This is a genomic window from Duganella sp. S19_KUP01_CR8, assembly GCF_036688705.1.
Lineage (GTDB): Bacteria > Pseudomonadota > Gammaproteobacteria > Burkholderiales > Burkholderiaceae_D > Rugamonas.
Genome location: NZ_JAQQPR010000008.1, coordinates 1 through 57,461 on the forward strand (window position 1 = coordinate 1; position 57,461 = coordinate 57,461).

Consider the following 57,461-nt stretch of genomic DNA (forward strand, 5'->3'; position numbering starts at 1 on the left):
GTGCCGGCCGGCGCGGTCGACACCTTCGCCTGATCCGGCAGCGGCCGCGACGAAAACCGGGATCGGCCACCCCGCCTCCCGGTTTTGTTGTTTGTTTCACTACGGAAACCTCAAGCAGCGCCCGGATCGCCCTTCTTTTCGACGTATGCTATGCCGCAGTCCCAACCGATAATGACATAATGGCGTCATGATCCACTTCCGCACCACGCAAGGGCAATTTTGAAAGCGAACCCAAAAATGAAAGCCGATCAGAAAGTTGAAGCCGCGCCTGGCGGCGGCGGCAGCAAAAAACTGATCATCATCATCCTGGCGGTGGTCCTGGTATTGGGCGCGGCCGGCGGCGGTGCGGCCTGGTTCTTCTTGCATGGGAAAGCCGACGCCGGCGAGGAAGAGGCGCCGGCCAAGGGCAAGCACAAGAACGCCAAGAAGGCCAAGGCCGGTCCGCCGGAATACGTGCCGGTCGAGCCGTTCACGGTCAACCTGCAACCGGGCGACAGCGGCGCCGACCAGTACCTGCAGATCGCCTTCACGCTGGAAGTGGGCGGGCTGGAAGAGAAGGAAAACGTCAAGAACAATATGGCCAAGGTGCGCAGCCGCATGCTGTTGCTGCTGTCGAGCAAGCGCGCCATGGACATCAATACGCCGGAAGGCAAGCTCCAGCTGGCCAAGGAAATCATCGGCCAGCTGAAGGAACCCTTCGAGGACCGCGGCGCGCCGCAGGACATCGAAGATGTGCTGTTCACCTCGTTTATCATTCAGTAAGTAGATCGTCATGGCTGATAATTTTCTCTCCCAGGAAGAAGTCGATGCCCTGCTCAAGGGCGTCAACGGCGACCAGGACGATGTCCAGGCGCAGGAAGACGTCGCGGGAGTACGAACGTATAACCTGGCCACCCAGGAACGTATCGTCCGTGGGCGCATGCCGACGCTGGAGATTATCAACGAGCGCTTCGCCCGCCTGTTGCGGGTCGGCCTGTTCAACTTCCTGCGCCGCAGCGCCGAGGTGTCGGTCGGCTCGGTGCGGGTCTCCAAGTATTCCGAGTTCATCCGCAACCTGGTGGTGCCGACCAACCTGAACCTGGTGCACATGAAGCCGCTGCGCGGCACCGCGCTGATGGTGTTCGATCCGGGCCTGGTGTTCCTGCTGGTGGACAATCTGTTCGGCGGCGACGGCCGCTTCCACACCCGCGTCGAGGGCCGCGACTTCACCCAGACCGAGCAGCGCATCATCCTGCGCATCCTGGACATCGTGTTCGAGGCCTACACCAAGTCGTGGGAGCCGGTCTATCCGGTCGAGTTCGAATACATCCGCTCGGAAATGAATACCCAGTTCGCCAACATCGCCACCCCGAACGAGGTGGTGGTGGCGTCGACCTTCACCGTGGAGCTCGGTTCGGTCTCGGGCCAGATCCACTTCTGCATGCCGTACTCGATGATCGAGCCGATCCGCGATTCGCTGACCTCCAGCCTGCAGGGCGAGGCGCTGGAAGTGGACAAGCGCTGGATCCGCCTGATGACGCAGCAGATCCAGATCGCCGAGGTGGAAATCGTCGCCTCGCTGGGCACGGCCAAGGTCAATTTCGACGAGATCCTCAATATGCGCGTGGGCGACATCATCCCGCTGACCATCCCGGAACTGCTGTCGGCCACGGTCGACGGCGTGCCGGTCATGGATTGCAGCTACGGCGTGATGAACGGACAATACGCGCTCAAGGTGGAGAAATTGCTCGCCAATGCCGATAACATCAAATAACACCGGCGCAACCGCTGCCGGTGACCGCAATACAGGAGAGAAGCATGTCGGATAATCAAGACGATACGATGGACGACGATCCGTGGGGCGCGGCCATCGCCGAGCAAGCCCAGGCGGAAGCGGCCGCGTTGGAAAAACAGCAGTCGCAGGCGGCCAGCGCCGCCGTGTTCACGGATTTTTCCAGCACGCCGAGCAAGACCGAAACCCATAACGATATCGACTTCATCCTCGATATCCCGGTGCAGCTGACGGTCGAACTGGGCCGCACCAAGATCGCCATCAAGAACCTGCTGCAATTGGCGCAGGGCTCGGTGGTCGAGCTGGACGGCCTGGCCGGCGAGCCGATGGACGTGCTGGTCAACGGCTGCCTGATCGCCCAGGGCGAGGTGGTGGTGGTGAACGACAAGTTCGGTATCCGCCTGACCGACATCATCACGCCGTCCGAACGTATCCGAAAACTGAATAAATGAAGCACGGACTGACCTTATCCCTGATCCTCGCGGCGGCCTTGGCCGCCGCGCCTGCAATGGCCCAGCGCAGCGTGTCGGGCACCATCGGCGGCCAGCATGCGGCCAGCGCCGCCGCCACGGCAGCGGCGCCAGCGGCTGCACCGGCCGCCGCCGAAGCGCCTGCCACAACTGCCGTCGCGGCGACAACAGCAGCCCCTGCCGCCAGTGTCGCGGCCGAAGCGCCCGCCGCTGCGGCGCCGGTCCCGGCCACGGCGACCGCAACCGCCCCCGCCGGCCCGCTGGCGATGACCATCCCCACCCCGCAACCGGCGGCCACCTCGGCCGGCGGCGGCCTGCTGCAAACCACCTTCGCGCTGATGTTCGTGCTGGCCCTGCTGGTCGGCCTGGCCTGGTTCCTGAAGCGCTACGGCCCCAAGAACCTGGGCGGCGGCCGCAACGTCAAGCTGGTCGGCGCGCTCAGCGTCGGCGCGCGCGAGCGCATCCTGGTGGTGGAAGTGGGCGAACAATGGATCGTGGTCGGCGCCTCGCCGGGCCGCATGAACGCGCTGGCCACCATGCCGCGCCAGGAAATCAGCGAGCAGGACAGCACGGCCGCGCTGCCGACCGCCAACTTCGCCGCATGGCTCAAACAAACGATCGACAAGCGCAATGGCAAATAAGCAGGCCGGCACCACCCAGGCTACGGCCGTCAAATCCCTGTTGATGCTGGCCGCGCTGGCGCTGCCGCTAGCGGCCGGCGCCGACTCCAGCATCGGCATCCCGGCCTTCAACGCCGCCCCGGCGCCGGGCGGCGGCACCAGCTACACGCTGCCGATCCAGACCATGCTGCTGATGACGGCGCTGACCTTCATCCCGGCGGCGCTGCTGTTGATGACCAGCTTCACCCGCATCATCATCGTGCTGTCGCTGCTGCGCCAGGCGCTGGGCACGCAGTCGGCGCCGCCCAACCAGGTGATGGTCGGGCTGGCGCTGTTCCTGACCCTGTTCGTCATGGGCCCCACCTTCGACAAGATCTACACCGAGGCCTACCTGCCGCTGCAGGAAAACAAGATCAATATGAGCGCGGCCATGGACAAGGGCGTGGCACCATTAAAAACTTTCATGATGAAGCAAACCCGGCAGGCCGACCTGGCCTTGTTCGTGAAATTGTCGCGCAGCCCCGCGCTGCAAGGGCCGGAAGACGTGCCGCTGCGCATCCTGGTGCCGGCTTTCGTCACCAGCGAACTGAAAACCGCGTTCCAGATCGGCTTCGCCATCTTTATTCCATTTCTGATTATCGACATGGTGGTCGCCTCTGTACTTATGTCGATGGGGATGATGATGATGTCGCCGGCCGTGATCTCGCTGCCGTTCAAGCTGATGCTGTTCGTGCTGGTGGACGGCTGGCAACTGCTGCTCGGTTCGCTGGCCCAGAGTTTTTACTAGGAGCGCGCGATGACACCCGAAAGCGTGATGACGATGGGCCGCCACGCCATGGAGGTGACCCTGATGATCGCCGCCCCGATGCTGCTGGTGGCGCTGATCATCGGCCTGGTGGTCAGCATCTTCCAGGCCGCCACCCAGATCAACGAAGCGACGCTGTCCTTCATTCCCAAGCTGGTCGGCATCTTCGTGGCGCTGGTGGTGGCCGGACCGTGGATGCTGGCGGTCATGCTCGACTACATGCGCGAAGTGTTCGGCGGCATCCCCGGCCTGGTCGGCTAGACATTTTGCCAAGATGTAACAATTTACGATTCAATAAGAACTTGACTTAAAATAAGAAAGTTGATGCACGGTGGAAAGAAATAGGGAAAACGCCTCATGATTTCGTTCTCCACTGCCGATATCAATCTGTGGATCGCCGGTTTGCTGTGGCCGCTCACGCGCATCCTCGGGCTGCTGGCGGCGTCTCCGCTGTTCGGCAATTCCAGCGTGCCGGCCACGGTCAAGGTCAGCCTGGGCGTGCTGCTGGCGATGGTGGTGGCGCCGGCCGTGCCGCTGCTGCCGGGGTCCGATCCGATGTCGCTGGCCGGGCTGCTGATCCTGGCGCAGGAAATGCTGATCGGGCTGGCGATGGGCTTCAGTATCCGCATCGTGTTTGCCGCGGTGGAGATGGCGGGAGAAATCTCCAGTTTGACCATGGGCCTGGGGTTCGCGACGTTTTTCGACCCCAACACCCAGGGCCGCTCGTCGGCGATCAGCCAGTTCCTGGCGCTGGTGGCGACCATGACGTTTTTGGCGGTGAACGCCCACCTGGTGCTGCTGTCGGTGCTGGTGGAGAGTTTTTACACGCTGCCGGTGTCGGCCGCGCCGGTCTACGGCGGCGGCTTCAAGCAGCTGGCCGACTGGGGCGGCAAGATTTTCAGCACCGGTGTGCAGCTGTCGCTGCCCATCGTTGCGGCTTTACTGATTACCAACGTTGCGCTGGGCATCCTGACACGCGCGGCGCCGCAACTGAATTTGTTTGGCATCGGGTTTCCGATTACTTTAGGTGTAGGTTTGCTGGTCATCGCCATGACGCTCCCGTACTTGGCGACGCCCGTGCAAAACCTGTTGTTGGAAGGCGTGGAACGCGCGCGGCTGATGCCGCGGACGTGGTCGCAGCGCCCTGACGCGGTCAAACCGGCAAACTTGCCGGTTCGGCCTCCGGGGCCGCGCCCATAGCGAAATTCAATAGCCGACCAGTGTATTTTGGTTTCCATGAGGCAATTACCAGCGTATCATGGAAGCTCCCCGGGAGAACAATGCAATGACTTCGATCGTTACGAATTTCACAACCGACCAGATCGTCAGCCTTTCGGTTGCACAGATCGGCCTGTTCACGACCGAAGACATGCAGGCGCTCAGCTCCGACCAGCTCGGCGTCATGAGTTCGGCCCAGGTGCGCGCCATCACCACCCTGCAACTGAACTACCTGACCACCGACGCCCTGCCCGGCCTGACCACCGCCAACGTCCCGCTGCTGACCCTGGTGCAGGTGGCCGCGCTCAACACCGACCTGATCACCGCCCTCAGCACCGACCAGCTGGTCGCCCTCAGCACCCGCGAAATGCAGGTGCTGACCAGCCGCCAGCTCAACCTGCTGAGCTCGGACCAGATGGTCGCGCTGGAAACGGTCGACCTGCGCGCGCTGTCGACCGCCCAGCTGAGCGTGCTGGGCTCCGACCAGGTCGCCAGCCTGACCAGCGACCAGCTCGGCTCTTTGGCCACCCAGCAATTGCGCGCCTTCAGCACCAGCGCGCTGCAAGCCATCGCCACCGACCAGATCCAGTCGCTGGCCACCGCCATGCTGGCGCAACTGACCACCAGCCAGCTCAACGCGCTGACCGTGGACCAGCTGGCCGCCGTCACCACCGACCAGATCGCCGGCCTGAGCTCGCTGCAACTGAGCATGCTGTCGACCGCCTCGCTGGTCAACCTCAGCAGCGACCAGATCGCCGCGCTGGAAACCCGCGACCTGGTCTGGCTGAGCAGCAGCCAGGTCGGCGCGCTGACCGCGCTGCAGCTGGCCGGCCTGGGCACCGACCAGATGCACGCGCTGCGCAGCAATGAAATCGCGGCGCTGAGCACCGACCAGCTGCCGGTGCTGAGCACCGACCAGTTCAACGCGCTGAGCTCGCTGGCCGCACTCAACTCGGCCCAGATCGGCGTGCTGAGCACCGACCAGCTGACCTCGCTGACCACCAAGACCATCGCCGCCCTCGGCAGCGCGCAGCTGGCGGCGCTGAACGCCGGCCAGGTGCAGTCGCTGAACAGCGACCAGATCGTCGCCCTGTCGACCGCCCAGGTGGCCGCGCTGACCACGGACGTGCTCAGCGCGCTGACCACCGACCAGATGCTGGCGATCGAGACGCGCGACATCGGCGCGCTGACTTCCCGCCAGATCCGCGCCCTCAGCAGCGACCAGCTGGTGGCGCTGGCCACCAGCCAGATCGCCGCCCTCAGCACCGCCGACGAAGCGGCGCTGCTGCCCGACCAGCTGGCGTCGCTGACCACCGACCAGATCGTCGCGCTGAAAACCATCGTGCCGTTGAGCACGCTGCAAATCCAGGCGCTGACCACCGACCAGGTGATCGCGCTGCAAAGCAAGGCCATCGTCAGCCTCAGCAGCACGCAGCTGGCGGCGCTGACCGTCGACCAGGTGCAGGCCCTGAGCAGCGACCAGATCATCGAACTGACCGCGGCCCAGTACAGCAGCATGAGCAGCAATATGCTCAACCTGCTCACCAGCACCCAGATCGGCCTGATCGAAACGCGCGACATCGCCGCCTTGCGCGCGCCGCAGATCGCCCGCCTGTCGACCGACCAGCTGGTGGTGCTGCTCACCGACCAGTTCGCCGCGCTGACCAGCAGCGCCATCGGCGCCCTCAGCACCGACCAGATCAGCGTGCTGACCACCGACCAGTTGAACGCGCTGTCGACGCTGGTGGGCCTGTCGAGCCGCCAGATCAGCTCCTTCACCACCGCGCAGATGACCTCGCTGTCCACGCACAACCTGGGCACGCTGGCCACCAGCCAGCTGCGGGCGCTGGGCTCGGACCAGATCCAGGCCCTGACCACCGACCAGATCGTCGCGTTGAGCGCCGCCCAGTTCCGCGGCCTGACCTCGGCCGCCATCGCCGCCCTCACCACCGACCAGATCGTCGCCATCGAGACGCGCGACATCGCCGGCCTCAACACCCAGCAAATCAACAAGCTGGGCACCGACCAGATCGTGGCGCTGAGCACCAACCAGATCGTCGCGCTGAACTCGGCCGACACCGCGGCGCTGACCACCGACCAGGTGCAGGCCCTGGGCAGCGACCAGATCGACGCGCTGCGCTTCCTGACCGCGCTGACCACGCGCCAGATCCGCGCGCTCACCACCGACCAGATCGCCAGCATCACGGCCACCGACCTGTCCAGCCTGACCACCCGCCAGTTCACCGGCTTCACCAGCGACCAGCTGCAGGCGCTGACCACCGACCAGATCGTCGCGCTCAACTCGGCCCAGCTGGTGGCGCTGAGCACCAGCGCCATGGCCGTGCTGTCGACCGACGCCATCGCCGCCATCGAAACGCGCGACATCCGCGCGCTGCGCACCGCCCAGATCGCCCAGCTGAGCACCAACCAGGTGGTGGCGCTGACCACCGCCCAGCTGGCCGCCTTCACCACCGGCGAAATCCGCGCGCTGACCTCGGACCAGTTGTCGGTGCTGAGCAGCGACCAGATCGTCGCGCTGTCGACCCTGGGCCCGCTGGTCACCAAGCAGATCGCCGGCCTGACCACCGACCAGATCGCGCAGATGTCGACCGCCGACTTCGCCACCCTGCTGACCAGCCAGCTGGCCGGCTTCAACAGCGTCCAGGCCGCCGCCATCAGCAGCGACCAGGTGCTGGCGATGTCGACCGCGCAAGTGCGCGCGCTCAGCACCGACGCCATCGCCGCGCTCGGCCTGGACCGCGTCGCCGCGCTGCGCAACGCCGACCTGGTCTCGATGAGCACGCGCCAGATCGCGGCCCTGACCACCGACCAGCTGGCGGCGCTGAGCACGCAGCAATTGCGGGTGCTGACCACCGCCGAAGTGGCCGCGCTGACGCTGACCCAGATCGCCGGCCTGAGCAGCGACCAGATCGACGCCTTCGCCACGCTCAGCGCGCTGACCACCAAGCAGCTGGCCGCCTTCAGCACCTACCAGCTGGCCACGCTGAACCTGGCCGACCTGCGCGCGCTCGGCTCCAGGCAAATCCACGCGCTCAGCACCGACCAGCTGGTCGCGCTGACCACCGACCAGATCGCCGGCATGCTGCCGGCCCAGCTGCGCGGCATCGCCGCCGGCGACATGGCGGCGCTGACCACCGGGCAGATCGCCGCGCTGACCAACGCCGAGCTGGCCTCGCTGAGCACCAGGCAGCTGGTCAACCTGAGCACCGACCAGATCGTCTCGCTGAGCACCTTGCAGATCACCGGCCTGACCACGCAGGAAATCGCCGCCCTCAGCTCCGACCAGAAAGCCGCGCTGACCAGCGACCAGTTGGGCGCGCTCAGTTCGCTGGCCAGCTTCTCGACCGCCGCCATCGCCGCCCTCACGACCGACCAGATCGCCTCGCTGCCGCTGGCCATCCTGGCCGGCCTGACCACGCGCCAGATCGCCGCGCTGACCACCGACCAGATCAGGGCGCTGACCTCCGATGAAATCGTCGCGCTGAGCACCGCCCAGTTCCGCTCGCTCACCACCGACCAGATCGTCGCGCTGACCTCCGACCAGGTGCCGGTCATCCAGCTGGTCGATCTGCAGGCGCTGTCGACCCGCCAGATCACCGCCCTGACCACCACCCAGCTGAGCGAGCTGACGCCCACCCAGTTCAGCGCGCTGAGCACGCAGGACATCGCCAACCTGACCACCCAGCAGATCGCCGCCCTGTCGACCGACCAGGTGGCCAGCTTCGCCACGCTGGCGCCGCTGACCAGCAAGCAGATCGCCGCCCTCACCACCGACCAGATCGCCAGTCTGGCGCTGGCCAAGATCGCCACGCTGAAGACCAGCCAGATCGCCGGCCTGACCAGCCTGCAAGTGGGCGCGCTCACCACCGACGAGATCGTCGCGCTGAGCACGGCCCAGGTGCGCAGCCTGAACGCCGCCACCCTGGCCGCGCTGTCGACCGGGCAGATCGCCGCGATCGAAGTGGTGGACGTGGCCGCGCTCGGCACCAACCAGATCATCGCCCTGTCCAGCGACCAGCTGGCGGCGCTGACGGCCGGCCAGTTCGCCGCGCTCAGCACCCGCACCCTGGCCAGCCTGACCACCGACCAGATCGCAGGCCTGTTGCTGGCCCAGGTCGACAGCCTGGCCTCGCTGGCGCCGCTGACCACCAACCAGGTGCTGGCGCTCACCAGCGCCCAGCTGGCCAGCCTCGGCCTGGCCCAGATCGCCACCTTGAGCACCCGCCAGCTCAACGCGCTGGCCAGCGCCCAGCTGCAAGCGCTGACCAGCGACCAGATCGTCGCGCTGGAAACCAAGCAAATCCGCGGCCTGAGCTCGACCAGCCTGAACGCGCTGACCACCGACCAGTTCGCCGCCATCGAGCTGGTCGACATCGCCGCGCTGCGCACCAGCCAGATCGCCACGCTGGCCACCAACCAGATCGCCGCGCTGACGCTGGCCCAGCTGGGCGCCTTCACCTCGCAGGAGATCGCCGCGCTGACCACCCGCCAGCTGGGCGTGCTCACCACCGACCAGTTCGCCGCGCTGGGCAGCCTGGCCGGCCTCAGCACGCGCCAGATCAGCGGCCTGTCGAGCGACCAGATCATCGCGCTGACGCCGGCCCAGGTGGCCGCCCTCAAGACCGCCCAGATCGCCGCGTTCAGCACCACCCAGATCCAGTACTTCACCAGCGACCAGATCCCGGTGCTGAGCACGGCCCAGGTGCGGGCGCTGTCGGCCGCCGTGATCGCCGCGCTGACCACCGACCAGATCCTGGAACTGAGCGGCGCCGACCTGGCCGCGCTCAAGACCAACCAGCTGATGGCGCTCACCAGCGACCAGCTGGGCGCGCTGTCGCTGACCCAGTACGCCACCCTGATCAACAGCGAGATCGCGGCCCTGACCACCCGCCAGCTGAGCTACCTGACCAGCGACCAGATCGCCGCGCTCAACAACCTGACCTCGCTGACCACCTTGCAGGTCAGCGCCCTGAGCACCGACCAGCTGGGCGCGCTGACCGCGCAACGCTTCGTCACGCTCAGCACCCGCCAGCTGGCGGCGCTGGGCAGCCGCCAGGTGCCCGGCATCAATAGCGACCAGATCATCGCCCTCTCGACCGGCCAGATCCGCGCGCTCAACACCAGCCTGCTGGTGGCGCTGAGCACCGACCAGATCGACGCCATCGAAGCGCTGGACTTCGCGGCCATGACCACCGCCCAGCTGCGCTCGCTGACCACCAACCAGATGCAGGCCCTGCTGACCGACCAGTTGCACGCGCTCAGCCCGGCCGGCATCGCCGCCTTCTCGCAGGCCCAGCTGGCGGCGCTGAGCAACGCCCAGGCCGCCGCGCTGGGCAACCTGGTCGACTATTCGACGCTGCAAATCGCCGCCATGTCGACCAGCCGCATCGCCAACCTGTCGCTGCTGGACATCGACCTGCTGAGCACGCGCCAGATCGGCGCCCTGTCCTCGCTGCAGGTGTCGGTGCTGAACAGCGACCAGATCATCGAACTGAGCGCCGCCCAGGTGGCCGCCATCAGCGTGACCGCGCTGGCCGGCCTGAGCACCGACCAGATCGCCTACATCGAAGCGGGCGACATCACGCTGCTGAAATCGGCGCAGCTGCAGGCGCTCAACAGCGCCCAGCTGCAGGCGCTGACCAGCGACCAGATCGGCGCGCTGACCTCGCGCGAAGTGGGGTCGCTGAAGCCGAGCCAGATCGCGCTGCTGACCACCGACCAGCTGGTCAACCTGAGCAATATCGGCGGCATGAGCACCGCGCAGATCCACGCCCTGACGTCCGACCAGCTGAGCTCCTTGCTGCCGTCGCAGATCGGCGCGCTGCGCACCGCCCAGATCGCCGCGCTGAGCAACACCCAGATCGTCAACCTGACCAGCGACCAGATCATCGCGCTGACCACCGCCGACATGCTGGCGCTGAACACGCGCGCGCTGGCCGCGCTGAGCACCGCCCAGGTGGTGGCGATCGAACTGGCCGACATCGCCGCCCTGCGCTCGGCGCAGCTGGTGTCGCTGACCACCGACCAGGTCGCCGCGATCACCACCGACCAGATCGCCTACCTGGCCACCGGCGCCATCGCCGCGTTGACGCCCAACCAGGTGCGCGCGCTGACCACCGACCAGATCGTCAACATGACCGAGGTGCAGTTCCGCGCGCTGTCGACCAAGACCATCGCCACCCTCAGCACCGACCAGTTCGTCGCGATCGAGCTGGCCGACCTGGCCATGTTGCGCAGCCAGCACATCCGCGCGCTGACCTCCGACGAGCTGGTCAGCATGACCACCAACCAGCTGACCAACCTCAGCACCGCGCAGATCGCCGCCCTGACCACCACCCAGCTGAACTTCCTGACGCCGGACCAGTTCCTGCTGCTCGGCGCGCTGGGCTCGCTGAACACCAGCCAGATCGCGACCCTGACCACCGACCGCATCCAGGCGCTCAACGACGACCAGCTGGGCGCGCTGAGCACCAAGCAGCTGGCCGCGCTGAGCAGCCGCCAGCTGCAAGCGTTCACCACCCACCAGATCCAGCAACTGTCGCTGGTGCAGTGGCGCGCGCTGAGCACCTCGGCGCTGCGCGGCCTGTACAGCGACCAGATCGCGGCGATGGAAGTGGAAGACTTGTCCGGCCTGAAGACCAACCAGATCGCCTCGCTGAGCACCCTGCAGATTTCGCTGCTCAGCGTCGACCAGTTCGGCGTGCTGACCACGGCCGAGGTGGCGGCGCTGACCGGCGCCCAGGCCAAGGCCCTGACCACCGACCAGCTCAACGGCCTGGCCACGCTGGCCGGCCTGACCACCTTGCAGGTCAGTTCGCTGACCACCGACCAGCTGGTCTCGCTGAACGGCGACCACATGGTGACCTTGCGCACCGCGCAGGTCGCGGCGCTGACCAAGAACCAGCTGCAGGCGATCACCAGCGACCAGCTGGCCGGCCTGAGCACCGCGCAAATCCGCGCGCTGAGCGTGGCCGCGCTGGCCGGCCTGAGCACCGACCAGATCCAGGTGATCGAGCAGGAAGACATCGCCGCCCTCAGCAGCCTGCAACTGAATTCGCTGACCAAGGCGCAGTTCTCGTCGCTGACGCTGGCCCAGGTCAGCAGCCTGGTGACGCAGCAGATCGCCACGCTGAGCCCGAGCGACATCACGGCGCTGAGCACCCAGCAGCTCAACATGCTGAGCACCCTGGGCGTGCTCAACGCCGGCCAGGTGGCGGCGCTGACGTCCGACCAGCTGGGCAGCATCGACGTCGACCACTTCGCCACCTTGCGTTCGGCGCAGATCGCCGCGCTGACCCTGAAGCAGATGTCGCTGCTGACCACCGACCAGCTGGGCTCGCTGAGCACCCAGCAGGCGCGCGGCCTGAACATGACCATCCTGGGCACCGACCAGATCGCCTCGCTGAATATCGACGCGGTCGCCGCGCTGACCACCGCGCAGCTGGTCACGCTCAAGACCAACCAGATCGCCGCGCTCACCGGCGCCCAGTTCGCCTCGCTGTCGACCCGCTCGCTGGCCTCGCTGGCGGTGACGCAGATCCGCGGCCTGAGCACCGACCAGCTGGCCGCGCTCGGTTCGCTGAGCGCCTTCACCGCGACCCAGATCACCGGCTTCAGTTCCGACCAGATCGTCGGCCTGTCGGCCGACATGATCAACGGCATGCGCACCGCCCAGATCGCCGCGTTCGGCTCGACCCAGTCGCTGGGCCTGACCACCACGCAGATCTCCTCGCTCGACCCGACCCTGGTGGCGGCGCTGTCGGTGGCCGCGCTGAACGCGCTGAGCGCCGACCAGATCCACTCGTTCGACGGCAACGACATCGTGGCGCTGAAGACCGCGCAGCTGTCCAACCTGACGCCGACCACCATCACCCACTTCAGCGCCGACCAGGTGGCCGCGTTCACCACCTCGCAGGTGCGTTCGCTCAAGGCGACCCAGATCAAGGCGCTGACGCTGGAACAGATCGCGGCCCTGACCGTGACGGAAATCTCGGCGCTGGCCGCGACCCAGGTGTGCGCGCTGACCGTCGACCAGCACGCGGCGCTGACGGCCGAGCAACTGGCGGTGCTGCCGCTGGGCAGTCCGCTGATCCTCGACCTGAACGGCAACGGCATCAACACGCTGGGCATCGATGCCGGCGTCAAGTTCGACATCTATGCCGACGGCGAACGGCTCAACACCGGCTGGGTCGGCCAGGGCGACGGCCTGCTCGCGCTGGACCGCAACCACGACGGCCTGATCAACGACGGCAGCGAACTGTTCGGCACCGCCACCAACAGCAGCGGCGGCGGCAAGGCCAGCGACGGCTTCGCCGCGCTGGCCGACCTGGACAGCAACCACGACGGCGTGGTCGACGGCAAGGATGGCCAGTTCGGCGACTTGCGCGTGTGGGTCGACGCCAACGCGGACGGCGTCAGCCAGGGCGACGAACTGAAGACGCTGGCGGCGCTGGGCATCGCCAGCCTGACGGTGGGCGCCGCCAAGGTAAGCGAGCTGGATAGCAACAACTGGATCGGTTTGCGTTCCAGCTACACCAGCACCGACGGCACGGTCAGCCAGATGGCCGACGTCTGGTTCCTGGCCAGCCGGGCGGCGCAAGCGAGCGCGCTGACGCAAGCCATCAACAGCTACGGCCAGCAGGCCGGCGCGGTGGAAGGCAGCAACAGCGCCAGCGGCCAATTGACGCCGGCGACCGCGCCCGGCCTGGCCGGCCATGTCGCCGCGCTGGCCGAGCAGCTGAAGCACTACGACGCCGCCACCACCAGCCTGAGCGGCAGCGCCACGGCCGGCGAGCAGGACTGGTTCCGCAAGCAAGCCACCGCAACCGGCATACTGGCGGCAAAATAACCCGGGGGTCAAGTCTGACATTCGGACACGGACTCAACACTAGCAAGCGCTAGGGTTGAGTCCGTGTCCGAATGTCAGACTTGACCCCCGTCGTAAAAAAGCCCCATCGGCACTGGACGCGATCTTGAGCGCGTTCAGGCTGATGGGGCTTTTTTTCGTCCGCGCCAGCGGCGCCGGAATTACGTGATGTAGTTGAACAGCGACAGCCCGGCCAGGCTCTTGAACGATTTCTGCGCCGCGTCCAGCGTGGTCTGCTGCTGGGTGAACAGCGAGATCGCCTTCACCGTGTCGACATCCTGCAAGTCCGACAGCGTGGTGGCGTACTGCAGGTTCAAATCGTCGCCGGAGCTGTCCAGGTAGTCCAGCTCCTTCAGGCGCGAACCCACCTCCGACTGGATCGACAGCAGGTTGTCGGTGGCGGCGTCGATATTCACGTGGGCCTGGTTGAGCTTGTTGTTCAGGCTGGCCTGCCCCGCAGCGCCGTCGCCCGGCGCGCGCAGCGCGGCGATCAGGTCGGTCACGGTGGTGAAGATCGATTGCTTGGTGCTGGGCTGCAGCGTGAAGTTGTCGAGGTCGGCGGGATCGCCCTTGACGTCGAACTGCACGCCGTCGAAGGTGATGTTCTGGCCGCTGACATAGGGCTGCGGCACGGCCGGCACCGGCGCCGCCGGCACCGGCTGGTTCAGCGTCAGGTCGGTCACGGTGTAGGTGGTGACCTTGGGCACGCCCGGCGTGGCCGGCACCACCTGGAAATCGATCTGGTACTTGTGGCCGGTCAGCTGGGTCGCATCCTTGACCGAGCCGGCGCTGATGATGCCGGAACCGCCGCGCGTGTAGTTGGCCGGATCGGCGGCGGAGACAAAGGTGCCGTTGCCGGTCGCATTGTTTTCAAACACCGCGGCGCCGGAATCGCTGATCGGCAGCTTGCGGGTCGACCCCACCTGCAATTCGCGCTGGCCCTGGTCGCCCTGGTAGGCGGCGCCGCTGGCGGTCTGGGTGAACGGCAAGGTGGTCGACTTGTAGCCCGAGAACACATAGCCGCCGGCGCCGTCGGCGGTATTGGCCTGGCCCAGCAAATCGGCCAGCCGGCCTTCCAGCTCGGTCGCCAGCGACGCCCGGTCCTTCTGCGTCATGCTGCCGTCGCCGGCGTTGACGGCCAGCGTCTTGATGTCCTGCAAGATCGCGGTGGAACTGGCCAGCGCCACCGTCTCCATCGACAGCGTGCCCTTGGCGTTGGAGCGGTTGGTCACCAGCTGGGTGTTGATCGACTGCGACTGCGTCACTTCCAGCGCGCGCGCGGTGGCGATCGGATCGTCGGCGGCGGACAGGTTCTTGCGGCCGGTCGAGAGCTGTTGCTGGGTGCGGGCGAGCGCGGTCTGCAGGCTGCTGATCTGCCCTACGCCGACGTCGTAGATCGTCTTGGAACTGATGCGCATGGACATGATAATTACCTAAGGTTGAGCAATACATCAAACAGGGTGCTGGCCACTTGCATGACCTTGCCGCAGGCCTGGTAGGCCTGCTGGTAGCGTAACAGATTTGCCGCTTCCTCATCCAGGTTCACACCGGAGACGCTCTGTTGCTGGGTGGTGGCCTGGGCCACGGCGGCGTCGGCGGCCGAGCCGCTGATCTGCGCTTCGCGCGCCTTGTTGCCGACAAAGTTGACCATCTGCGCGTAGGTGGTCTGGTAGGTGGCGTTGCCGTTGTCCAGGATGTTCTTGGTTTGCAGGCCGGCCAGCAAGGCGCCGTTGCGGCTGTCGCCGACGCCGCTGACATTGGGGCCGATGGTGAAGGTGTCGAGGTCGGCCGGCGTGCCGCTGATGTTGAAGTTGATGCCGCCGAAACTGATCGCCGCGCCGTCGGTGTACGGCACCGTCGGCGTCCCGGCCGGATACACGGTGGCCACGCCGTTGACCGTCACCGTCACGTCCTGCGCCGGCGGGAAGCCCGACAGCGAGCCGGTGGCCTTGTCGTAGGTCAGCGTGACCGGCGCGGCCAGCGCGTTGCCCGGCGTCAGGTAGTTGACGTCGACCGTGCCGGCGCTGATCTTGCCGTTGCCGGCGTTGGCGGTCGGCGCGGCGGTGGCGACCGGCGCCGCCAGCGCGATCTTGGTGCGGTCGGTAATTGCCACGCTGAACTGGTCGGCCGCGGTGTAGGTCGGCCGCACCAGGAAGTTATCCTTGGTCACCGGCGCGCCGGTGATCGTGTAGTCGACGCCGTCGATGGTTTGCGGCACCGCCTGCGGGAAGGGATTGATCTGCGTGATCTGGCCGTCGCTCAGGCGGGTGACGTTGAAATTGGTGCCGTCGTAGTCGACGCTGTAATCGCTGGCGGTCAGCTTGCTGGCGTCGGTGACCACGGCGCTGACGCTGGCCGTGCTGACCGGCGAGTTGCGGGTGCTGGGGCCGACATAGGCGTTGATCGGATTGAAGAACGCCGTGCCGAGCGCGCCGTTCTGGTCCTGGCCCAGCACGTGCTGGGCGTTGAAGCTGACCGCCAGCCCGGCCGCCACCTGGCCCAGCGAGTTTTGCGCGCGGTCCATGGCGCCGTTGCGGAACGAGATCAGGCCGCCCAGCTGGCCGCCGGTCAGCACGCTCTCCGGCAAGGCGCTGAAGACGCCGCTGTCGCTTTGGTAGCCGACCGTCACGCGGCTGGCGTCGGTCGGCGAGGTGGAGGTCGCCAACTGGAAAGCGGTGCCGCCCACCACCAGCGGCTGGCCGGTGCCGAACTCCACCGTCAAGGTGTTGTTGTCGCCCGGGATGACGGTGGTCTTGATCAACTTGTTCAGCTCGGTCAACATCTGGTCGCGGTGGTCCAGCATGTCGTTGGGCGCCTTGCCGTCCGTGCTCAGGGCTGCGATGGTCTTGTTCAGCGCGGCGATCTGGGTGGCGTAGGAATTGATTTCGCCGACGTTGGACGTGATCTGGCCATTGACGCCGGTAGCGATTTCCGACAGCCGCGCGCTCAAGCCCTGGAAGCGCGACGCCAGCGACGACGCGGTCGACAGCATCGCCTGGCGCGACGCGGCCGAGGCCGGATTCGAGGTGGCGTCCTGCACGCCGTTGAAGAAGTCCTGCAAGGCCGGCGACAGGCCGGCGGTGGGGTCGGCCAGCAGGTTGTCGATCTGGCTGATCTGCTTGGTGTAGGCGTCCAGCGAGGCCTGGTTGGACTCGGCGTTGCGCAGCTGCACCGCCAGGAAGTTGTCGTAGTAGCGGCGCACGGCCGTCACCTCGGTGCCGGTGCCGACGAAGCCGAAGCCCTGGTCCAGGGTCGCGGTATCGGACTGGATGGCGGCCTGGCGGCTGTAGCCGACCACGCCGGCGTTGGTGATGTTGTTGCCGGTGGTCGACAGACCTACCTGGGCCGCCAACAAACCGCTTTTGCCGATACTGAGAAGACTGGACATGATGTTTTTACTCTATCTGTAAGCTGGTAACGGCAGGCCGTCGCCAAACTTGATTAAGCTGCGCGATCAACCCGCCAGCGAGCGCTTGATGATGCTGGTGAGCTTGTTCGCGTAATTCGGATCGGTGGCGTAGCCGGCCTTCTGCAAGCCCTGGGCGAAGCTGCTGGCGTCGCCTGCGCTGGCCAGCACTTTTTCGTAGCGTGGATTGCTGGCCAGGAGCTTGGCGTAATCCTTGAAACTGTCGCTGTAGCTGTCGTAGGCGCGGAAGCGCTCGACCCTGGTCTGCGCCTTGCCGTTGACGTATTCGGTGGTGGTGGCCTCGACCACCTTGCCCTTCCAGTCGCCGCCGGCCTTGATGCCGAACAGGTTGTGGCTGTTGCTGCCGTCGCGGCCCTTGATCTCGCGCTTGCCCCAGCCGCTCTCCAGCGCCGCCTGGCCCAGCATGAACTTGGCGGGGATGCCGGTGGCGCGGCTGGCCTCCTCGGCGTCGGCGCCGAGTTTTTGCTGGAAGCTGCGCACGTGCGGCGCCTGGCTGCCCTTGTTGACGGTAGTGGCGGGCACGGCGCTGTTGTCGTCGACCGAACCGGCAGCGCCGGGGCCGCCGGCCGCCGCGATGGCGCGCTGCAATTTGGCGTCCATCAGGCTGGACAGGCCGCCGAAGCTGCCGCCGTTGGCGCCGCTGCTGCGGTCGCCAGCCTCGTTGCCGATCGCCAGCGCCTGCTGGTCGGCGGTCTTGGACAGCTGGCGTATCAGCATGTCCGACAGGCCGATGCCCTTCTTGGCGATATTCTGGCTGGTCTGCTGGTCCAGCATGGTGGTGAACATCTTGGTCTGCTGGCTGTCCAGCATGCCGTCCTGCGGCGTCGCCTCGCGCATGCTCTTCATCATCATGTTGACGAACATGGCTTCGAACTGCGTGGCGGCCGTCTTCAACGCCTCCGGGCTGCCGGCCTTGGCCGACTGGCGCAGGCTGCCCATGTCCTTGAGGTCAAGGGCGAACTTGCTGCTGAGATCGTTGGAGGTGTTTGGACTGGTCATGGCGCGCCTCGCTTAGATGATTTCCAGTTCGGCGCGCAGCGAACCGGCCGCTTTCATCGCCTGCAAAATAGCCAGCAAATCCTGGGGCGTGGCGCCGATGGCGTTGAGCGCCTTGACCACCTCGGCCAGCGAAGCGCCGCCCTTGACCATCATCACCTTGCCGCTGTCGGCCTTGATGCCCACCTGCTGGTTCGGCGCGACCACGGTGCGCCCGCCGGACAGCGGATTGGGCTGGCTGATCTGCGGATCGGCGGTCACCGAGATCGACAGGTTGCCGTGCGAGATGGCGCAGGTGTCGAGCGTGACGGCGCGGTTCATCACCACCGAGCCGGTGCGGGCGTTCATGATGACCTTGGCCGGCTGCTCGGCCGGGTTGACCTGCATGTCCTGCAAGGTGCCGATGAAGCTGACGCGCTGGTCGCTGCTGCTGGGCGACTGCACCCGGATCACGCGGCTGTCCAGCGCGTAGGCGATGCCGGAACCGTATTTGTCGTTGATGGCTTCGACCACGCGGCTGGCGGTGGCGAAGTCGGCGGTGTTCAATTCCAGCTTGATGAAGTTGCCCTCGCCCAGGCTGGAGGCGACCGCGCGCTCGACCGTGGCGCCGGCCGAGATCTTGCCCACGCTGAGGTGGTTGACGGTCAGCGAGCTGCCGCCCGCGCCGCCGGCGGCGACGCCGACGCCGCCCACCAGCACATTGCCCTGGGCCATGCCGTAGACCTGGCCGTCGGCGCCTTTGAGCGGCGTCATCAGCAGCGTGCCGCCGCGCAGGCTCTTGGCGTTGCCCATCGACGAGACCGTGATGTCCAGCGTCTGGCCCGGCTGCGCGAACGGCGGCAGCGACGCCGTCACCATCACGGCGGCGACGTTCTTCAATTGCAGCGAGGTGCCTTGTGGCAGGTTCACGCCCAGCTGCTGCAGCATCGAGACCACGCTCTGCACGGTGAACGGGGTTTGCGTGGTCTGGTCGCCGCTGCCGTCGAGGCCGACAACCAGGCCATAGCCGATCAGCTGATTCTGCCGCACGCCGGCGATGCTGACCAGGTCGCGCAGGCGCTCGGCATGGGCCGGCTGCACCAGCAGCGAGGCCGCCACCAGCAGCAACACCATGACCGCCAGCTTGCACAGGCCGGCCGCGCGGCGCGTGGCTTCGTTGATTTGTTGGGTGCTGTCCATGATAGCCATCAGAAAGGTAACAGGCTTTGGAAGAAGCGCGACGCCATCGACGTCATCTCGGCGCGGTCGATCTGGCTGTTGGTGCGGTACTCGACCTTGGCGTCGGCCACGGCGGTCGACTGCACGGTGTTGCCGGTGGCGATATTGTCGGGGTTGATCATGCCGGAGAAGCGGATGAATTCCACGCCCTTGTTCATCGCCACCTGCTTCTCGCCGGCCACGATCAGGTTGCCGTTGGCCAGCACCTCGACCACGGTCACACCCATGGTGCCGGTGAAGGTGTTGCTGGCCGACTGGTTGTCGCCGTCGGCGTACTTGCTGGCGTTGTTGGCCGACAGCGTGGCGCCGAAGGTCGATTGCAGCGGATGCGGCACGCTGGCGCTGACGCTGCCGGACTTGTTGCCCGAGCTGGCGCCGGCTTTCACGGCCGAGGTTTTCTCGGTGATGACCAGGGTCAGCACATCGCCCACCTGGCGCGCGCGGCGGTCTTCGAAGATCGGACGGAAGGCGGCGTTCTGGTAGATCGCACCGTTGGTCGGCGCCGCCTGCAGCTGGGCGCTGGTCAGCGGACGGGCCGACATCGGCATCTGCACGATGGAGGTCGGCGTGGTCATGCAACCGCTCAGGGCGGTTGCAGCTGCAACGATGGTAATGGCGTATTTCATGATCTATGTCCTTGCAAAAGCATTACATCTGCGACAGCTTGGCCAGCATCTGGTCGGAGGTCGTGATGGCCTTCGAGTTGATTTCATAGGCCCGCTGGGTCTGGATCATATTGACCATCTCCTCGACCACGTTGACGTTCGAGGTTTCCACATAGCCTTGCAGGATGACGCCGGTGCCGTTGGTGCCGGGGGTGTTGGTTTGCGGGTTGCCGGAAGCGCCGGTTTCCACGTACAGGTTCTCGCCCTTCGACTCCAGCCCGGTCGGGTTGATGAAGGTCGACAGCTGGATGCTGCCGATCTGCTGCGGCGCCACCTGGCCCGGCAGCGTGACCGAGACGGTGCCGTCGCGGCCGACGGTGATCGATTGCGCGGTGATCGGGATGGTGATGGCCGGCTGCAGCACGAAGCCGCTGGAGGTGACCATCTGGCCGTTGTTGTCGCGCTGGAAGGAGCCGTCGCGGGTGTAGGCGGTGGTGCCGTCCGGCAGCAGCACGTTGAAGAAGCCGTTGCCGTTGACCATCAGGTCCTTGTCATTGCCGGTCGACTGGGGATTGCCCTGGGTGTGCACCCGTTCGATCGCCACCGGCCGCACGCCGGTACCGAGCTGCATGCCCGACGGCAGGTTGGTCTGCTGCGACGACTGGCCGCCAGGCTGGCGGATGTTCTGGTACAGCAGATCCTCGAACACCGCGCGCGATTTCTTGAAGCCGTTGGTGCTGACGTTGGCCAGGTTGTTGGACGTGACATCGAGCGCGGTCTGTTGCGCTTCCATGCCGGTCTTGGCGATCCACAGTGAACGTATCATGATGCTTCTCCCGTTGCTCGGACGGGAGCCGTCAAAAGCGACAGCTACTCATCCCACGCAACCATTATGCGGGAGAGGTCATCAACTCAAAGCGAGGATCTGGGTGGCTTTTGCGGCGTTATTCTCGGCGTTCTTCAGCAAACTCATTTGCATCTCGAACTGCCTTGCCAGACTGATCATGTTGACCATGGAATCGACCGGATTGACGTTGCTGCCCTCCAGCGCGCCGTCGACCACGCGCACCGCCGGGTCGTTTTCTGCCGGCGTGCCGCTGAGCTGGCGGAACAGGCCGTCGTCGCCGCGCACCAGTCCCTTGGCGTCCGGGTTGACCAGCTTGATCCGCCCCAGCACATTGGCCGGGCCGGGCTTGAAATCGGTGGAGATGGTGCTGACCGTGCCGTCGCCGGCCACCATCACCGTGGTGTCGGGCGGGATGGCGATCGGGCCACCGTCGCCCACCAAGGTCTGGCCGCTGGTGGTTTGCAGCAGGCCGTTCTCGCTGACCTTCAGGCTGCCGTTGCGGGTGTAGGCTTCCGAACCGTCGGCAGACTGCACCGCGATCCAGCCCTGGTCGCGCACCGCGATGTCCAGCGCGCGGCCGGTGGTCTGAATCGGGCCGGCGCGCATGTCCGCGCCCACCGTGGAATTGACCACGAAGGCGCGGGTCTGCAAGCCCTCCGACACCACCGGCACCGCCCGAAACGTATCGAGCTGTGCGCGGAAGCCGGTGGTGGTGGCGTTGGACAGGTTGTTGGCAACGGTGGCTTGCTGATCCATCACGTGCCGCGCACCTGTCATCGCGGTATAAACCAGGCGGTCCATGGCTATCTCCGATTAACGCAGCGCATTAACGCAGGTTCACCAGGGTTTGCAAGATCGAATCCTCGGTCTTGATGGTCTGCGCATTGGCCTGGTAGACGCGTTGCGCGGTGATCATGTTGACCAGTTCGGCCGTCAAATCGACGTTCGACACTTCGACCGAGCTGGCGCGCAAGGAACCCATCGAGCCGGCGTTCGGCACCCCGACCTGCGGCGTGCCCGAAGCCGAGCTTTCCGCCCAGGCGTTGTTGCCCAGCGGGGTCAGGCCGTCGACGCTGGAGAAGTTGGCCATGGCGATCTGGCCCATCGGGCGCGATTTGCCGTTGCTGTACTGGCCCAGGATCACGCCGTTGGCGTCAATGGCGTAACGCTGCCACGAGCCGGCCGAGTAACCGTTCTGCACCGAGCCCAGGTCGTTGGTGACGCTGCCGTACTGGGTGGTCTTGTCGAACGTGGTGGCGACCGTCATCGGCTGCTGGGCGCCGGTGTCCGGGAAGATCGGCAGCTGGATGCTGAACGGCAGCGTTTGCGGGGTCGGCACCATCAAGGCCATCGCCTCAGGGTCCAGCACACCGGTCTTGGTGAACAGCAGCGTACCGGCCTTGACGGCTGGCACGGTGATGGCGGCGGCCAGCTTGGCGTTGATCTGGTCCGGCGTCATGCCGGTGATCGAACCGCTGCTGGTCGGATCGAGCGCCGTGTAGGCGGCGGTCAATGCATCCAGCTGCGCCTGCGAGGCGGCGGCCGGTGGCACGCTGGCGGCCGCCAACATGGACTGGTAGGCGACGCCAGCATAAGCGCCGGCCGCTTGGGCAATGGCGAGCGGGTCCGGCGGGGTGAAGCGCACGGCGTCGTTGTAGACGGTGCGGGCAGCGGCCACGGTCGCATCGCTGTTGATCGCAGCGGCCACGCCACCCGAGACGATTTCCTTGTTGTCGGCCGCCGCGTACACGTCCCAGGTATTGGCGTCGGTCTTGACGTAGTAGGTCGTCATGATGTGCGAGGTGCCCAGGCTGTCGTACACGTTCAGCACGGTCTGCTTGTTGTAGCTGGTCGGATCGCCGGCGTCGAACGGTATCGTGGCCGGCACTTTCTCGGCCGAGCTCAGGTTCAGCTGGAAGTTGGCGGTGCTGGTTTGCACCGGCGTCAGGTCGGACTTGTCCAGGGTCAGCGGGGTTGGCGCGCCCAGCTGGATCACACCGGCCGAGTTCGACAGATAGCCGGTCAGCTGAGCGCCCTGGGCGTTGACCAGTGTGTGGGTGTTATCTTCGTGGAACTGGCCGTTGCGCGAATACTGCACCGCGCCGTTGACCACTTCGCGGAAGAAGCCGCCGCCGTTGATCGAGATGTCCAGCGGATTGTTGCTGGTCTCGATATTCCCCTGGGTGAATTGCTGGGCCAACTTGGCCGTCGTCACACCGATGCCGGGATTGTTGCCCGACACGCCGTTCAGCGAGTTGGCGTACAGGTCGGCAAACTGCGCCTGCGAGCCCTTGAAACCAACCGTGCTGGCGTTGGCGATGTTGTTGCCGATAACGTCCAGCGATTTGGATGCTGCGTTCAGGCCGCTAAGTCCTTGTTGGAACATGGTATTCCCCTATGCTAGGTGTGACGTGTGAACTGCGTTACAAAACTTCTTTGACATCGGACATCGCGAACTGTCCGAGCGAAGTATTCAATTTGACGCCGCCGCTGCCGGTCGACACGCTGGCCACGGCCGCCAGTTGCAGCGCGGTCGAGTCGGTCAGCGTCTTGCCGGCGCTCACCGCCTTGACGGTGAAGGTGTAGGCGCCGGCCGGCGCGGCGGTCTTGCCGTCGGTGGTGCCGTCCCAGGTGATCGGGTAGGTGCCGACGTCGGTGCTCTTCATGCTCATGGTGCGCACCGTGGCACCGCTCTTGTCCTGGATCGAGATCGTCACGCTCTCGGCGGGCGAGGCCAGGTCGATGCCGAACACGCTGCTGCTGGTGCTCTTGCCGGCCTCGTCGGTGCTGGTCGACAGCTGGATGCCGGCGCCCGCCACCAGCACGCCCTTGCCGATCAGGTTGGTGGCGTTCAGCGATTGCGAGGCGGCCTGGTCGGTGCGCAGCGATTCCAGCGTGGCGTTGACCTTGTTGATGCCGGTCACCGTCGACAGCTGGGCCAGCTGGCTGGTCATGGCCGCGTTGTCCATCGGGTTCAGCGGATCCTGGTTCTTCAGCTGCGTGACCAGCAGCTTCATGAACTTGTCCTGGTCCGCGCCGATGTCGTTGGACGCGCTGGTGCTGCTGCTGGTGTTGCTGGTGGTATTGAGCGCGGCCGTCTTGGGCGTGTCGGTCACTGTGCTGATAGTCATGATTGCCTCTTAAGGATTACTGGCCGATGGTCAGGGTTTTGAGCAGCAGCGTCTTGGCCGCGTTCATGGTCTCGACGTTGGTCTGGTAGGACCGCGAGGCCGACAGCATGTTGACCATCTCGTCCACCACGTTCACGTTGGGCATGGTCACATAGCCCTTGTCGTCCGCCATCGGATGCTTGGGGTCGTACATCTGCTTCATCGGCGACTGGTCTTCCACCACCTGCTTGACCCGCACCCCGGTCGAAGAGCCGCCGCCGGTCGGCGTGGTCGCCTCGAACACCACCTGGCGCGCGCGGTAGGCCTCGCCGCTGGCGCTGGTGGCGCTGTCGGCATTGGCCAGGTTGGAGGCCACCACGTTGAGCCGCTGCGCCTGGGCGCTCATGGCCGAACCTGAAACATTGAAAATATTAAACAGCGACATGATCAGTTACCTCCCTGTATCGCCGCCATCATGTTCTTGATCTGGGCGTTGATTGCGGTGATGCCAGCCTCGTAGCGGATGGCGTTGTCGGCGAACTGGTTGCGCTCGACGTCCATGTCGACCGTGTTGCCGTCGACCGCGCCCTGCACCACGCCGCGGTACAGCAGCGGCGTACCGTCCACCATGGTGCTGCCGTCTTGCGGAGGGTTGGGGTAATGCTTGCTGGCGGTGGTCTTCAGCGTGGCGGTGGGACTGGCCTTGTCCAGCGCGGCCTGCATGGCGCTGGAGAAATCGATGTCGCGTGCCTTGTAGTTGGGCGTATCGCCGTTGGCGATGTTCGAGGCGAGCACGCTCTGCCGCTGGGAGCGCAGCCCCAGCGCGGCTTCGTTAAAGCGCAGATAATCGTCGAGTTTCCCAACCATGGCAGCTCCCAATGGACGTACTTGTTATGACAGGATCGATGATACGGAGTTGCTCGCGGTAACCATCGAGCGATAAGCAAGCGCTTTTCCGTTCTATTCAAGGCTTCAAGACCAGGCCGCCAGACTATGATGGCAATATTGAAGGGGACTCTCACACCATGAAACGACTGCTCATCACCGCCGCCCTGCTGGCCCTGCTGCCGGCGGCCCAGGCTCAGGCTCAGCAAGCCGCGCCATTGCGCCAGGACGCGGCCGCGCTCAAGCGCAGCGTCGAACAGTTCCTGCAGGTACAAAGCGGCGGCCTGCCCGGCCAGGTCACGGTCGCCGTCGGCGCCATCGACCCGCGCATGAACCTGGCCGCCTGCCCGGATCCGCAAGCCTTCTTCATGCCCGGCGCGCGCGCCTGGGGCAAGACCACGGTCGGCGTGCGCTGCGTGGCGCCGGCGGCCTGGACGATCTATATCCAGGCCACGGTCAGCGTGGTCGGCGACTACATCGCCAGCGCCGCGCCGCTGGCCCAGGGCCAGGCCATCGAGGCCGGCCAGCTGGTGACCCTGAAGGGCGATCTGACAACATTGCCGGCCGGGATAGCCACCGACATGGGCCAGGTGATCGGCCGCAGCACCAATATTTCACTGCCGCCGGGCACGCCGCTGCGCCTCGATACGCTGCGCAGCAAGCCGGTGGTGCAATCCGGCCAGCTGGTGCGGCTGGTTTCCAGCGGCAACGGTTTCAGCGTGTCGGCCGAGGCGCGCGCCATGAGCACGGCGGGCGACGGCCAGGTAGTCCAGGTAAAAACTTCCGGTGGGCAACAAATCACGGGAATCGCCAAGGCAGGCGGGCTGGTGGAGGTGGCGTTTTGATCGAACGCCACGGGTCTTGAGGCACGGCAACGCTAAAGTTTTGGCGTCAGCCGCCGTTACATACTCAGATCCCGGAGTTTCGTACTCCAACCAGAGAAGGATAGAGCTGTGAAAATTAATGATACATTAAAGAGCACGACCGGCTTGCCGTCGTCGACCCCGGCTTCCACCTCGACTGCGCGCGGCGCAGACAAGGCGGCAGCCCCGGCGACGCCCGCAACGTCCGACAACGTGCGCCTGTCGCCGCAAGGCCAGGCATTGGCGGCCAGTGCGGCCGGCGGCGCCAGCGCGGTGTTCGACACTAAAAAAGTCGAGCGCATCAAGCTGGCAATTGCCGACGGCCAGTTCCAGGTCAACTCGGAAAAAGTAGCGGATGGCTTGCTGGATACAGTCAAGGATCTGCTGCACTCTCGCAAACGATAGGTCTACCATGTCAACCGCTACCCCGCTGAACAGCCTGCGCGAAGAAGAACACATCATGACGACCCTGCTGGACGTCCTGAAGCAGGAGCAGCAACATCTGGTGGCGGCGGAAATCGACGGCCTGACGGCGGTCACCACGAAGAAATCGGCACTGGTCACGCAGATGACCCTGTTGTCGGCCCAGCGCCACCGCGCCCTGGGCAAGGCCGGCTACCCGGCCGAGGAAGCCGGCATGGATGCCTGGGTTGCCGCCAGCGGCGCCGACGCCGCCGAAGCTGCCGTCCTGTGGCAGGCGCTGCAGCACCACGCGCGCGAAGCCAAGGAGCTGAACCGCATCAACGGCATGCTGATCAACAAGCAGATGAACCACACGCAAGGCGCGCTGCAAGCGCTGCGTCCGCAAACGGCGGGCGCGAACAACTTCTACGGCCCTGGCGGCCTGTCTACTTCCCTGCCCCGCAGCCGCGGCTTCCTGGCCGGCTGACTCTTTTACCCCGCACGGCCATGCGGGGTCAGACCCCGTCCGGGGTCTGCCCCCTAAGCGACGCAGCAAGCATATTGCTTAATTATTCGGCGCCTGCGTCGGCACTTCCGTTACCGCATCCGGAATACCGGACAAGATCGTGACCGCCACGCGGCGATTGCGCGCGCGGCCGATCGGGTTGTCGTTCGGCGCCACCGGCACGTTCGAGCTGAAGCCGACCGCCGTCAGGCGTTCCGGCGTCACGCCGGCGTCGATGAATAGCCGCACCACGCTGCTGGCGCGCACCGCCGACAATTCCCAGTTGGACGGGAACAGCGTGTTGCGGATCGGCTGGTTGTCGGTGTGGCCTTCGACCTGCACCTTGTGATCGTCGTTTTTCAGCAGGCCGGCGACGGCGCGCAGCGCTTCGGTCGATTCGTTGGTCAGGCGCGCCTCGCCCGGATCGAACAGCACCGAGGCATTGATCTCGACGCTGACGCCGCGGCTGTTTTGCGTGACCCGCACCTTGCCCTCCTTGACCAGGGGCGCCAGCGTGGACAACAAGTCCTGCGCCAGCTTGGTCATCTGGGTTTTTTCCTTGCGCAGCAATTCGGCGTGGCGCCGCAGGTTGGGATTGGGTATCGGCAGGTTGGGCACTTCGGTGTTGACCGGCTTGGCCGAGCCGGCGCCGCCGAAGGCGTCGCCCAGCGCCACCGACAGCACCTTGTAGCGGCCGATATTGACCACCGAGATCGCGTACATCACCACGAAGAAGGCGAACAGCAGCGTGATGAAGTCGGCGTAGGAGATCAGCCAACGCTCGTGGTTCTCCGGTTCGTCGTCGAACTTCCTGCGGGCGCGCCGGTTCTGCATGTCAGTGTTCCCGCATCAGCGTGGCGATGCGTTCGTCGATGACGCGCGTGTGGTCGCCGGTGGCGATGTCGTAGAACACGGCGGCGGCGATTTCCTGCTGGTGCACCGCCTGCGTGACGATGGCCTTGAGCTTGTTGGCGATCGGGTAGAAGAACAGGTTGGCCAGGCCGACGCCGTAGATCGTCGACACGAAGGCCACGGCGATGCCGGAACCGAGCTTGCTGGGATCGGTGAGGTTTTCCATCACGTGGATCAGGCCCAGCACCGCGCCCAGGATGCCGATGGTGGGCGAATAGCCGGCCGCCGATTCCCAGATGCGCACCGCCTGGCGTTCCTCGGTTTCGTAGGCGGTGATTTCGGTGTCGAGGATCTGGCGCAGCTTGTCGGGGTTGATGCCGTCGACGATCAGGCGCAGGCCCTTGGTGTTGAACTTGTCCTTGGAGGCGAGCATGTAGCGCTCCAGCGACAGCAGGCCGTCGCGGCGCGCCGCCAGGTTCCAGGCGTTGATGTCGCGCGCCAGCAGCACGCGGGTGTCGGCCGGCGGCGCGAACACCAGGCGCAGCATGCGCAGGCCGCGCACGAAGGTCTGGAACTTGGTCTGCAACAGCACCGCGCCGAAAGTGCCGACCACGACGATCGCAAACGCGGCCGGTTGCAGCAGCGAGGATAATTTTCCACCCTCGAGCGTCTGGCCGATGACGATGCCGGCCAGCGCCAGCAGCACCCCGGCTACGCTGGCCCAGTCCAAGACCGCTCCCGAAGTGAGGCGCGCAGACGCGCCACGGCCTGCGTATGCAGCTGCGATACGCGCGATTCCGATACGCCCATCACGGCGCCGATTTCTTTCAAGTTGAGCTCCTCTTCGTAGTACAGCCCCATCAGGATCTTTTCGCGCGGCGGCAGCGCGTCGATGGCGTCGATCACGGCCTGGCGGAAGTCGCCGTCCAGCAGCGAGCGCAGCGGATCGCTCTCCTCGTCCGAGCAGTAACGGTCGAGGAAGCTGTCGTTGCCGTCGTCGTCGTGAAAATCTTCGTAGTACACCAGCTGGTGGCCGCCGCCGTCGGACAGCATTTCCTGATAGTCGGCCAGCGACAGCTTGAGCATCTTGGCCACTTCCGACTCGGTCGGCGGATGGCCGAGGCGCTGTTGCAGCGTGCTCATCGCGGTTTCGATCTTGCGCATGTTCTGGCGCATCGAGCGCGGCAGCCAGTCGCTGTTGCGCAGCTCGTCCAGCATGGCGCCGCGGATGCGCAGCACGGCGTAGGTTTCGAACTGGGCGCCATGGGTGTCCTCGTAACGGCTGATGGCGTCGAGCAGGCCGATCATTCCGGCTTGCACCAGATCGTCGACTTCGACGCTGGGCGGCAGTTTCGCCTTCATGTGGTGGGCCAAGCGCTTCACCAACGGCATGTGCTCCGTCAGTAAAGAATCCTTGTCCACTTTCCCTTTGACCGTGTACATAGCCGTTTATTATTGGTTAAGCGCTAAAATTGTGATGCTCCCTTAACGGAAAGATGGCGAGCCGGCCAGCGCGAAGCGCCCCGCCAGTTGACGAAACGCGACCGAAGCCCCGGCCAGCGGAAACGCATCGACCACCGCACGCCCCAAGCGTGCCGCGCGTTGCAGGTATTCATCCGCCGGCACCGACCCCATCGAAACGAGATTCACCGCCAGGTATCGGCTAGCTGCCTGTGCCATATTATCGTATACCACCTTTGCTTCCGATTCGGAAGCCCCGGTGACCAGAATTCCAAACGGCCGGCGACCCAGCTCCTGGTTCAGGCGCTTGATCATACTGTACGCGGCCTTGATCGAGGTAGCGCTATTCGATACCTGCACCACGATTTCCGAGCTGGCCATGACCGGCACCGGGAAGGCCACGCCGTCGAATTCGCCGTCGACGATGACGATGCCGGTCTGCTTGGCCAGCACGTCGAAGGCCTTGGCCAGGCGGCGCGTCTCGTCCGGGCCGCTGCGCGCCACGCCGCGTGTCATCGACGCCACAGCAAAGCCTTGCGGCACCTGGTGGATCACCTGATTCAGCGCGCACTCCTGGCGCGCCACGTCCAGCAGGCTGGCGCCGCCGTCCACGCCCAGGCGCGAGGCCACGCCGTGGGCGCTGGCGCAGGCGTCCACCAGCAGCACGTCGTTGCCGGCGCGCGCCAGCGAGGCGCCCAGGTTGACCAGCATGGCGCCCTTGTCGTCCTGCGGCGTGGCCGACAGGAAGGTGACGATGCGGGGCTTGGGCCCCGCCAGCATGCGGCGCAGTCCCTCCGCCTGGTCGAAATCGAAATTAGCCAAGGTGCACCTCGCGCATTGCTTGCTCGTGCTGGCCGTTGCTCATCAGCAGAGGCAGTTCGGCGTCCAGGTATTGGGTGTTGACGACATCGCGTTTCAATTTGAAAGCGCGGTCGATCAGGTAGGCCGGATCGGCCAGGTGCAGGTCTTCCGGCACGCGTTGGCCGTTCGACACGTAGAACAGATTGAGTTTTTGGCGGATCACCACGTCCAGCACGTTGCCGATGGCGGCCGCTTCGTCCAGCTTGGTCATGATGCAGCCGGCCAGGCCGCTGCCCTGATAGGCGCGCACCACTTCGTTCAGGGTTTCCTGGGTGGCCGTGGCGTTCAGACACAGCAGGCGCTTGACGTCGGAACCGGCGCCTTGCAGCATCGACACCTGTTCGGTGACCATCTGGTCGCGCTGGCTGACGCCGACCGTGTCGATCAGCACCGTGTGCTTGTTCTTCAATTCCTTGAGGGCGATGCGCAGGTCGGCTTCGTCCTTGACCGAGTGCACCATCACGCCGAGGATCTTGCCGTAGATGCGCAGCTGTTCGTGGGCGCCGATACGGTAGGCGTCGGTGGTGATCAGGGCCAGCTTGTCCGGGCCGTGGCGCATCACGCAGCGCGCGGCCAGCTTGGCGGTGCTGGTGGTCTTGCCGACGCCGGTCGGGCCGACCAGCGCGAACACGCCGCCCTGCTCGATCAGCGCATCTTCGTTGGCCATGGTTTGCAGGTTGCGGGTCAGGACGTTCTTGATCCAGCGCAGGCTGTCGGCGGCGTCGCGGTTGGCCGGCAGTTTTTCGATCAGGTAGCGCGCCAGGCTGGCCGAGAAACCGGCCGCCAGCATCTCGCGCAGCACGGCGGCTTTCTGCGGCTCGCGCGCTTGCGTGGTGCCCCAGGAGATTTCGGCCAGCTGGGTTTCCATCATGCCGCGCATGGCGCGGATTTCGCTCATCATGCCCTGCATTTCGGCGGCGGCGTTTTGCTTGGCGCTGGCGACGGCGGCGCTGACCATGGCGGCGATCTGGTCGACGTCCAGCGCGGCCTTGGCCTGAACCTGGGCCGGCGCCGGCGCGGCGGCTGCGGCCTTGGTGACGCTGGCGAACGACGAGGCGGACGCCACTACGCGGCGCACCGGTTGCGCTGGCAGGGCGGCTGGCGCCGGGGTTGGCGTTGGGGTATGCGATCCGAAGCGCGGCTCCATGCGCTGTTCCAGGCGCGGCTCATGACGCTGATCGGCGCCGCCTTGCGACACGGCGGTGCCCAGGTCGAGCGACGGCGCCGGTTCGGCCATCGGCGAGTGCGGCGCCGGCATGGCCAGCGAGGCGGCATCGTCGTTGGCGAGGGCGAGGATTTCAACACCGCCATCGGCCTGGCGGTTGGACAGGATCACGGCGTCTGGGCCGAGCGATTCGCGCACTTTGCGCAGCGCCTCGCGGGAAGTCGGTGCGGTAAATTTTTTGACGTTCATGGCCGGCTCTCAGGAGTCTAAGTCGAGCAGTGCGTCTTCCGGATGAGACGCCTTTACTCTGACAGTGCCATTATTGACGATGCACTCTGGAAACGATCCGACGAACAGGGGGGCAAATGGGCCGCATTTCGCCATTGCGGCCGAGGCGGCTTAGTTATCGCGGAAAACCTCATCCAGTGTAGCGGCGCTGACGAAGTTTTTAGCCCAGGCCAGCAGCTGGGACACATCGGCTGCGGCGAGCCGGGCGCGGACAATGACATCAAGTTCGCCGAAGCGCTGTTGCAGCATTTCGGTCAGCAGGGCGCACTGTCCTTCTTGTCGTCCTTCTTGTCGCCCTTCTTGTCGTCCTTCTTGTCGTCCTTCTTGTCGTCCTTCTTGTCGTCCTTCTTGTCGCCCTTCTTGTCGCCCTTCTTTCCGTCCTTCGTGCAGCCCTATTTCCAGTCCTAGCTTGTGTCCGCGCTCCATGCAAAAGCGCTCCATAGAGGATACGTAAGGCATAGCCCGCCTCCTTTCCAATTGCAAAGCCACATAGGTCAACCGGACCTCCAACGCTTGCGGCAAGCGCATGATCCAGTCGATCACCCGATATAAATTAATAATACGCTGCCTGTCCCAATCGCGCTGGTACAGAAGCTTGGTAAGCCTCAATTTGGCGATGCGGCGCCGATGCGCATTGCCCTTGGTCTGCCGCGCCAGCAAGTGCGCCACGGTCACCAACGCAAACGGATTCTCGTGCCGCAGCAGCTCATCGATGTGATCAACAAAGTCCAGCAGCTTGGCAACCGGGAATTCTATCCCCATCGCACAGCCTAGCAGGCGATAACCAAAAGACGACGGCCGCCAACGCCTGCCGCTATCGGTCAGCAAGGCCAGGCTGGCGACAGGGCGGCGGTAGCGGTCATAAACACGATAATTGTAGACAAACATGCGCTCCGCAAAGCTGGCCTCGCGCCAGCCCTGCACTTCCAGATGCACCAGCAACCACTGTTCAGGACCGTCGAGCAGATACACGCTGACCAGTTTGTCCAGCAAACGCTTACCGAGTTCGGCATCGCGAGCCAGCGCGGAAAATTCCTGGTCGAGAAAAGTATGTGGCCGCGACCAGTCGATCGCGGCATGCGCAAGGGGGAAGTAAAACGCCATGAACTCCGGAAAATGCTGCATGAGCACTTCCTTCCACGGCGTATCGAAATCGTCGTCATCCATGCGAGCAGTCTAGGCCGCCCGCATGGATGCATGCGCGATCCGCTCAAACTTATGCCGGCTGCTGGCCCACCAGCGCCGTCACGCGGATGGTCTTGGTCTCCGGGATCTCGGCATGCGACAGCACCTTCAGTTGCGGCAAGGCGCGGCGCAGGAAACGCGACAGCAAGGCCCGCAGCGGCCCCGGCACCAGCAGCACCGGCGTCAAGCCCAGCGCCTCCTGCTGCTGCGCCGCCGCCTGCGCCTGTTGGGCGATGGTGTCGGCCAGTCCAGGCTCGATGCCGGCGCCGTCCGGACCGCTGGCCGCCAGCGCCTGCATCAGCAAGCGTTCCAGCCGATTATCCAGGGTCATCACCGACAACTCGCTGGCGCCGGGGAACAGCTGCTGCACGATGGCGCGGCCCAGCGAGATACGCACCAGCGCGGTCAGGTCGCTTGGATCCTGCGTGTGCACCGCGTGCTCGGCCAGCGTCTCGATGATGGAGCGCATGTCGCGGATGTGCACGCCTTCCATCAGCAGGTTCTGCAACACCTTCTGCAGGGTCGACAGCGACACCATCTTCGGCACCAGGTCTTCCACCAGCTTGGGCGCATCCTTGCCCAGGTGGTCCAGCAGCGACTGCACCTCGGCCCGGCCCAGCAGCTCGGAAGCGTGGGTGGTGATCAGGTGATTCAGATGCGTCGCCACCACCGTGCCGGCGTCGACCACCGTGTAGCCCATGCCCTGCGCCTGGTCGCGCAGATTGGCGTCGATCCAGGTGGCGGGCAGGCCGAAGGCCGGATCGGTGGTCGCCATGCCCGGCAAGGTGCCGCTGGCCATGCCCGGATTGATCGCCAGGAACTGGCCGTTGAAGGCCTCGCCCGTGCCCACTTCCACCCCCTTGAGCGTGATGCGGTAGGCCGACGGCTTCAACTCCAGGTTGTCGCGGATGTGCACCGGCGGCGCCAGGAAACCCACCTCCTGCGCGAACTTCTTGCGGATCCCCTTGATGCGCTTGAGCAGCTCGCCGCCCTGGGTCTTGTCCACCAGCGGGATCAGGCGATAGCCCACCTCCAGGCCCAGCGTATCGACCGGCATGATGTCCTGCCAGCTGGCCTCCTCCTGCTCCGGCGCGGCGGCCGGCGCTGCTGCCGCTTCGGCCGCCGCCACTTCGGCGGTCTTGCCGGCTTCGGCCTTGCGGGTCATCATGTAGGCCGAGCCGGCCAGCAGGCCGGCCAGCAGCAGGAACACCAGATTGGGCATGCCCGGGATCAATCCCATGCCGCCGATGATGGCGGCGGTGATGTACAGCACCTGCGGCTTGGCGAACAACTGCCCCACCACCTGGGTGCCGATGTCCTGCTCGCTGGCCACGCGCGACACCACGATACCGGCCGCGGTGGAAATCACCAGCGACGGGATCTGCGCCACCAGGCCGTCACCGATGGCCAGCAAGGTGTAGTTCTTCAGTGCGTCGGCAAAAGTCAGGTCGTGTTGCAGCAGGCCGACCAGCAGGCCTCCGACCACGTTGATCACCGTTACCAGAATACCGGCCACGGCGTCGCCGCGCACGTATTTACTGGCGCCGTCCATGGCGCCGTAGAATTCCGCTTCCTGCGCCACTTCGCTGCGGCGCTTGCGGGCGTCGGCCTCGCCGATCAGGCCAGCGTTGAGGTCGGCGTCGATCGCCATCTGCTTGCCCGGCATCGCATCCAGGGCGAAACGCGCGCCCACCTCGGCGATACGGCCCGCACCCTTGGTCACCACGGTGAAGTTAATGATCGTCAAAATAATGAAGACCACGATACCGACCGTGTAGTTACCGCCGATCAGGAAATGGCCGAAGGCCTCGATCACCTTGCCGGCGGCGTCGGGACCATTGTGGCCCTCGGTCAGCACCACGCGGGTCGAGGCCACGTTCAGCGACAGGCGCAGCATGGTCGACACCAGCAGGATGGTCGGGAAGGCCATGAAGTCCAGCGGCTTGACCGTGTACAGGCTGGTCAGCAGCACGATCACCGCCAGCGCGATATTGAAGCTGAAGAAGATGTCGAGCACGAAGGCCGGCAGCGGCAGCACCATCATCGCCAGCAGCATGATGATCAGGATAGGCGCGGCCAGGCTGCTCTTGTTGCGGCTGTTGGCGATGCCTTGCAGCCATGGCGGCAGTTTCAGGTTGCTCAGGGCGTTCATGCGGGTGCTCCGTTATTCAAGTCGGGGTTCTTCTTTTGCGACGCCGGATTGAGCGGATCGAGCTCAGGCGGCACATCGAGTGTCTTCGGTATATCCGGGCGGTTGCCGTTGCCCTTGCTGAACAGGCGCAGCTGGAACACATAGGCCAGCACTTCGGCCACGGCCGAGTACAGCGCTTCCGGGATCTCGTCGCCGATCTCGGTGTGCTTGTGCAGCGCGCGCGCCAGCGCCGGCGCCTCCAGCATGATCACCTTGTTCTCTTTGGCGATTTCGCGGATCCGCGCCGCCACTTCGTCGGTGCCCTTGGCCACCACCTTCGGCGCGCCGCGCATGCCGTCGCTGTACTTCAGCGCCACCGCGTAGTGGGTCGGGTTGGTCACCACCACGTCGGCGGTCGGCACGTCGGCCATCATGCGGCGCTTGGCCATCTCGCGTTGCAGCTGGCGGATCTTGGCCTTGATCTGTGGATTGCCGTCGGATTCCTTGGATTCCTGGATCAGCTCCTGGCGGGTCATCTTCAGCTTGTTCGCGTAGTGCCACATCTGGTAGGGACCGTCGATGGCGGCGATCAGGCCCAGCGCGCCGACGATGAACAGGAAGCTGCTGCCCAGCATATTGAGCGTGTGCGTCATGCCCAGCTTGAGCGGCTCCACCGCCAGGCCGATCACGGCGTCCTTCTGCTTCATCACCACCAGCCAGGCCACCATGCCGACCACCAGCGCCTTGGCCACCGCCTTGAACAGCTCGACCAGCGAGTTGGACGAGAACATGTTGCCGAGGCCGTTGGCGGGATTGAGTTTATTGAAGTTGGGCGCGATCGCCTTGCCGCTGAACAGCCAGCCGCCCACCAGCAGCGGCGAGGCCAGCGCGACGATCATCACCGCGATGCCCAGCGGCAGGCAGGCGAGCATCACCCGCACCACGTCGACCCCGATGCGGTTGAGCAGGATGTCGGCGTCGAAGATTTGTTCCTGGTTCAGGGTCAGGCCGGACACCAGGGCGGAATTGAGCTGGCGCACCAGCCCGTCGCCGGTCATCCACAGGCCGGCGCCGGCCGCCATCAGCACGGTAAACGTCGCCACTTCCCGCGAACGGGGAACGTCGCCTTCCTCGCGCGCCTGCTCGAGGCGCTTCGCTGACGCGGGTTCGGTCTTTTCTGCGTCGCTGTCTTCTGCCATGGAATCTGCCTGCTGCGGGGTTTATCTCGACCGTGCCATTATCGGCCGCGGCAGGACCAGGCCATCGCCGGAATACGGCGGTATTTCCGGCCCTGCTCGTAGATTCCTTACGGCAATTTCCGGCCAGTCGGCTCGGCGACGGCCTGCTTGACGGCTTGTTCGATGGCGCCGAACACGGACTTGCCGTCGCCGCCCAGCATTTCGATGCGGATGGTGTCGCCGAACGCCATGTAGGGCGTGACCGGCGCGCCGCCGGCGATAGTCTCCAGGCAGCGCTGCTCGGCGATGCAGGAATAGCCGCGCTTGGCGTCCTTGTTGGACACCGTGCCGGAGCCGATGATGCTGCCGGCCCGCACATTGCGCGACTTGGCCAGGTGGGCGATCAGCTGCGGGAAGTTGAACACCATGTCGACGCCGGCCTGCGGCTTGCCGACCAGCTTGCCGTTCCAGGTCGACAGCAGCGGCAGGTGGACCTTGCCGCCCTTCCAGGCATCGCCCAGCTCGTCCGGCGTGACCGCCACCGGCGAGAAGCTGGTGGCCGGCTTGGCCTGGACGAAGCCGAAGCCCTTGGCCAGCTCGTCCGGGATCAGGTTGCGCAGCGACACATCGTTGACCAGCATCAGCAGGCGGATGCGCTGGTGCGCCTGGTCCGGCGTCGCGCCCATGGGCACGTCGTCGGTGACGACCGCCACTTCGGCCTCGAAATCGATGCCCCACTCCTCGTGGAACAGTTCGATATCATCGGTCGGCCCGAGGAAATCGTCGCTGCCGCCCTGGTACATCAGCGGATCTTCCCAGAACGACGGCGGCAGCTCGGCGCCGCGCGCCTTGCGCACCAGTTCGACGTGGTTGACGTAGGCCGATCCGTCGGCCCACTGGAAAGCGCGCGGCAGCGGCGCCATGCAGTTCTCCGGCTCGAACTCGAAGCTGCGGCGGGCGCGGCCCTGGTTCAGCTCCTGGTAGATGGCGTCGAGTTGCGGTGAGATGAAGGTCCAGTCGTCCAGCGCGCGCTGCAAGGTGCGCGCCACGCCGTCGGCCAGCTGCGCGGTCTTCAGGTCGCGCGACACCACCATCAACTGGCCGTCGCGGGTGCCGTCTTTCAGCGTTGCCAGCTTCATGCGGCGGGCGCCAACAAGGCCAGTTGCTCAGCCGTCAGGTAGCACCACTCGCCCTCGGCGATGCCCAGCGACTCCAGCGTCAGCGCGCCGATGGCGGAGCGATGCAAGGCGCTGCAGTGGTTGCCGGCGGCCGCCAGCATGCGCTTGACCTGATGGTACTTGCCCTGCTCCAGCACGATTTCGAGCTGGTGCTCGCCGCGCTTGACGCAGGTCTGCGCCGCCAGCGGCGCCGGCTCGTCGTGCAGTTGCACGCCGGACAGCAATTGCGCCACCAGCTCGTCGGTGACTGGCTCCTGCGTGGTGGCCTGGTAAATCTTCGGCACATGGCGCTTGGGCGACGATTGCGCGTGGATGAAGGGGCCGTCGTCCGACATCAGCAGCATGCCGGTGGTGTCGTGGTCGAGGCGGCCGACCGGCTGCACCTCGCGCCAGCTGAACTGCTCGGGCAGCAGGGTCAGCACGCCGGGGTGGTGGCTGGGCTTGCGCGAGCATTCGAAATTGGCAGGCTTGTTGAGCGCGATGTACAGGTGCTCGCGGTAGACCCATTCTTCGTCGAAGATGGTCAGCACCAGGCCATCGGTCTCGATGCTGGCTTTGTAGTTGTCGTGCACGACGCCGCCGATGCTGACTTCGCCGTCTTCGATGAGAGAGCGGCAGTACTTGCGGGTGCCATAACCCTGCGATTGCAGGATGCGGTCTAGGGATAGTTTACTCATGGCCGGATTTTACAGGATGCCGGTGGCAGCGGGAAGGCGCAACTTATTGCAGTGCAGCATTCATTCTAGATAGTCATCAACCTTGATACATATCAAGTCCCGCGCCAACTCCGTTGATAAACTGAAATTGCAATAGGAATCCGCCTACTGCATTAGGAAAGCTCAGCAGGACTTACCATGTCTACCTTACTCTCCGTTACAACAGCGGCGCAAGAACAGGCCGCCATGCACAGAACCGAACTGCTGCTGGCGCGTTGCAACAGCTGCACGCCACCCACCGACACCCCCGGGGGGCCGCTGGAGCGGTGGCATGCCGACCAGCAAGCGCACTTCCTGGCCTGGCTGGACGCCGGCGGTTTCGCGCAAACCGACGCCGCAATTGAAAACAGCGGCATTGCGCCGCTGTTTTCAGCCCCATTACAGGACTCTTTACGAGGAATCGAAATTCTCTCTACTCCGCATCAATGATGCAGTTGAGTAGTTCCATCAAATTGAACAAGATCGTGCTGACAACAAGATAAACTGTTTATATCGGCCCCCCTTGGAAAGAACTACAACACCACTATAGTCCACCGGGTCGGATATGCAAGCATGAATAAGGCTGGATTGATAATGTTAATCGGTAGTCCAGTGATGCTATCACTATGACTAACGGCCAGCCTGCCTCGCCGCCCGCTCAGCGCAGGCTGGGCTTGACGTTATCCATCGCCGATTTGACCGCGCCGGCGCCCATCGCCGCGCCGAATTTCTTCAGCACGCGTTCCGGCAAGCCTTCATGCTGGGTGTAGTCAATGATGTCTTCGGCCTTGACCACGTCGCGCGCCACGCTGTCGACCGTGCCGAAGGCATCGGCCAGGCCCATGTCGATGGACTTGGCGCCGGTCCAGAACAGGCCGGAGAACATCTCCGGGGTTTCCTTCAGGCGCTTGCCGCGGCCGCTCCGCACCACCTGGATGAACTGCTGGTGGATCTCGTTGAGCATGGTTTGCGCGTATTGCTTGTGCTTTTCGGTCAGCGGGCTGAACGGGTCCATAAAGCCCTTGTTGTCGCCGGCGGTCAGCAGGCGGCGCTCGACGCCGACTTTTTCCATGATGCCGGTGAAGCCGAAGCCGTCCATCAGCACGCCGATCGAGCCGATGATGCTGGCCTTGTTGACGTAGATGCGGTCGGCGCCGGCGGCGATGTAGTAGCAACCGGAGGCACAGATTTCATCCACCACCACGTACAGCGGCTTGGCCGGATAGCCCTTGCGCAGGCGCACCATCTCGTCGACGATCATGCCGGCCTGGACCGGACTGCCGCCCGGGCTATTGATATGCATCACCACCGCCACCGAGCCGCTGTCGGAAAACGCCTTGTTCAGCGCGGGTATCACCACCGAGGCGGCGCCGCTGCCTTCGGACTCGATCGCGCCTTCGATCTCGATCAGCGCCGTGTGGCGGCCCAGGGTCTCCTCCGAACCGGTCCAGCTGATGTCCAGGTAGGCGCTCAGCCCGACCACGATCACCAGCAAGGTCACGGCCTTGAAGAAGATGCCCCAGCGGCGCGCCGCTTTTTGCTCCTTGAGCGTGGCAAACACCAGCTTTTCCAGCACCTCGCGCTCCCAATTGGACGCGGCGACCGTCGCCTTGACCGGCGCAGGAGGCGCCGATGCTGGTTTTTCGGCGCTGTTACCGCCATTTTCGCTAGTGTTATCGCTCATAGTTCTCGTCTAGTGTCAGTCAGGCGCGCGCGGGGCGCACGTAGTCATCCGGTTGCCAGAAAATCTGCTGATCGCGCTCCACCACGCTGATCGGGCGCAAACGTCCGCCTTTGCATGGTCCGCCGGCGCAGAAACCGCTTTCCGGCGCATAGATCGCGCCGTGGGTGGAGCACATCAGGTACAGGCCGCTGGATTCGAAGAACTCGCCTTCGGCCCAGTCCAGTTCGATCGGCACGTGGGCGCAGCGATTCAGGTAGGCATACGCCTTGCCGCCGTAGCGCACCACGAAGCCGGTGCCATCGTCGCCGCCAGCGGTCACCAGGAAGCGCACGCCCTTGCCGCCTTCCAGCACGGCGTCGGCGGCGCAGATCAGGATATCTTCGTCAGCCATTACGCATGCTCGCTCAACCATTGATGCAGCTCGGCCACCGTGGCGGCCGAGTACAGCGGGTTGCAGGCCGCCAGCTGGTCGACCGGATGGGCGCCGTACTGCACCGCGATGGCGGACGCGCCGGCATTGTTCGCCATCAGCAAATCGTGCGAGGTATCGCCGATCATCACGGTACGGCGCATATCCTGGCCCAACTCCCGCGTCAACTCCTGCAACATCGCGGGATGTGGCTTGGAGAAGGTTTCGTCCGCGCAACGGGTGGCGTCAAACATGGACAACAGTTTGACGTCGTTCATGGCGCGATTCAGGCCGACCCGGCTCTTGCCGGTGGCCACCGCCAGGAAGTAGCCGTTTTGCGACAGCTCCGTCAGCATGTCCTGCACGCCGGGGAACAGGGTCAGCTCGTGGTCGCGCGACAGGAAGTGATAGCGGTAACGCTCCACCATGCGCGGATAGTAGGACGGATCGATCTCCGGCAACACCGCCTGCATGGCTTCATGCAGGCCGAGGCCGATCACATGGGCGGCAACGTCGTCGCGGGGTATCGGCAGGGACAAGTCCCGGGCCGCCGCCTGTATGCATTTCACGATCGTTGACGTTGAATCCATCAACGTTCCATCCCAATCGAAGACGATTAAATCAAATTGCTTTCTTGCCATGTGTTCCGGCCTGCTACCGCGGGCCGGCTCCTTCAATAATATTTGCGATTAGTTAAGAGGTTTCCCCAAGCTTACCAAGAATCGCTCACATTCGGCAGCCAATGGCGCGTTCAGCGTCATGATTTTGCCGGAATCTGGATGGGTAAAGGTAATCTGATGGGCGTGCAGGAACATGCGTTTGAGCGCGCCACGCGTGGCGTCGGCTTTCAGCAAAACGCGGTTCAAGGCGAAATCGCCGTATTTATCGTCACCCAGGATGGCGAAGCCGGAAGATGACAGGTGGACACGGATCTGGTGGGTGCGTCCCGTCTTCAGTTCGGCTTCCAGCAGGGCGAAGTCCTTGAATTTCTTCAGCAGCGAAAACACCGTGTGCGAAGGCATGCCTTCGGCCTGCACGGCCACGCGGCGTTCGCCGTCGGCCGTGGTGTATTTGTGCAGCGGCAGCTTGACATGCTGGCGCGCATTTTTCCAGTCGCCCGCCACCATGGCCAGGTAACGCTTGTCGGTATGGCCGTCGCGCATCTGTTCGTGCAGGTTGGTCAGCGCCGAACGTTTCTTCGCCAGCAACAGCAAACCGGAGGTGTCGCGGTCCAGGCGGTGCACCAGTTCCAGGAACTTGGCGTCCGGCCGGGATGCGCGCAACTGCTCGATCACGCCGAAGGACACGCCGGAACCGCCGTGCACGGCCACGCCGGCCGGCTTGTCGATCACCAGCAGGTGGGCATCCTCGAAAATCACCTTGAATTCAGCGGCCGGCACATGGGTGGTATCGGCCTTCTCGGCAATGCGAATCGGTGGAATGCGGACGACGTCATCCTGTACCAGACGGTACATCTGATCGATGCGTCCCTTGTTAACCCGCACCTCGCCCGAGCGCAGAATGCGGTAGACGTGACTCTTCGGCACACCCTTGCAAATACGCAATAGGTAGTTATCAATACGCTGGCCGGCTTCTTCTTCAGTAATGGTGACGAATTGCGCTTGGAGCGGAACGTCCTGGGGTGTTGAAGGTGGGATAACATCTTTTTGTTGCTTCATTTGCTCTGTCTTCCCAGAAATCTCTCTAAGTCCTTCATTTTGAATATATAATTGTTTCGCTGCGGTTCCATCTGCTGCAAGTGTAAGAATAAAAGCACATTTTACACAGGGGCGTCTCCACTGGCCTCGCCAAATTGCAAATTCAGAGGAAAAAATGTATACGCACCACCCCTGCCGGAATCAAGGTTGCACCGTTGTTGTAATCGGATGTCAGCAGGGATGCTGAATTAATATGGTTGGATTGTAAGGATAAAGTCCGGCCAGCTCGGTCTTGTGTCGAGCTGGCCGGTTGATGAAGTTGATAACGCTTGCCGTTTTCGCCGGACCCCATGCTTTGCTGCAAGCTCGACGGAAGGCTGAAACAAGCCTGGTTACCGAAGTTGCAATACTTGTAGTATGTAAGCCTGGTCAGGATTTGGCTCTCAACGACGTTGCTCACCGCCTGCATTTCTCTGCCGTCCGTTAGGGGCCGCATGGATGAGTTGCAGGTGATGCGAGCACTCGGCATGTCGATCGACATCATGCGCCCAGTTGCGGCCGCAACGCGAACGGTTTCGTCCGCGTTGCTGCGCCGCACAGGATGGGCATACCCACCGCAATCACATTAATTCTCGCGTATATCCCTGTACCACGCTGCCTCGGTCCTAAGAAACCGAGCGGCACAGAGATGACCTACGGGTCGCGGAGTTAATAAAAATGAAACGCATGTTGTTTAATGCTACGCAGCAAGAAGAATTGCGCGTAGCGATCGTCGACGGTCAGAAACTGATCGATATCGACATCGAAACCGCCGGCCGCGAACAGCGCAAATCCAATATCTACAAAGGCGTGATCACCCGCATCGAGCCGTCGCTGGAAGCTTGCTTCGTCAGCTACGGCGAAGATCGCCACGGTTTCCTGCCATTCAAGGAAGTAGCACGCACTTACTTCCGCGAAGGTGTGGATGTCCGTAACGCCTCCGTCAAGGAAGCGCTGCGCGAGGGCCAGGAAATCATGGTCCAGGTGGAAAAGGAAGAGCGCGGCAACAAAGGCGCGGCCCTGACCTCCTTCGTCTCGCTGGCCGGCCGCTATCTGGTCCTGATGCCGAACAACCCGCGCGGTGGTGGTGTATCCCGCCGTGTCGAAGGTGAAGAGCGCCAGGAACTGCGCGAAACCATGGACAAGCTGGACTTGCCGCCAGGCATGTCTGTGATTGCCCGCACCGCAGGCATCGGCCGCAACGTCGACGAACTGCAGTGGGACTTGAACTACCTGATGCAACTGTGGCGCGCGATCGAAGGCGCCGGCAAGTCGGCCTCAGGCGCATTCCTGATCTACCAGGAATCGTCGCTGGTGATCCGCGCCATCCGCGATTACTTCCAGCCTGACATCGGCGAAATCCTGATCGACACCGACGACATCTACGAACAAGCTCACCAGTTCATGAGCCACGTGATGCCGGACATGGTGCACCGCGTGAAGCGCTACAGCGACGACGTGCCGCTGTTCTCCCGCTTCCAGATCGAACACCAGATCGAAACCGCCTACAGCCGCACCGTGCCGCTGCCATCGGGCGGCGCCATCGTGATCGACCACACCGAAGCCCTGGTTTCGGTCGACGTCAACTCGGCCCGCGCCACCCGTGGTTCGGACATCGAGACCACCGCCTTCAACACCAACTGCGAAGCCGCTGAAGAAGTGGCCCGCCAGCTGCGCCTGCGCGACTTGGGCGGCCTGATCGTGATCGACTTCATCGACATGGAAGTGGCCAAGAACCAGCGCGAAGTCGAACAGCGCCTGAAAGACGCGCTGCACCACGACCGCGCCCGCGTCCAGATGGGCAAGATCTCCCGCTTCGGCCTGATGGAACTGTCGCGCCAGCGCCTGCGTCCGTCGCTGTCCGAAGGTTCGCACGTGACTTGCCCGCGCTGCTCCGGCACCGGCCATATCCGCGACACCGAATCGTCGGCCCTGCAAGTCCTGCGCATCATCCAGGAAGAGGCGATGAAGGAAAACTCGGCCACCATCCACGTGCAAGTTCCGGTGGACGTGGCAGCCTTCCTGCTGAACGAAAAGCGCGGCGAAGTGCTGAAGATCGAGACCCGCCACCGCATCAGCATCATCCTGGTGCCGAACAAGCACCTGGAAACCCCGCACTACAAGCTGGAGCGCATCAAGCACGACGATCCGCGTCTGGAAGAAAGCCAGGCCAGCTACTCGCTGGCCGAGCAAGCCGAAACCGACATGGCCTACAGCAAGCGCCAGAAGGAAGAAGCCAAGCCGCGCCAGGAAGCCATGGTCAAGACCATCACCCCTGACCAGCCTGCACCGCTGGTCGAGCGCAAGCCGACCGAAACCGTCATCAAGCCAGCGCCGGCCCCAGTGCCAGCGCCGGCCGAGCAAGGTTTCTTCGCCAAGCTGTTCAGCTTCCTGAGCCCGAAACCGGCGCCGACGGCCCTGCCGCAGCAGCCGACCATCGTGGTCAAGGCGCCGTCCGGCGACCGTGGCGACCGCAACGCGCGTGGCCCACGTGGCCGCAACCGTAACGGCAAGGGCGCAGGCCGTGGCGAGCGCGAAGAGCGCGAACCAGGCGCAGCCCGTCCGACGGACGAAGCGAAGGCAGTCGACGCCAATGGCCGTCCGGCACGCCCACCGCGTCCACCGCGCGAGCCGCGTGAACCGCGTGAAAACCAGGCAGCAGACGGCCAGGCGCCACGCGAACGCGCAGAACGTCCGGAGCGCGCGGAACGTGCAGAACGCACGCCACGTCCTCCGCGTGAACCACGCGGCGAGAAAGCTCCAGTCGAAGCCAAGGTTGAAGAATTGGCGCTGAACGTCGGCGTGCCGTCGACCGGCCCGGTGACCGAAGCAGCCACCAGCATCCTGAAAACTGCGCCGAGCACCGGCCCGGAAGGTGATGAAAACGAAGCAGCGGTGGACGGTGAAGAGCCGCGTCGTCGTCGTCGTCGTGGTGGCCGCAACCGCAATCGTCGCGACCGTGACGGTAGCGAGGGTGTCGAAGGCGCGGAAGGCCAGGAATCGGCCGCCGGTGAAGCTGGTGAGCAAGGCGAGCAGATCGCCCTGAGCTTCAGCGCACCAGCCGCCGAGGCAGCAGTTGCTCCGGCAGCCGCCGCGGTGGAGGCACCGGCAGTGGAAGCACCGGCCGTGGTTGCGCCAGTCGCCGTCGCGCCAGTGGTTGCCGAAGCACCGGCCGCCGAGCCAGTCGTCGCAGCAGTCGTGACGCCGGAGCCAGCGCCAGTCGCAGCGCCAGTCGTTGACGCGCCAGCCGTCGTCGCTGAAGTTGCAGCGCCTGTGGTTGAAGCTGCGCCAGTCGTCGCCGAGCCAGTAGCTGTCGTGGTGGAAGCACCTGCAGCGCCAGTCGTCGCGGAAGCGCCGGCCGTGGTGGTGGAAGTTGCCGCACCAGTCGTGGTGGAAGCGGCGCCGGTTGTCGCTGCAGTTGCTCCGGCTCCTGCGCCAACGCCAGCTCCTGCTCCAGTGGCAGCGCCAGTGGTTGCCGAGCTGGTCGCCGCAGCGCCTGCACCAGTCGCAGCACCGGTACCAGCACCAGCGCCGGTCGCACCATCGGCCCCGATCGACCTGCAAGCAGTGCTCGGCTCCGCCGGCCTGACGCTGGCAGCCACCGATCCAGCCAAGCTGCGCGCCGCGCAGGAAGCAGCCGCCAACGCAGTAGCACCGGCCCGCGTTCCACGCGAACGCAAGCCGCTGCCACCGCAAAATGACGAGCCGCTGGTCCAGGTGGACACCCGCCGCTAACCGCTCCGGGCTGCAAACCAAAAAGCCCCGCCGGCCTGAACGCGCTCAAGAGCGCGCTCGGTGCCGGCGGGGCTTTTTTATAATCCGGGGTCAGGTCCCCCATTTGAGCATGAGCTCGGCTGGTGCAACCGACCTCATGCTCAAATGGGGGACCTGACACCGGATTTGGCGGCGGCGTGCTATCGTAGCTTCTTGTAGTTGTCCAACCGTTGTCCCGCATTTCAAAAACAGCAAGATTGTAGAGTCATGGCAGAGAAAATTATCATGATGGCCAGCCAGCGCCCCGCGCCGCCAGCCGTCCCCGCTATCCTGGAAGCGCCAACCGGCCTGTTGAGCGATCAGCTCGCCCGTCCGCTGCACGACCTGCGCATCTCCGTCACCGACCGCTGCAATTTCCGCTGCGTCTACTGCATGCCCAAGGCAGTGTTCGATACCGATTATCAATACCTGCCGCACACCTCGCTGCTGTCGTTCGAAGAGATCACCCGCCTGGCGCAAACCTTCATCGCCCACGGCGTCGAGAAGATCCGCCTGACCGGCGGCGAACCGCTGCTGCGCAAGAACATCGAAAAACTGGTCGGCATGCTGGCCGAACTGAAAACCGTCCACGGCAAGCCGCTGGACCTGACGCTGACCACCAACGCCTCGCTACTGGCCCGCAAGGCGCAGTCGCTCAAGGACGCCGGCCTGCAACGCATCACCGTCTCGCTCGACGCGCTCGACAACGCCACCTTCCAGAAAATGAACGATGTCGACTTTTCGGTCGACGACGTGCTGCACGGAATAGATGTCGCACATCAAGTCGGACTGGGCCCGGTCAAGATCAACATGGTGGTCAAGGCCGGCATGAACGATCAGGAGATCCTGCCGATGGCCCGCCATTTCAGGAACACGCCCTACATCCTGCGCTTCATCGAATACATGGACGTCGGCGCCTCCAACGGCTGGAAGATGGACGAGGTGATCCCTTCGGCCGAGGTGGTGCGCCGCATCCACGCCGAGATGCCGCTCGAACCGCTGTCCGCCAACTACACCGGCGAAACCGCCGCCCGCTGGCGCTATATCGACAACAACGGCGACGGTCGCGGCGAGATCGGCCTGATCTCGAGTGTATCCCACGCATTCTGCGGCGACTGTACCCGTGCGCGCCTGTCGACCGAGGGTAAGCTGTACACCTGCCTGTTCGCCACCAGCGGCCACGATCTGCGCGCCCTGCTGCGCGACGGCCGCAGCGATGAGGAAATCAGCACCGTGCTGGCGCAGCTGTGGCGCGCGCGCGGCGACCGTTACTCGGAGCTGCGCACCAATAACACCGACGGCCTGCAACGCAGCGCCAACAAAGTGGAAATGTCTTACATCGGAGGGTAGTTTGTCTTTGAAGAGCAAGGTCACCGGACTGATACTGGCGGGCGGGCGCGGCACGCGCATGGGCCGCGTCGACAAGGGCTTGCAACCGTTCCGCGGCGCCACGCTGGTGGAACATGTGATGCGCCGCCTGGCGCCGCAAGCGGCCAGCGTCGTCATCAACGCCAACCGCAACCTGCCGCAATACCAGGCCGTAGCAGGCGAAGCGCCGGTGCTGCCGGACTACCTGGACGGCTTTGAAGGCCCGCTGGCCGGCTTGCAGATCGGCCTCCAGTACTGCCCCACCGAACTGCTGCTGACCGCTCCCTGCGACTCGCCCTTCCTGCCTGAAGACCTGGCCGAACGCCTGTACGCGGCGATGCTGGAGCAGAATGCCGACGTGGCGCTGGCCGTCACAATGGAAGCCGAGGAAGGCGCGGAACCGTATCGCCAGCCGCATCCTGTATTCGCGCTGATGAAAGCCAGCCTGCTACCGCAGCTGGACGCCTACCTGGACACCGGCGCGCGCCGCATGGAAAGCTGGATCAAATCGCTGCGCGTGGCCGAAGTGATGTTCGACGACGCCGACGCCTTCCGCAACATCAACACGCTGGCCGAGTTGCAGATGCACGAGCAGGCCAGCGCCAGCGCACCATCCGCCGAAGCCGCAATTGCTGCGCCGTCCACTCCCGCCGCCGGCGATCCCGGCGCGCTGCCCGTGGCCGAAGCGCAGCGCATCATCTGCGAGCGCGTGACGCCGGTCGCGGCCACCGAGCGGCTGGCCTTGCGCGACGCCCTCGATCGCGTGCTGGCCGAAGACATCATCTCGCCGATCAACGTGCCGGCCTACGACAACTCGGCGATGGACGGCTACGCGCTGCGCGGCGCCGACCTGCCCCCGGCCGGCGCTCCCGACGCCACCTTCAAAGTGATCGGCATCGCCTACGCCGGCCGGCCGTGCGCACAGGCGCCGCAAGCCGGCGAGTGCATCCGCATCATGACCGGCGCCGCCATCCCGCCCGGTTGCGATAGCGTGCTGCCACAGGAACTGGCTGCGCACATCGGCGACGGCACGGTCACCATCCGTCATGGCGCCATCCGCACCGGCGCCAACCGCCGCTTCGCCGGCGAAGATTTGAAGGCCGGCGGCATCGCCCTGGCCCGGGGCAATATCATGCGCCCCGCCGACCTGGGCCTGGTGGCCTCGCTCGGCATCGGCCAAGTCGCCGTACGGCGCAAGCTGCGCGTGGCCTTCTTCTCCACCGGCGACGAACTGCGCTCGCTGGGCGAGCCCCTCGACGACGGCTGCGTCTACGACAGCAACCGCTACACGCTGTTCGGCATGCTGACGCGGCTGGGCTGCGACGTCATCGACATGGGCATCGTGCGCGACGATCCAGCCGCGCTGGAAGCGGCGCTGCTGGATGCCTGCGCCAACGCCGACGCCATCATCACCTCCGGCGGCGTCTCCGAAGGGGCAGCCGACTACACGCGCGACATCCTCGGCCGCATCGGCGACGTCGCCTTCTGGAAGCTGGCGATGCGTCCCGGCCGCCCGCTCGCCTTCGGCCAGATCCGCAGCGAGGCAGACAGCGCCTGGCTGTTTGGCCTGCCCGGCAATCCGGTGGCGGTGATGGTGTCGTTCTACATGTTCGCCCGTCCCGCGCTGCTGCGCATGATGGGCACGCAGGCGACGCAACAGGCGATGCAGGCCCGCGCCACGGAAGCTATCCGCAAACGCCCCGGCCGCACCGAATACCAGCGCGGCATCGTCAGCACCGGCGCCGACGGCGCACCGCAAGTGCGCCTGACCGGCGCGCAGGGCTCTGGCATCCTGAGCTCCATGACCGAGGCGAATTGCATCGTCGTGCTGCACGAGGCGCAGGCGGACATCGCCGCCGGCGGGATGGTCGAGGTGCTGCTGTTCGATGGCTTGATCTGAGCAGATGATCCAGCCCAACGGAGCCGCCTGCCCGCGCCTGCGCATCCGCAACCTGCAGTCGCCGCTGGCCGGCCCGTTTTCCTTCGACCTGCAAGCGGGCCAATGCCTGACCATCTCCGGCCCATCGGGCGCGGGTAAAAGCCTGCTGCTGCGCATGCTGTGCGATCTTGATCCCAACACCGGAGAGGCGCTGCTGGACGGCCTGCCGCGCTCCGGCATGAGCGCGCCCGCGTGGCGCGCGGGCGTGGTCTACCAACCCGCCGAAGCCGCATGGTGGCTGCCGACCGCCGGCGACCATTTCAAGCCCTCGCAAATGGCGCGTGTGCGCGAGCTGCTGCCGCAACTGAACCTGTCGCCGGCGCTGCTGGAGGCCGACATCAGCCGCCTCTCCACCGGCGAGCGCCAGCGCATGGCACTGGTGCGGTCACTGGCCTGCAAGCCGCAGGTGCTGCTGCTCGACGAACCCACCGCCGCGCTGGACCCGGCCGCCGTCGCCGCCACCGAACAGCTGCTGCAAAAGGAGCTGGACGCGGGCCTCGCCATCATCCTGGTCACCCACTCCGAAGCGCAGGCGCAAACACTGGGCCACCGCAGCATGACGATGTGCGAACGCCGCCTCACCGAAAACGAGGCCGCGCCATGAGCGCCGGCATGACGCCTATCCAGCCAGGCTCGATCGACCTGGCCATCGCCTCCTCGCTGGTGCTGCTCAATGCCGGCATCTCCGCGTACCTGGGCTTGCGCATGCAGCGCAAGATACTGTGGTCCGCCACCCGCATGGTGGTGCAATTGCTGCTGGTCGGGCTAGTGCTGCGCTGGGTGTTCGCGCTGGCGTCGCCGGCCGCCACGCTAGCCGTGGCAGTGCTGATGATCGTCGCCGCCGCGCGCGAGGTGGCGATGCGGCCCGCGCACGGCTTGCGCGGCTGGCCCGGCGTGTGGCTGGCCACCGCCAGCGTCGGCCTGTCCAGCGTCGCCACCGCGATGCTGGCGCTGCTGACGGTGCTGCATCCGACGCCATGGTACGAGCCGCAATACGCGATCCCGCTGATCGGCATCGTGCTGGGCAACGTGCTCAATTCGGCCAGCCTGGGATTGGACACTTTCTACGGCGGCGTGATCAACTCGCGCAACGCCATCGAAGCGCAGCTGGTGCTGGGCGCCACCCGCAACGAGGCGCTGGCGCCGCTGATCCGCGAATCGGTGCGCAAGGGACTGATCCCGCTGATCAACCAGATGTCGGCCGCCGGCATCATCACCCTGCCCGGCATCATGACCGGCCAGATCCTCGCCGGCATGGACCCGATGGACGCGGTGCGCTACCAGATCCTGTTGATGTTCCTGCTGGCCGGCGGCAGCGGGCTGTCGGTCACGCTGGCGGTCTACCTGGCGGCGCGCAGCGTCACCGACGAGCGCCACCGCCTGCGGCTGGAGCGCCTGGCCAGCCGTTAGCAGGACACTAGCTGGCGCTACGCAGCGGGGCCACGCCCATGCGGGCGCTGGCCGCCACCAGCAACATGCCGCAGGCGAGACCGGCGAACGCCAGCTGCAATCCAAACGCATGCGCCACAAATCCTATCAATCCCGGCCCGGCCAGAATACCCGCATAGCCGATGGTGGTGATGGCGCTGATGGCCAGGCTGGCGGGCATGTCCTGCTGGCTGCCCGCAGCGCTGAACAGCACCGGCACGATGTTGGACGCGCCGGTGCCGATCAAGGCGAAACCGGCCAGCGCAATCCACGGCGACGGCGCCAGCACCACGCTCAGGAATCCCAACGCCGCGCACAATCCGCCCAACAGCAGCAGCCGCGCGCCGCCCCAGCGCTGCACCAGCTTGTCGCCATTGAGCCGGCCAACCGTCATCGCAACGGCGAAGGCCGCATAACCAAGTCCGCCCTGCCCGGCCGTGAAGCCGCCGCCGCTGGTCAAGAACACTGCGCTCCAGTCCAACACCGCGCCTTCGGCCAGGAACACCAGCGAGCATAAGGCGCCGATCAATATCACCGCGCCGCGTGGCATGGCAAACAAAGGCGCATCACGCTCCGACGGCGCCGGGTCGCGCAACAGATGCGGGCCGGCGTAGACCAGCACCAGCGCAACGGCGACCGCCAGCACCAACGATGATGTGACCAGTTCCAGTCCCGCCCACAGCATCAGCGTCATGCCGCCTGCGCCGACGATGCCGCCCACGCTGAACAAGCCATGAAACCCCGACATCAACGCGCCGTCGTATTCCTTCTCGACGATCACGGCCTGGATGTTCATCGCCACATCCAGCGTGCCTATCGTGGCGCCGAACAGGAACAGCACCAACGCAAGCGACCACGCCGTCGGCGCCATCGCCAGGAAGGGGAACACCAGGCAGCATCCAAGGCCGGACAGCAGGATGATGCGTCGGCAGCCGAAGCGCGCTGCCAGCACGCCGGTCACCGGCATCGCCAGCAGCGAACCTATGCCCAGGCAAAGCAGCAGCAAGCCAAGCTGGCCTGGTTCCACGCCGGTGCGTGCCTGCGCAAACGGCACCAGCGGCGCCCAGGCCGACATCGCCATGCCCGCCGCCAGGAAGGCCAGCCGGGTTGAAATTCGCTGTTGTAAGCTGCTCGACCGCATTCAGGATTCCTGCAAGCGCAGCAGCGCCTCGGCCGAGTTGGCGAACAGCGCCGCGTCCTTCTCGATGCGGCGGAAGGCGCGTCCCAGGCTGGCGCGCATGAAGGTGCTGTGCGCGTAGCGCGTGACCTTGCTGTAGTAGCGCTCCGCCAGCTGGTTCACCGCCGCCACGTATTGGTCCATCAAATCCGGCGCGATCGAGAAGTTGTCGTAGTTGATCACCGCCGGCACCTTGCGGCCCAGCGGCGCCAGGCGCTCCGCCACCATCGAACAAATCGTGGCGATGGTCTCGGCGTCGCTGATCTCGAAGCCCTCGAAGTTGACGAAGAAAAGCTCCTGCTGCGCATCGTACACCAGCCGCTGGTCCAGCGGCAGCGCCAGGAAGTCGGCGCGCCAGTTCATCGCCAGCGGCCCGAAGATGCGCGCGTCCATCACCTTCAGCTGCGCGCTGATCGCCGGCTTGAAATCCATGTGCGCCAGGATGTCGCGCTCGACGTCCACGCCCGGCGCGATCTCGATCAGCTCCAGCCCGGACATGCCGCCGTCCAGCACCAGCCGCAACACGCAGCGCTCGGTGATGAACAGGGCTTCCTGTCCACGCCGCGCCGCATACTCGCCGCTGTAGGTGCGGTGCTCCACTTCGTTGATGAACTTGCGGGTCGCGCCCTTGTCCGCCATGAAGGTGCCGACAAACACCACCTTGCGCGCATTCTGGCTGATGTTGATGAAGCCTCCGGCGCCGGCCAGCTTGCTGCCGAATTTGCTGACGTTCAGATTGCCGTGGCGGTCCGCCTGCGCCAGCCCGAGCACCGCCACATCCAGCCCGCCGCCGTCGTAGAAGTCGAACTGGTAAGGCTGGTCGATGACCGCGTCGGCATTGGTGGCCGCGCCGAAGTTCAAGCCGCCGGCCGGCATGCCGCCGATCACGCCCGGCTCCGCCGTCAGCGTTACCAGGTCCAGCAGCTTCTCTTCCGCCGCCACCGCCGCCACGCCTTCCGGCATGCCGATGCCGAGGTTGACGACGTTGTTCGGCCGCAGCTCCATCAGCGAGCGGCGAGCGATGATCTTCCGCTCCGACATGGCCATCGGCGCCACCGCCGACAAGGGCACGCGCAGCTCGCCCGAGTAGGCCGGGTTGTATGGCTCGGCGAAAGTCTGCATATGGTATTCGGGCTTTTCCGCCACCACCACGCAATCGACCAGGATGCCGGGGATCTTGACCTGGCGCGGATTGAGCGTGCCGCGCTCGGCGATGCGCTCGACCTGCACGATGACGATGCCGCCCGAATTGTGCGCGGCCATCGCGATCGCCAGCGCCTCCAGCGTCAGCGCCTCGCGCTCCATGGTGATGTTGCCCAGCGCGTCGGCCGTGGTGCCGCGGATGATCCCCACGTGCACCGGCTGCGATTTGTAGAACAGGTATTCCTTGCCGCCCAGCGTCAGCAGCTCGACCAGCTCCTCGGTGGTGCGGGCGTTGATCTTGCCGCCGCCGTGGCGCGGATCGACAAAGGTGCCCAGGCCGACGTGCGTCAGCAATCCGGGCTTGCCGGCGGCGGTGTCGCGGAACAGCTGGCTGATCACGCCCTGCGGCAGGTTATAGGCTTCGATCTTGCCGCTCATGGCCAGCTGCTGCAGCTTGGGCACCAGGCTCCAGTGGCCGCCGATGACGCGCTTGAGCAGGCCCTCGTGGCCGAAGTGATTCAGGCCGCGCTCCTTGCCGTCGCCCTGGCCTGCGGCGTAGAGCAAGGTCAGGTCGCGCGGATGGCCGCCGCTGTCGGCCGACAGGAAGCGCCGCTCCAGCGCCACCGCGATATTCTCCGCGAAGCCGACGCCGACAAAGCCGCCGGTGGCGATGGTGTCGCCGTCGCGTATCAGGCCGACCGCATCGGCCGCGCTGACGATCTTGTTGCGCTGGACGGCTGGCGTGCCGACCGTGGAAAAATCGAGAGTACGGCTAGGCATGGTTGGCTCCTGTTTTTACCCCGCACTGCGCTCAGCAGGGGTGGCTGTATGGCTCACTCTACATCCAGATCATTCTTGTCGATTTCAGGTCCCAGCAGCAGCTGCGCCGCCTCGCTCGGCAGCGCCTCCACCGACTTCAGCTTGCGCGCCATCTGGCGGCTGCGGGTCTCGGCCGATTCGATGTTCTTGGCGGCCCGTTCCAGCGCCAGCTTGGTGGCCGACAGCACGTCGCCGAACTTGCCGAACTCCGTCTTCACAGCGCCCAGCACCTGCCACACTTCCGACGAGCGCTTCTCCAGCGCCAGCGTGCGGAAGCCCATCTGCAAACTGTTGAGCAGCGCCGACAAGGTCGACGGCCCGGCGATGCTGATGCGGTGCAGGCGTTGCAGCTCGTCGGCCAGGCCGGGACGGCGCATCACTTCCGCATACAGGCCTTCGGTCGGCAGGAACAGGATAGCGAAATCGGTGGTGTGCGGCGGCGACACGTATTTCTCCGAGATGGTCTTGGCCTCGCCACGCACCGCGCGTTCCAGCTCGCGGCCGGCCAGCGCCACGCCTTCCGCGTCGGCGCGGTCGGCGGCTTCCAGCAGGCGCTCGTACTGCTCCTTGGGGAACTTGGCGTCGATCGGCATCCACACCGGCGCCCCGCCCTCGACCTGGCCCGGCAGCTTGAGCGCGAACTCCACCCGCGCGCCGCTGCCGGCGATGGTCTCGACGTTCTTGGCGTACTGCTCCGGCGTCAGCACCTGCTCCAGCAGCATCTCCAGCTGCACCTCGCCCCAGGTGCCGCGCGTCTTCACATTGGTCAGCACCCGTTTCAGGTCACCCACGCCGAGCGCCAGCTGCTGCATCTCGCCCAGCCCCTGGTGCACCCGTTCCAGCCGCTCGGACACCTGCTGGAACGAGGCGCTCAGGCGCGCCTCCAGCGTCGCATGCAGCTTCTCGTCGACGGTCTTGCGCATCTCTTCCAGCCGGGCGCCGTTGTCCGCCTGCAGATCCTTGATCTTGGCTTCCAGCGTGGCGCGCACCTCCTGCATGCGCGCGGCATTCGATTCGGTCAGCCGCGCCAGCGTTTGATTCATGCTGTCGGCGAACTGCTTCAGGCCGCGGCCCTGCTCATCGCGGCCGACCAGCCCTTGCGCCTCCAGCTGGCGGCGCATCGCCTCGAACTGCTGCACGCTGGCCGCGTGCGTGGCTTGCGCCGTGGTCTGCAACTGCATGCGCACTTCGCGCTCGACGCGTTCGATGCGTTCGGCCAGGTCGCCGGCATTGCCATTGCCCGCCTGCCCGCGCGCGCGCAGCAGCGACAGCGCCTGCAGCACCAGCACGGCCGCAAGCGCGGCCAGCATCACATAGAATTCGATCTGGCTCATGGGCTCAATCCGGCTTGTTGCGCATCCAGTCGGCGGTTTGATAGAAGGACTCCATCAACCGCAGACGCAGCGCCTCGTCGATGCCGACATCCTCCATCGCCCACGCCATCGCGCGCAGCCACTGGTCGCGCTCCTGGGTGCCGATGGCGAACGGCATGTGCCGCATGCGCAGGCGCGGATGGCCGTGCGCTTCGATGTACAGGTCCGGCCCGCCCATCCAGCCGCTCAGGAACATGAACAGGCGCTCGCGCGCATTGTCCAGCGTGGGCGGGTGGGCGGCGCGCAGCAGCGCAAACTCCGGCTCCAGTTCCATCAGGTCATAAAAACGGTCGACCATGTCGCGCACGCGCGATTCGCCGCCGATAACTTCGTAGAGAGTTCGGGATTCAGTCATAACCTCCATGATAGCGTACCGGGCGACGATCGGAGGGCGTCACACCAGCGCAAGCCGGCGCATGCGCCGGGTCGACGACCAGTTTTCCAGGTCGGCCTCGCCGCGGATGTCGTCGCAGGCCTGGATAATGCGCGACAACTGCATCCGGTCCAGGCCCGAGTTCAGCGTCAGCCGCACCAGCGAGCGGTTCTTCGGCGTGGCCGGCGCGCAGAACATGGCGCCGTAGACGCCGTGCCGCTCCAGCAGCTTGCGCAGCGCCAGCGTCTTTGGCTCCGGGCCCGGCTCCAGCGCGATGATCTGCTCGCTGCCGTCGCTGACGTTGTAGCCCAGCGCGCTCAACTCCTCGCGCACCTCGACCGCATGCGCGTGCAGCGCGGCGCGGCGGTCATCGGCGGCGGCGACGAAATCGATGGCGGCGTCGAACCACGCCAGCTCATGGCCCAGCAGGCAGGAACTGAAGATGGCCGGGCGCGACTCCGACAGGAAGTAGCCCTTGAACTTGCTGGAGCAGGTGATGAAACCGGCGCGCCCGGCAAACGCCTTGGCCAGCGACGCCGTGCGGAAGTGCACCCGTTCGCTCAGCCCCAGGTCCGCCACCAGCCCGGCGCCGCGCGGGCCGTGCGTGCCCAGCGAATGCGATTCATCGACGATCAGCAGGCAGCCGCTGCGCTCGGCGATCTCCACCAGCTCGCGCAACGGCGCCACGCTGCCGTTGGTGCTGTACAGCGCATCGACCACGATCAGGCCGCGCCCGTGGCGCGCCAGCTGCTTTTGCAGATGCTCCAGGTCGTTGTGCAGGAAAGGCACCGGCAGCGCGCCGGCCGACTGCACGCCTTCCCACAGCGAGGCGTGGGCCTGCATGTCCAGGTAGACCGGGATGCCGGGCGCCGCCAGCGTCTGCACCAGGCCGACATTCGCGGCCCAGCCGGACTGCGCCAGGATGCCGTCCTGCGCCCCCATGAAGTGGGCGAATTTGCGCTCCAGCCGATGCTGCGCGCTGCCCTCCTGCAAGTACACGGCCGACATCAGCAGCTCGCCCCGGCTGTTGGCCAGCGCCGCCATCTGCGCCTGCATCAGCGAAGGCTCGCCGGCCAGGCACAGGTAGTCATTACCGGCCAGAAACACCGCCCCGGCCGGCGTCGGTTGCCAGGCGTGCGGGTGTTCGCCGCCCAACAGTAGCTCGATGCGGGTGACGTAGTGTTCATCCATGCGGCGGGTGACAAAATCGGGCATGTGCTGTTCGGCTGGCAAAGCAAACATCGGGGCCTGGACATGATTCTGAGCAATCGCGTTGGGCATTTTCTGGCTCCTTGAATTATTTGAATAAGGTTGTTTTTTTATGAATACGATGCCAACCTTGAGGCCAAAAAAACAAGGGGTGATTGATGCCGATCAATTAATGAATTGATATGCGTGAGCGCGTTGCAATTTAAGGCGATCATGGCACCTTGATAAAAGTCAATTTGCCCATGACGCCACCACTGCAAGAACGCTGGAAACACTGGCAGCACGGCATGCTCCAGTCGCTGTTGCTCTACCATGGTCGCGAGGACCATGCGACGGTGCGCGTGTTGTTGCTTGCCAGCATAGGGACGGTGGGCATGCCGCTGTACTACGTGATCTGGCAGAACTTCTTTCCGCAAGAGTACGAGAGCCTGCCGCTGCGCCTGCTGGGCATCCTGCTGTGCGCGCTGGGCCTGTTCGCCCGCCAGTTCAGCCGCCGCATGCTGCATGTGTACCTGCTGATCACGCTCAGCTACATCTTCCCGTTCTTCTTCACCTTCATGTTCCTGATGAACCACGGTTCGGGCGTGTGGAGCGAGTCGCTGCTGATCGGGCTGGTGGTGTTGTTCCACTTCGACACCGGGCTAGCCGTCAAGGCTTACCTGATCGGCACCACGGTGGCCTGCGTGTCCGCCGCCGTGCTGGGCGAGGGAGCGGCCATGCTGAGCAGGCCGGTGCTGCAGCAGTTGCCGATCCACCTGTTCACCATCGCCGCGCTGTCGGCCGCCAAGATCAGCCGCCACGTGCTGGCGCAGGAAAAACTGGCCGGCCTGGGCGCCGGCCTGGCCACCGTGGCGCACGAGCTGCGCACGCCGCTCACCAGCGTCGACGCCAATGTGCGCGGCCTGCTGCGCATGTACACCGACACCAGCAACCGCACCAAGGAGGATCGCCTGAGCGCCATCGACGCGCTGGCGCGCATCCAGTTCGAGGTGCGCCATATGAACCACATGATCGACCTGTTCCTGCTCAGCGCCACGGCGGTGCGGCAGAACCTGCGGCCGGTGGAGGAAGTGACGATGGAGTCCGTGGTGGAGGCGGTGCTCAAGCGCTACCCCTTCTCCAACGCCACCCAGCAAAAACTGGTGACGCTGGAAATGCGGCGCGACTTCAGCTTCGCCGGCCAGACCGAGTTGTCGGTGGTGATCCTGCTGAACCTGCTGCGCAACGCGCTCAAGGCGGTGCAGCGCGCCGGCAAGGGCCGCGTGCGCATCGTGGTCGACGGCGCGCACCGGCCGCCGCGCCTGCTGTTCATCGACACCGCCTGCGGCATCCCGGCGCAGCAGATGCCGCTGATCTTCCGCCGCTTTTATTCCCATCCGCCGCACAACGGCGCCGGCATCGGCCTGGCCTTGTGCGAGGAGATCATGCTGGCCTGGAACGCCAGCATCCATTGCGTATCGCGCGAG

49 protein-coding genes (1 of these 49 running past the window's edge) are annotated in these 57,461 nt (G+C 65.2%); 18 read left to right on the forward strand and 31 right to left on the reverse strand.

The window, feature by feature from the left end; translation table 11 throughout:
- Nucleotides 1-237 precede the first annotated feature (237 nt).
- The 8 genes from fliL to V6M89_RS09920 all read left to right on the forward strand — a co-directional run bounded on the left by fliL (nt 238) and on the right by V6M89_RS09920 (nt 13,753).
- The gene (gene fliL, locus V6M89_RS09885; protein WP_332853034.1) at nt 238-762 is read left to right on the forward strand and encodes a flagellar basal body-associated protein FliL; all 525 of its coding nucleotides are present in this window, start codon (nt 238-240) and stop codon (nt 760-762) included.
- A 10-nt stretch (nt 763-772) separates the two neighbouring features.
- A complete protein-coding gene (gene fliM / locus V6M89_RS09890) occupies nt 773-1,753 on the forward strand; it encodes a flagellar motor switch protein FliM (RefSeq protein WP_008451348.1) in 981 nt (326 codons plus the stop codon).
- A gap of 44 nt (nt 1,754-1,797) precedes the next feature.
- Nucleotides 1,798-2,223, forward strand: a complete 426-nt coding sequence (fliN, locus tag V6M89_RS09895; protein ID WP_026334169.1) for a flagellar motor switch protein FliN — start codon at nt 1,798-1,800, stop codon at nt 2,221-2,223.
- A complete protein-coding gene (fliO, locus tag V6M89_RS09900; protein WP_332853035.1) occupies nt 2,220-2,882 on the forward strand; it encodes a flagellar biosynthetic protein FliO in 663 nt (220 codons plus the stop codon). The genes fliN and fliO overlap by 4 nt, the downstream gene beginning before the upstream one ends.
- Complete coding sequence (gene fliP / locus V6M89_RS09905) at nt 2,872-3,648, forward strand: flagellar type III secretion system pore protein FliP (RefSeq protein WP_442881965.1); 777 nt, start codon at nt 2,872-2,874, stop codon at nt 3,646-3,648. Before fliO ends, fliP begins: the two co-directional genes overlap by 11 nt.
- A 9-nt stretch (nt 3,649-3,657) precedes the next feature.
- Complete coding sequence (gene fliQ / locus V6M89_RS09910) at nt 3,658-3,927, forward strand: flagellar biosynthesis protein FliQ (protein ID WP_116990396.1); 270 nt, start codon at nt 3,658-3,660, stop codon at nt 3,925-3,927.
- Nucleotides 3,928-4,023: 96 nt separating this feature from the next.
- Nucleotides 4,024-4,866, forward strand: coding sequence for a flagellar biosynthetic protein FliR (gene fliR, locus V6M89_RS09915; protein ID WP_332853036.1), 843 nt, complete (start codon nt 4,024-4,026; stop codon nt 4,864-4,866).
- An 85-nt stretch (nt 4,867-4,951) separates the two neighbouring features.
- Nucleotides 4,952-13,753 (forward strand): beta strand repeat-containing protein, encoded by an 8,802-nt coding sequence (locus tag V6M89_RS09920; RefSeq protein ID WP_332853037.1) that lies wholly within the window; start codon nt 4,952-4,954, stop codon nt 13,751-13,753.
- Nucleotides 13,754-13,932: 179 nt separating this feature from the next.
- Here V6M89_RS09920 and flgL read toward each other — a convergent pair whose 3' ends face one another.
- The 11 genes from flgL to flgB all read right to left on the reverse strand — a co-directional run bounded on the left by flgL (nt 13,933) and on the right by flgB (nt 24,841).
- Entirely contained in the window at nt 13,933-15,195 is a 1,263-nt protein-coding gene (flgL, locus tag V6M89_RS09925) for a flagellar hook-associated protein FlgL (protein ID WP_332853038.1), read from the reverse strand.
- A 5-nt stretch (nt 15,196-15,200) separates the two neighbouring features.
- Complete coding sequence (flgK, locus tag V6M89_RS09930; protein ID WP_332853039.1) at nt 15,201-17,159, reverse strand: flagellar hook-associated protein FlgK; 1,959 nt, start codon at nt 17,157-17,159, stop codon at nt 15,201-15,203.
- Between the two features lie 66 nt (nt 17,160-17,225).
- A complete protein-coding gene (gene flgJ, locus V6M89_RS09935; RefSeq protein WP_332853040.1) occupies nt 17,226-18,197 on the reverse strand; it encodes a flagellar assembly peptidoglycan hydrolase FlgJ in 972 nt (323 codons plus the stop codon).
- Nucleotides 18,198-18,209: 12 nt separating this feature from the next.
- Nucleotides 18,210-19,382: a flagellar basal body P-ring protein FlgI gene (locus V6M89_RS09940; RefSeq protein WP_442881966.1), complete on the reverse strand. Its 1,173-nt coding sequence runs from the start codon at nt 19,380-19,382 to the stop codon at nt 18,210-18,212.
- A complete protein-coding gene (locus V6M89_RS09945; RefSeq protein ID WP_332853041.1) occupies nt 19,382-20,038 on the reverse strand; it encodes a flagellar basal body L-ring protein FlgH in 657 nt (218 codons plus the stop codon). Before V6M89_RS09945 ends, V6M89_RS09940 begins: the two co-directional genes overlap by 1 nt.
- Nucleotides 20,039-20,060: 22 nt before the next feature.
- Nucleotides 20,061-20,843: a flagellar basal-body rod protein FlgG gene (gene flgG, locus V6M89_RS09950; RefSeq protein ID WP_008451365.1), complete on the reverse strand. Its 783-nt coding sequence runs from the start codon at nt 20,841-20,843 to the stop codon at nt 20,061-20,063.
- A gap of 81 nt (nt 20,844-20,924) precedes the next feature.
- On the reverse strand, nt 20,925-21,665 hold the full coding sequence (gene flgF, locus V6M89_RS09955) for a flagellar basal-body rod protein FlgF (protein WP_332853042.1): 741 nt from the start codon (nt 21,663-21,665) through the stop codon (nt 20,925-20,927).
- Between the two features lie 25 nt (nt 21,666-21,690).
- Entirely contained in the window at nt 21,691-23,250 is a 1,560-nt protein-coding gene (locus tag V6M89_RS09960; RefSeq protein WP_332853043.1) for a flagellar hook protein FlgE, read from the reverse strand.
- 37 nt (nt 23,251-23,287) lie between these two features.
- A complete protein-coding gene (locus V6M89_RS09965) occupies nt 23,288-23,995 on the reverse strand; it encodes a flagellar hook assembly protein FlgD (RefSeq protein ID WP_332853044.1) in 708 nt (235 codons plus the stop codon).
- A 16-nt stretch (nt 23,996-24,011) separates the two neighbouring features.
- On the reverse strand, nt 24,012-24,419 hold the full coding sequence (gene flgC, locus V6M89_RS09970) for a flagellar basal body rod protein FlgC (protein ID WP_332853045.1): 408 nt from the start codon (nt 24,417-24,419) through the stop codon (nt 24,012-24,014).
- Nucleotides 24,420-24,421: 2 nt separating this feature from the next.
- On the reverse strand, nt 24,422-24,841 hold the full coding sequence (gene flgB, locus V6M89_RS09975) for a flagellar basal body rod protein FlgB (protein WP_332853046.1): 420 nt from the start codon (nt 24,839-24,841) through the stop codon (nt 24,422-24,424).
- Nucleotides 24,842-24,999: 158 nt separating this feature from the next.
- On the opposite strand from flgB, the gene flgA reads away from it, so the two are divergent.
- The 3 genes from flgA to V6M89_RS09990 all read left to right on the forward strand — a co-directional run bounded on the left by flgA (nt 25,000) and on the right by V6M89_RS09990 (nt 26,611).
- Entirely contained in the window at nt 25,000-25,704 is a 705-nt protein-coding gene (flgA, locus tag V6M89_RS09980; RefSeq protein ID WP_332853047.1) for a flagellar basal body P-ring formation chaperone FlgA, read from the forward strand.
- A 108-nt stretch (nt 25,705-25,812) separates the two neighbouring features.
- A complete protein-coding gene (gene flgM, locus V6M89_RS09985) occupies nt 25,813-26,127 on the forward strand; it encodes a flagellar biosynthesis anti-sigma factor FlgM (protein WP_332853048.1) in 315 nt (104 codons plus the stop codon).
- A 7-nt stretch (nt 26,128-26,134) separates the two neighbouring features.
- A complete protein-coding gene (locus V6M89_RS09990; RefSeq protein WP_332853049.1) occupies nt 26,135-26,611 on the forward strand; it encodes a flagella synthesis protein FlgN in 477 nt (158 codons plus the stop codon).
- Between the two features lie 78 nt (nt 26,612-26,689).
- On the opposite strand, the gene motD is transcribed toward V6M89_RS09990, so the two are convergent.
- The 10 genes from motD to V6M89_RS10040 all read right to left on the reverse strand — a co-directional run bounded on the left by motD (nt 26,690) and on the right by V6M89_RS10040 (nt 37,605).
- Complete coding sequence (motD, locus tag V6M89_RS09995; protein WP_332853050.1) at nt 26,690-27,463, reverse strand: flagellar motor protein MotD; 774 nt, start codon at nt 27,461-27,463, stop codon at nt 26,690-26,692.
- 1 nt (nt 27,464) lies between these two features.
- Nucleotides 27,465-28,211 (reverse strand): flagellar motor protein, encoded by a 747-nt coding sequence (locus V6M89_RS10000; protein ID WP_332853051.1) that lies wholly within the window; start codon nt 28,209-28,211, stop codon nt 27,465-27,467.
- A complete protein-coding gene (locus V6M89_RS10005) occupies nt 28,193-28,924 on the reverse strand; it encodes an RNA polymerase sigma factor FliA (protein WP_116990414.1) in 732 nt (243 codons plus the stop codon). The genes V6M89_RS10000 and V6M89_RS10005 overlap by 19 nt, the downstream gene beginning before the upstream one ends.
- Nucleotides 28,925-28,966: 42 nt before the next feature.
- A complete protein-coding gene (locus V6M89_RS10010; RefSeq protein WP_116990415.1) occupies nt 28,967-29,764 on the reverse strand; it encodes a MinD/ParA family ATP-binding protein in 798 nt (265 codons plus the stop codon).
- Nucleotides 29,757-31,217 (reverse strand): flagellar biosynthesis protein FlhF, encoded by a 1,461-nt coding sequence (gene flhF / locus V6M89_RS10015; RefSeq protein WP_332853052.1) that lies wholly within the window; start codon nt 31,215-31,217, stop codon nt 29,757-29,759. The genes V6M89_RS10010 and flhF overlap by 8 nt, the downstream gene beginning before the upstream one ends.
- A 150-nt stretch (nt 31,218-31,367) precedes the next feature.
- Nucleotides 31,368-32,423 (reverse strand): transposase, encoded by a 1,056-nt coding sequence (locus V6M89_RS10020; RefSeq protein WP_332853053.1) that lies wholly within the window; start codon nt 32,421-32,423, stop codon nt 31,368-31,370.
- A gap of 49 nt (nt 32,424-32,472) precedes the next feature.
- Nucleotides 32,473-34,593, reverse strand: a complete 2,121-nt coding sequence (gene flhA / locus V6M89_RS10025) for a flagellar biosynthesis protein FlhA (RefSeq protein ID WP_332853054.1) — start codon at nt 34,591-34,593, stop codon at nt 32,473-32,475.
- Entirely contained in the window at nt 34,590-35,771 is a 1,182-nt protein-coding gene (gene flhB / locus V6M89_RS10030; protein WP_332853055.1) for a flagellar biosynthesis protein FlhB, read from the reverse strand. The genes flhA and flhB overlap by 4 nt, the downstream gene beginning before the upstream one ends.
- 107 nt (nt 35,772-35,878) lie before the next feature.
- Nucleotides 35,879-36,889 carry a fumarylacetoacetate hydrolase family protein gene (locus V6M89_RS10035; protein WP_332853056.1) on the reverse strand — a complete coding sequence of 337 codons (1,011 nt, stop codon included), beginning with the start codon at nt 36,887-36,889 and terminating at the stop codon, nt 35,879-35,881.
- On the reverse strand, nt 36,886-37,605 hold the full coding sequence (locus tag V6M89_RS10040; protein ID WP_217942045.1) for a pseudouridine synthase: 720 nt from the start codon (nt 37,603-37,605) through the stop codon (nt 36,886-36,888). The genes V6M89_RS10035 and V6M89_RS10040 overlap by 4 nt, the downstream gene beginning before the upstream one ends.
- Before the next feature lie 177 nt (nt 37,606-37,782).
- Here V6M89_RS10040 and V6M89_RS10045 point away from each other — a divergent pair, with 177 nt between their 5' ends.
- A complete protein-coding gene (locus V6M89_RS10045; protein ID WP_332853057.1) occupies nt 37,783-38,073 on the forward strand; it encodes a hypothetical protein in 291 nt (96 codons plus the stop codon).
- 208 nt (nt 38,074-38,281) lie between these two features.
- On the opposite strand, the gene V6M89_RS10050 is transcribed toward V6M89_RS10045, so the two are convergent.
- The 5 genes from V6M89_RS10050 to V6M89_RS10070 all read right to left on the reverse strand — a co-directional run bounded on the left by V6M89_RS10050 (nt 38,282) and on the right by V6M89_RS10070 (nt 41,918).
- On the reverse strand, nt 38,282-39,307 hold the full coding sequence (locus V6M89_RS10050; protein WP_332853058.1) for a S49 family peptidase: 1,026 nt from the start codon (nt 39,305-39,307) through the stop codon (nt 38,282-38,284).
- Nucleotides 39,308-39,326: 19 nt separating this feature from the next.
- Complete coding sequence (locus tag V6M89_RS10055; protein ID WP_020701587.1) at nt 39,327-39,698, reverse strand: Rieske (2Fe-2S) protein; 372 nt, start codon at nt 39,696-39,698, stop codon at nt 39,327-39,329.
- Nucleotides 39,698-40,357: an HAD-IIIA family hydrolase gene (locus V6M89_RS10060; RefSeq protein ID WP_332853059.1), complete on the reverse strand. Its 660-nt coding sequence runs from the start codon at nt 40,355-40,357 to the stop codon at nt 39,698-39,700. Before V6M89_RS10060 ends, V6M89_RS10055 begins: the two co-directional genes overlap by 1 nt.
- A 48-nt stretch (nt 40,358-40,405) precedes the next feature.
- Nucleotides 40,406-41,395: an RluA family pseudouridine synthase gene (locus tag V6M89_RS10065; protein WP_332853060.1), complete on the reverse strand. Its 990-nt coding sequence runs from the start codon at nt 41,393-41,395 to the stop codon at nt 40,406-40,408.
- Between the two features lie 142 nt (nt 41,396-41,537).
- Nucleotides 41,538-41,918: a hypothetical protein gene (locus V6M89_RS10070; protein WP_332853061.1), complete on the reverse strand. Its 381-nt coding sequence runs from the start codon at nt 41,916-41,918 to the stop codon at nt 41,538-41,540.
- A 173-nt stretch (nt 41,919-42,091) separates the two neighbouring features.
- Between V6M89_RS10070 and V6M89_RS10075 the strand changes: the two genes are divergently transcribed.
- From V6M89_RS10075 to V6M89_RS10095, 5 genes are all read left to right on the forward strand, one after another.
- On the forward strand, nt 42,092-45,148 hold the full coding sequence (locus V6M89_RS10075) for an Rne/Rng family ribonuclease (RefSeq protein ID WP_332853062.1): 3,057 nt from the start codon (nt 42,092-42,094) through the stop codon (nt 45,146-45,148).
- A gap of 246 nt (nt 45,149-45,394) precedes the next feature.
- Nucleotides 45,395-46,516 carry a GTP 3',8-cyclase MoaA gene (gene moaA, locus V6M89_RS10080; RefSeq protein WP_332853063.1) on the forward strand — a complete coding sequence of 374 codons (1,122 nt, stop codon included), beginning with the start codon at nt 45,395-45,397 and terminating at the stop codon, nt 46,514-46,516.
- Between the two features lies 1 nt (nt 46,517).
- On the forward strand, nt 46,518-48,434 hold the full coding sequence (moeA, locus tag V6M89_RS10085) for a molybdopterin molybdotransferase MoeA (protein WP_332853064.1): 1,917 nt from the start codon (nt 46,518-46,520) through the stop codon (nt 48,432-48,434).
- Nucleotides 48,435-48,438: 4 nt separating this feature from the next.
- Nucleotides 48,439-49,077 (forward strand): ABC transporter ATP-binding protein, encoded by a 639-nt coding sequence (locus V6M89_RS10090; protein WP_332853065.1) that lies wholly within the window; start codon nt 48,439-48,441, stop codon nt 49,075-49,077.
- Complete coding sequence (locus V6M89_RS10095) at nt 49,074-49,883, forward strand: ABC transporter permease (protein WP_332853066.1); 810 nt, start codon at nt 49,074-49,076, stop codon at nt 49,881-49,883. Before V6M89_RS10090 ends, V6M89_RS10095 begins: the two co-directional genes overlap by 4 nt.
- 7 nt (nt 49,884-49,890) lie before the next feature.
- On the opposite strand, the gene V6M89_RS10100 is transcribed toward V6M89_RS10095, so the two are convergent.
- From V6M89_RS10100 to cqsA, 5 genes are read right to left on the reverse strand one after another with little or no spacing between them, the layout of a single operon-like run.
- Nucleotides 49,891-51,042, reverse strand: a complete 1,152-nt coding sequence (locus V6M89_RS10100) for an MFS transporter (protein WP_332853067.1) — start codon at nt 51,040-51,042, stop codon at nt 49,891-49,893.
- Nucleotides 51,043-53,001 (reverse strand): acyl CoA:acetate/3-ketoacid CoA transferase, encoded by a 1,959-nt coding sequence (locus tag V6M89_RS10105; protein WP_332853068.1) that lies wholly within the window; start codon nt 52,999-53,001, stop codon nt 51,043-51,045.
- A gap of 53 nt (nt 53,002-53,054) precedes the next feature.
- Nucleotides 53,055-54,374 (reverse strand): DNA recombination protein RmuC, encoded by a 1,320-nt coding sequence (locus tag V6M89_RS10110; protein ID WP_332853069.1) that lies wholly within the window; start codon nt 54,372-54,374, stop codon nt 53,055-53,057.
- A 4-nt stretch (nt 54,375-54,378) separates the two neighbouring features.
- Nucleotides 54,379-54,777, reverse strand: coding sequence for a group II truncated hemoglobin (locus V6M89_RS10115; RefSeq protein ID WP_332853070.1), 399 nt, complete (start codon nt 54,775-54,777; stop codon nt 54,379-54,381).
- Between the two features lie 30 nt (nt 54,778-54,807).
- Nucleotides 54,808-56,067, reverse strand: a complete 1,260-nt coding sequence (cqsA, locus tag V6M89_RS10120; protein ID WP_442881967.1) for an alpha-hydroxyketone-type quorum-sensing autoinducer synthase — start codon at nt 56,065-56,067, stop codon at nt 54,808-54,810.
- A gap of 170 nt (nt 56,068-56,237) precedes the next feature.
- On the opposite strand from cqsA, the gene V6M89_RS10125 reads away from it, so the two are divergent.
- Nucleotides 56,238-57,461, forward strand: partial view of a sensor histidine kinase gene (locus V6M89_RS10125; RefSeq protein ID WP_332853072.1) — the 5' portion only. The gene runs 57 nt beyond the window's last position; only the first 1,224 of its 1,281 coding nucleotides appear in the window; the start codon lies at nt 56,238-56,240; its stop codon lies beyond the right edge, outside the window.

Coding starts and splice junctions, on each gene's coding strand:
- fliL (WP_332853034.1), top strand. CDS start 238: ATGAAAGCCGATCAGAAAGTTGAAGCCGCGCCTGGCGGCGGCGGCAGC.
- fliM (WP_008451348.1), top strand. CDS start 773: ATGGCTGATAATTTTCTCTCCCAGGAAGAAGTCGATGCCCTGCTCAAG.
- fliN (WP_026334169.1), top strand. CDS start 1,798: ATGTCGGATAATCAAGACGATACGATGGACGACGATCCGTGGGGCGCG.
- fliO (WP_332853035.1), top strand. CDS start 2,220: ATGAAGCACGGACTGACCTTATCCCTGATCCTCGCGGCGGCCTTGGCC.
- fliP (WP_442881965.1), top strand. CDS start 2,872: ATGGCAAATAAGCAGGCCGGCACCACCCAGGCTACGGCCGTCAAATCC.
- fliQ (WP_116990396.1), top strand. CDS start 3,658: ATGACACCCGAAAGCGTGATGACGATGGGCCGCCACGCCATGGAGGTG.
- fliR (WP_332853036.1), top strand. CDS start 4,024: ATGATTTCGTTCTCCACTGCCGATATCAATCTGTGGATCGCCGGTTTG.
- V6M89_RS09920 (WP_332853037.1), top strand. CDS start 4,952: ATGACTTCGATCGTTACGAATTTCACAACCGACCAGATCGTCAGCCTT.
- flgL (WP_332853038.1), bottom strand. CDS start 15,195: ATGTCCATGCGCATCAGTTCCAAGACGATCTACGACGTCGGCGTAGGG.
- flgK (WP_332853039.1), bottom strand. CDS start 17,159: ATGTCCAGTCTTCTCAGTATCGGCAAAAGCGGTTTGTTGGCGGCCCAG.
- flgJ (WP_332853040.1), bottom strand. CDS start 18,197: ATGACCAGTCCAAACACCTCCAACGATCTCAGCAGCAAGTTCGCCCTT.
- V6M89_RS09940 (WP_442881966.1), bottom strand. CDS start 19,382: ATGGCTATCATGGACAGCACCCAACAAATCAACGAAGCCACGCGCCGC.
- V6M89_RS09945 (WP_332853041.1), bottom strand. CDS start 20,038: ATGAAATACGCCATTACCATCGTTGCAGCTGCAACCGCCCTGAGCGGT.
- flgG (WP_008451365.1), bottom strand. CDS start 20,843: ATGATACGTTCACTGTGGATCGCCAAGACCGGCATGGAAGCGCAACAG.
- flgF (WP_332853042.1), bottom strand. CDS start 21,665: ATGGACCGCCTGGTTTATACCGCGATGACAGGTGCGCGGCACGTGATG.
- V6M89_RS09960 (WP_332853043.1), bottom strand. CDS start 23,250: ATGTTCCAACAAGGACTTAGCGGCCTGAACGCAGCATCCAAATCGCTG.
- V6M89_RS09965 (WP_332853044.1), bottom strand. CDS start 23,995: ATGACTATCAGCACAGTGACCGACACGCCCAAGACGGCCGCGCTCAAT.
- flgC (WP_332853045.1), bottom strand. CDS start 24,419: ATGTCGCTGTTTAATATTTTCAATGTTTCAGGTTCGGCCATGAGCGCC.
- flgB (WP_332853046.1), bottom strand. CDS start 24,841: ATGGTTGGGAAACTCGACGATTATCTGCGCTTTAACGAAGCCGCGCTG.
- flgA (WP_332853047.1), top strand. CDS start 25,000: ATGAAACGACTGCTCATCACCGCCGCCCTGCTGGCCCTGCTGCCGGCG.
- V6M89_RS09990 (WP_332853049.1), top strand. CDS start 26,135: ATGTCAACCGCTACCCCGCTGAACAGCCTGCGCGAAGAAGAACACATC.
- motD (WP_332853050.1), bottom strand. CDS start 27,463: ATGCAGAACCGGCGCGCCCGCAGGAAGTTCGACGACGAACCGGAGAAC.
- V6M89_RS10005 (WP_116990414.1), bottom strand. CDS start 28,924: ATGTACACGGTCAAAGGGAAAGTGGACAAGGATTCTTTACTGACGGAG.
- flhF (WP_332853052.1), bottom strand. CDS start 31,217: ATGAACGTCAAAAAATTTACCGCACCGACTTCCCGCGAGGCGCTGCGC.
- V6M89_RS10020 (WP_332853053.1), bottom strand. CDS start 32,423: ATGGATGACGACGATTTCGATACGCCGTGGAAGGAAGTGCTCATGCAG.
- flhA (WP_332853054.1), bottom strand. CDS start 34,593: ATGAACGCCCTGAGCAACCTGAAACTGCCGCCATGGCTGCAAGGCATC.
- flhB (WP_332853055.1), bottom strand. CDS start 35,771: ATGGCAGAAGACAGCGACGCAGAAAAGACCGAACCCGCGTCAGCGAAG.
- V6M89_RS10035 (WP_332853056.1), bottom strand. CDS start 36,889: ATGAAGCTGGCAACGCTGAAAGACGGCACCCGCGACGGCCAGTTGATG.
- V6M89_RS10040 (WP_217942045.1), bottom strand. CDS start 37,605: ATGAGTAAACTATCCCTAGACCGCATCCTGCAATCGCAGGGTTATGGC.
- V6M89_RS10045 (WP_332853057.1), top strand. CDS start 37,783: ATGTCTACCTTACTCTCCGTTACAACAGCGGCGCAAGAACAGGCCGCC.
- V6M89_RS10050 (WP_332853058.1), bottom strand. CDS start 39,307: ATGAGCGATAACACTAGCGAAAATGGCGGTAACAGCGCCGAAAAACCA.
- V6M89_RS10055 (WP_020701587.1), bottom strand. CDS start 39,698: ATGGCTGACGAAGATATCCTGATCTGCGCCGCCGACGCCGTGCTGGAA.
- V6M89_RS10060 (WP_332853059.1), bottom strand. CDS start 40,357: ATGGCAAGAAAGCAATTTGATTTAATCGTCTTCGATTGGGATGGAACG.
- V6M89_RS10065 (WP_332853060.1), bottom strand. CDS start 41,395: ATGAAGCAACAAAAAGATGTTATCCCACCTTCAACACCCCAGGACGTT.
- V6M89_RS10070 (WP_332853061.1), bottom strand. CDS start 41,918: ATGATGTCGATCGACATGCCGAGTGCTCGCATCACCTGCAACTCATCC.
- V6M89_RS10075 (WP_332853062.1), top strand. CDS start 42,092: ATGAAACGCATGTTGTTTAATGCTACGCAGCAAGAAGAATTGCGCGTA.
- moaA (WP_332853063.1), top strand. CDS start 45,395: ATGGCAGAGAAAATTATCATGATGGCCAGCCAGCGCCCCGCGCCGCCA.
- V6M89_RS10090 (WP_332853065.1), top strand. CDS start 48,439: ATGATCCAGCCCAACGGAGCCGCCTGCCCGCGCCTGCGCATCCGCAAC.
- V6M89_RS10095 (WP_332853066.1), top strand. CDS start 49,074: ATGAGCGCCGGCATGACGCCTATCCAGCCAGGCTCGATCGACCTGGCC.
- V6M89_RS10100 (WP_332853067.1), bottom strand. CDS start 51,042: ATGCGGTCGAGCAGCTTACAACAGCGAATTTCAACCCGGCTGGCCTTC.
- V6M89_RS10105 (WP_332853068.1), bottom strand. CDS start 53,001: ATGCCTAGCCGTACTCTCGATTTTTCCACGGTCGGCACGCCAGCCGTC.
- V6M89_RS10110 (WP_332853069.1), bottom strand. CDS start 54,374: ATGAGCCAGATCGAATTCTATGTGATGCTGGCCGCGCTTGCGGCCGTG.
- V6M89_RS10115 (WP_332853070.1), bottom strand. CDS start 54,777: ATGGAGGTTATGACTGAATCCCGAACTCTCTACGAAGTTATCGGCGGC.
- cqsA (WP_442881967.1), bottom strand. CDS start 56,067: ATGCCCAACGCGATTGCTCAGAATCATGTCCAGGCCCCGATGTTTGCT.